56 protein-coding genes and 2 riboswitches (2 of these 58 only partly in view) are annotated in these 56486 nt (G+C 46.7%); of the genes, 40 read left to right on the top strand and 16 right to left on the bottom strand.

The features are described from left to right. From iadA to fumC, 18 genes are all read left to right on the top strand, one after another. Positions 1 to 989, top strand: the 3' portion of a protein-coding gene (gene iadA, locus ABU165_RS12080) for a beta-aspartyl-peptidase (RefSeq protein WP_224949907.1). The gene continues 184 nt to the left of window position 1, outside the view; the window shows 989 of its 1173 coding nt (coding positions 185-1173); its start codon lies beyond the left edge, outside the window; the stop codon is at positions 987 to 989. Between the two features lie 199 nt (positions 990 to 1188). After that, entirely contained in the window at positions 1189 to 3129 is a 1941-nt protein-coding gene (locus ABU165_RS12075) for a PTS mannitol transporter subunit IICBA (protein WP_129613569.1), read from the top strand. Between the two features lie 95 nt (positions 3130 to 3224). After that, positions 3225 to 5303 (top strand): BglG family transcription antiterminator, encoded by a 2079-nt coding sequence (locus ABU165_RS12070; RefSeq protein WP_318060195.1) that lies wholly within the window; start codon positions 3225 to 3227, stop codon positions 5301 to 5303. A 5-nt stretch (positions 5304 to 5308) separates the two neighbouring features. Then, on the top strand, positions 5309 to 6451 hold the full coding sequence (locus tag ABU165_RS12065) for a mannitol-1-phosphate 5-dehydrogenase (RefSeq protein WP_318060196.1): 1143 nt from the start codon (positions 5309 to 5311) through the stop codon (positions 6449 to 6451). A gap of 163 nt (positions 6452 to 6614) precedes the next feature. Next, positions 6615 to 7892 carry an MFS transporter gene (locus ABU165_RS12060; protein WP_306009396.1) on the top strand — a complete coding sequence of 426 codons (1278 nt, stop codon included), beginning with the start codon at positions 6615 to 6617 and terminating at the stop codon, positions 7890 to 7892. 586 nt (positions 7893 to 8478) lie between these two features. Beyond that, complete coding sequence (locus tag ABU165_RS12055) at positions 8479 to 8805, top strand: cupin domain-containing protein (protein ID WP_318060197.1); 327 nt, start codon at positions 8479 to 8481, stop codon at positions 8803 to 8805. Positions 8806 to 8935: 130 nt separating this feature from the next. Next, positions 8936 to 9823 (top strand): S16 family serine protease, encoded by an 888-nt coding sequence (locus ABU165_RS12050; protein WP_094768323.1) that lies wholly within the window; start codon positions 8936 to 8938, stop codon positions 9821 to 9823. Positions 9824 to 9861: 38 nt separating this feature from the next. After that, on the top strand, positions 9862 to 10482 hold the full coding sequence (locus ABU165_RS12045) for an HAD family hydrolase (protein ID WP_094768322.1): 621 nt from the start codon (positions 9862 to 9864) through the stop codon (positions 10480 to 10482). Positions 10483 to 10510: 28 nt separating this feature from the next. Further along, the gene (locus tag ABU165_RS12040; protein WP_240684278.1) at positions 10511 to 11062 is read left to right on the top strand and encodes a GNAT family N-acetyltransferase; all 552 of its coding nucleotides are present in this window, start codon (positions 10511 to 10513) and stop codon (positions 11060 to 11062) included. Positions 11063 to 11223: 161 nt separating this feature from the next. Then, on the top strand, positions 11224 to 12417 hold the full coding sequence (locus ABU165_RS12035) for an MFS transporter (protein ID WP_318060198.1): 1194 nt from the start codon (positions 11224 to 11226) through the stop codon (positions 12415 to 12417). Positions 12418 to 12631: 214 nt separating this feature from the next. After that, a complete protein-coding gene (sigY, locus tag ABU165_RS12030; protein ID WP_165352676.1) occupies positions 12632 to 13186 on the top strand; it encodes an RNA polymerase sigma factor SigY in 555 nt (184 codons plus the stop codon). Next, entirely contained in the window at positions 13149 to 13505 is a 357-nt protein-coding gene (locus tag ABU165_RS12025) for a YxlC family protein (protein WP_009795138.1), read from the top strand. The genes sigY and ABU165_RS12025 overlap by 38 nt, the downstream gene beginning before the upstream one ends. Then, entirely contained in the window at positions 13502 to 13720 is a 219-nt protein-coding gene (locus ABU165_RS12020; protein WP_009795139.1) for a hypothetical protein, read from the top strand. Before ABU165_RS12025 ends, ABU165_RS12020 begins: the two co-directional genes overlap by 4 nt. Then, a complete protein-coding gene (locus tag ABU165_RS12015) occupies positions 13708 to 13911 on the top strand; it encodes a hypothetical protein (RefSeq protein WP_009795140.1) in 204 nt (67 codons plus the stop codon). The genes ABU165_RS12020 and ABU165_RS12015 overlap by 13 nt, the downstream gene beginning before the upstream one ends. Continuing rightward, complete coding sequence (locus tag ABU165_RS12010) at positions 13892 to 14206, top strand: YbjQ family protein (RefSeq protein ID WP_009795141.1); 315 nt, start codon at positions 13892 to 13894, stop codon at positions 14204 to 14206. Before ABU165_RS12015 ends, ABU165_RS12010 begins: the two co-directional genes overlap by 20 nt. 442 nt (positions 14207 to 14648) lie before the next feature. Beyond that, positions 14649 to 16406: an ABC transporter ATP-binding protein gene (locus ABU165_RS12005; RefSeq protein WP_022543556.1), complete on the top strand. Its 1758-nt coding sequence runs from the start codon at positions 14649 to 14651 to the stop codon at positions 16404 to 16406. Next, positions 16403 to 18412, top strand: coding sequence for an ABC transporter ATP-binding protein (locus ABU165_RS12000; RefSeq protein WP_306009389.1), 2010 nt, complete (start codon positions 16403 to 16405; stop codon positions 18410 to 18412). The genes ABU165_RS12005 and ABU165_RS12000 overlap by 4 nt, the downstream gene beginning before the upstream one ends. A 423-nt stretch (positions 18413 to 18835) precedes the next feature. Further along, positions 18836 to 20215 (top strand): class II fumarate hydratase, encoded by a 1380-nt coding sequence (gene fumC / locus ABU165_RS11995; protein ID WP_318060199.1) that lies wholly within the window; start codon positions 18836 to 18838, stop codon positions 20213 to 20215. Positions 20216 to 20290: 75 nt separating this feature from the next. Here fumC and ABU165_RS11990 read toward each other — a convergent pair whose 3' ends face one another. Beyond that, a complete protein-coding gene (locus ABU165_RS11990) occupies positions 20291 to 20494 on the bottom strand; it encodes an alpha/beta-type small acid-soluble spore protein (protein WP_009795148.1) in 204 nt (67 codons plus the stop codon). 288 nt (positions 20495 to 20782) lie between these two features. On the opposite strand from ABU165_RS11990, the gene ABU165_RS11985 reads away from it, so the two are divergent. Next, positions 20783 to 21040 carry a hypothetical protein gene (locus ABU165_RS11985; RefSeq protein ID WP_009795149.1) on the top strand — a complete coding sequence of 86 codons (258 nt, stop codon included), beginning with the start codon at positions 20783 to 20785 and terminating at the stop codon, positions 21038 to 21040. Positions 21041 to 21060: 20 nt separating this feature from the next. Here the strand turns inward: ABU165_RS11985 and ABU165_RS11980 are convergent, their stop codons facing one another. After that, positions 21061 to 22170 carry an ABC transporter ATP-binding protein gene (locus tag ABU165_RS11980; RefSeq protein WP_009795150.1) on the bottom strand — a complete coding sequence of 370 codons (1110 nt, stop codon included), beginning with the start codon at positions 22168 to 22170 and terminating at the stop codon, positions 21061 to 21063. A 121-nt stretch (positions 22171 to 22291) separates the two neighbouring features. Continuing rightward, positions 22292 to 23188 (bottom strand): PucR family transcriptional regulator, encoded by an 897-nt coding sequence (locus ABU165_RS11975; RefSeq protein WP_129613576.1) that lies wholly within the window; start codon positions 23186 to 23188, stop codon positions 22292 to 22294. A 205-nt stretch (positions 23189 to 23393) separates the two neighbouring features. Between ABU165_RS11975 and ABU165_RS11970 the strand changes: the two genes are divergently transcribed. Beyond that, the gene (locus ABU165_RS11970; protein ID WP_009795152.1) at positions 23394 to 23654 is read left to right on the top strand and encodes a metal-sensitive transcriptional regulator; all 261 of its coding nucleotides are present in this window, start codon (positions 23394 to 23396) and stop codon (positions 23652 to 23654) included. A gap of 40 nt (positions 23655 to 23694) precedes the next feature. Here the strand turns inward: ABU165_RS11970 and ABU165_RS11965 are convergent, their stop codons facing one another. From ABU165_RS11965 to ABU165_RS11940, 6 genes are all read right to left on the bottom strand, one after another. Then, positions 23695 to 23898, bottom strand: a complete 204-nt coding sequence (locus ABU165_RS11965) for a hypothetical protein (RefSeq protein ID WP_094768314.1) — start codon at positions 23896 to 23898, stop codon at positions 23695 to 23697. Between the two features lie 70 nt (positions 23899 to 23968). Further along, positions 23969 to 24184, bottom strand: coding sequence for a YheE family protein (locus tag ABU165_RS11960; protein WP_009795154.1), 216 nt, complete (start codon positions 24182 to 24184; stop codon positions 23969 to 23971). Positions 24185 to 24268: 84 nt separating this feature from the next. Then, positions 24269 to 25387, bottom strand: coding sequence for a YheC/YheD family protein (locus ABU165_RS11955; protein ID WP_306009388.1), 1119 nt, complete (start codon positions 25385 to 25387; stop codon positions 24269 to 24271). Further along, positions 25384 to 26751 carry a YheC/YheD family endospore coat-associated protein gene (locus tag ABU165_RS11950; protein WP_009795156.1) on the bottom strand — a complete coding sequence of 456 codons (1368 nt, stop codon included), beginning with the start codon at positions 26749 to 26751 and terminating at the stop codon, positions 25384 to 25386. The genes ABU165_RS11955 and ABU165_RS11950 overlap by 4 nt, the downstream gene beginning before the upstream one ends. Then, on the bottom strand, positions 26729 to 27832 hold the full coding sequence (locus ABU165_RS11945) for a YheC/YheD family endospore coat-associated protein (RefSeq protein ID WP_318060200.1): 1104 nt from the start codon (positions 27830 to 27832) through the stop codon (positions 26729 to 26731). The genes ABU165_RS11950 and ABU165_RS11945 overlap by 23 nt, the downstream gene beginning before the upstream one ends. Positions 27833 to 27844: 12 nt before the next feature. Further along, complete coding sequence (locus ABU165_RS11940) at positions 27845 to 29212, bottom strand: YheC/YheD family endospore coat-associated protein (protein ID WP_318060201.1); 1368 nt, start codon at positions 29210 to 29212, stop codon at positions 27845 to 27847. 284 nt (positions 29213 to 29496) lie between these two features. On the opposite strand from ABU165_RS11940, the gene ABU165_RS11935 reads away from it, so the two are divergent. The 3 genes from ABU165_RS11935 (at position 29497) to ABU165_RS11925 (ending at position 32391) form a co-directional block, all read left to right on the top strand. After that, complete coding sequence (locus tag ABU165_RS11935) at positions 29497 to 30633, top strand: DUF445 domain-containing protein (RefSeq protein ID WP_035403132.1); 1137 nt, start codon at positions 29497 to 29499, stop codon at positions 30631 to 30633. A gap of 88 nt (positions 30634 to 30721) precedes the next feature. Beyond that, positions 30722 to 31078: a YlbF/YmcA family competence regulator gene (locus ABU165_RS11930; RefSeq protein WP_009795160.1), complete on the top strand. Its 357-nt coding sequence runs from the start codon at positions 30722 to 30724 to the stop codon at positions 31076 to 31078. Positions 31079 to 31869: 791 nt separating this feature from the next. Beyond that, positions 31870 to 32391, top strand: a complete 522-nt coding sequence (locus ABU165_RS11925) for a D-glycero-alpha-D-manno-heptose-1,7-bisphosphate 7-phosphatase (protein WP_318060202.1) — start codon at positions 31870 to 31872, stop codon at positions 32389 to 32391. 34 nt (positions 32392 to 32425) lie between these two features. On the opposite strand, the gene ABU165_RS11920 is transcribed toward ABU165_RS11925, so the two are convergent. Then, positions 32426 to 32629, bottom strand: coding sequence for an alpha/beta-type small acid-soluble spore protein (locus ABU165_RS11920; RefSeq protein WP_009795163.1), 204 nt, complete (start codon positions 32627 to 32629; stop codon positions 32426 to 32428). A 170-nt stretch (positions 32630 to 32799) separates the two neighbouring features. Between ABU165_RS11920 and ABU165_RS11915 the strand changes: the two genes are divergently transcribed. The 6 genes from ABU165_RS11915 to ABU165_RS11890 all read left to right on the top strand — a co-directional run bounded on the left by ABU165_RS11915 (position 32800) and on the right by ABU165_RS11890 (position 40747). Beyond that, positions 32800 to 33714 carry a TIGR01777 family oxidoreductase gene (locus ABU165_RS11915; protein WP_318060203.1) on the top strand — a complete coding sequence of 305 codons (915 nt, stop codon included), beginning with the start codon at positions 32800 to 32802 and terminating at the stop codon, positions 33712 to 33714. 118 nt (positions 33715 to 33832) lie between these two features. Continuing rightward, positions 33833 to 34699 carry a Cof-type HAD-IIB family hydrolase gene (locus tag ABU165_RS11910; protein WP_094769679.1) on the top strand — a complete coding sequence of 289 codons (867 nt, stop codon included), beginning with the start codon at positions 33833 to 33835 and terminating at the stop codon, positions 34697 to 34699. 157 nt (positions 34700 to 34856) lie between these two features. Continuing rightward, positions 34857 to 36362, top strand: a complete 1506-nt coding sequence (locus ABU165_RS11905; RefSeq protein WP_022543559.1) for a coproporphyrinogen III oxidase — start codon at positions 34857 to 34859, stop codon at positions 36360 to 36362. Positions 36363 to 36645: 283 nt separating this feature from the next. Continuing rightward, positions 36646 to 38031, top strand: coding sequence for a protoporphyrinogen oxidase (locus tag ABU165_RS11900; protein ID WP_318060204.1), 1386 nt, complete (start codon positions 36646 to 36648; stop codon positions 38029 to 38031). Positions 38032 to 38203: 172 nt separating this feature from the next. Beyond that, a complete protein-coding gene (locus tag ABU165_RS11895) occupies positions 38204 to 39835 on the top strand; it encodes a long-chain fatty acid--CoA ligase (RefSeq protein WP_318060262.1) in 1632 nt (543 codons plus the stop codon). 120 nt (positions 39836 to 39955) lie between these two features. After that, the gene (locus tag ABU165_RS11890; protein WP_022543562.1) at positions 39956 to 40747 is read left to right on the top strand and encodes an enoyl-CoA hydratase; all 792 of its coding nucleotides are present in this window, start codon (positions 39956 to 39958) and stop codon (positions 40745 to 40747) included. 157 nt (positions 40748 to 40904) lie between these two features. Here the strand turns inward: ABU165_RS11890 and ABU165_RS11885 are convergent, their stop codons facing one another. Next, positions 40905 to 41090 (bottom strand): YhzD family protein, encoded by a 186-nt coding sequence (locus ABU165_RS11885; RefSeq protein ID WP_009793931.1) that lies wholly within the window; start codon positions 41088 to 41090, stop codon positions 40905 to 40907. 140 nt (positions 41091 to 41230) lie between these two features. Here ABU165_RS11885 and ABU165_RS11880 point away from each other — a divergent pair, with 140 nt between their 5' ends. Together ABU165_RS11880 and ABU165_RS11875 are read left to right on the top strand one after the other, a co-directional pair. Then, positions 41231 to 42130, top strand: coding sequence for an ABC transporter ATP-binding protein (locus tag ABU165_RS11880; protein ID WP_009793930.1), 900 nt, complete (start codon positions 41231 to 41233; stop codon positions 42128 to 42130). Next, positions 42123 to 43376 carry an ABC transporter permease gene (locus tag ABU165_RS11875; RefSeq protein ID WP_101550988.1) on the top strand — a complete coding sequence of 418 codons (1254 nt, stop codon included), beginning with the start codon at positions 42123 to 42125 and terminating at the stop codon, positions 43374 to 43376. The genes ABU165_RS11880 and ABU165_RS11875 overlap by 8 nt, the downstream gene beginning before the upstream one ends. A 272-nt stretch (positions 43377 to 43648) precedes the next feature. On the opposite strand, the gene ABU165_RS11870 is transcribed toward ABU165_RS11875, so the two are convergent. Continuing rightward, entirely contained in the window at positions 43649 to 44281 is a 633-nt protein-coding gene (locus ABU165_RS11870; protein ID WP_009793928.1) for a LysE family transporter, read from the bottom strand. A gap of 179 nt (positions 44282 to 44460) precedes the next feature. After that, a riboswitch (TPP riboswitch) is annotated at positions 44461 to 44576 on the top strand. Between the two features lie 218 nt (positions 44577 to 44794). Further along, a riboswitch (TPP riboswitch) is annotated at positions 44795 to 44895 on the top strand. A gap of 52 nt (positions 44896 to 44947) precedes the next feature. Between ABU165_RS11870 and thiC the strand changes: the two genes are divergently transcribed. Further along, on the top strand, positions 44948 to 46708 hold the full coding sequence (gene thiC / locus ABU165_RS11865; RefSeq protein ID WP_318060205.1) for a phosphomethylpyrimidine synthase ThiC: 1761 nt from the start codon (positions 44948 to 44950) through the stop codon (positions 46706 to 46708). 225 nt (positions 46709 to 46933) lie between these two features. Here thiC and ABU165_RS11860 read toward each other — a convergent pair whose 3' ends face one another. Continuing rightward, positions 46934 to 47128, bottom strand: coding sequence for a hypothetical protein (locus ABU165_RS11860; RefSeq protein WP_009793923.1), 195 nt, complete (start codon positions 47126 to 47128; stop codon positions 46934 to 46936). A 141-nt stretch (positions 47129 to 47269) separates the two neighbouring features. On the opposite strand from ABU165_RS11860, the gene ABU165_RS11855 reads away from it, so the two are divergent. The 5 genes from ABU165_RS11855 (at position 47270) to ABU165_RS11835 (ending at position 53537) form a co-directional block, all read left to right on the top strand. Next, positions 47270 to 48490 (top strand): metallophosphoesterase family protein, encoded by a 1221-nt coding sequence (locus tag ABU165_RS11855; protein ID WP_009793922.1) that lies wholly within the window; start codon positions 47270 to 47272, stop codon positions 48488 to 48490. A gap of 29 nt (positions 48491 to 48519) precedes the next feature. Beyond that, entirely contained in the window at positions 48520 to 51525 is a 3006-nt protein-coding gene (locus ABU165_RS11850; RefSeq protein ID WP_318060206.1) for an AAA family ATPase, read from the top strand. 215 nt (positions 51526 to 51740) lie between these two features. After that, entirely contained in the window at positions 51741 to 52685 is a 945-nt protein-coding gene (yhaM, locus tag ABU165_RS11845; RefSeq protein ID WP_009793918.1) for a 3'-5' exoribonuclease YhaM, read from the top strand. Between the two features lie 211 nt (positions 52686 to 52896). Beyond that, a complete protein-coding gene (locus ABU165_RS11840) occupies positions 52897 to 53109 on the top strand; it encodes a hypothetical protein (RefSeq protein WP_009793917.1) in 213 nt (70 codons plus the stop codon). Positions 53110 to 53351: 242 nt separating this feature from the next. Continuing rightward, on the top strand, positions 53352 to 53537 hold the full coding sequence (locus ABU165_RS11835) for a sporulation YhaL family protein (RefSeq protein WP_009793916.1): 186 nt from the start codon (positions 53352 to 53354) through the stop codon (positions 53535 to 53537). A 44-nt stretch (positions 53538 to 53581) separates the two neighbouring features. Here the strand turns inward: ABU165_RS11835 and ABU165_RS11830 are convergent, their stop codons facing one another. Continuing rightward, complete coding sequence (locus ABU165_RS11830; protein WP_009793915.1) at positions 53582 to 54451, bottom strand: peptidylprolyl isomerase; 870 nt, start codon at positions 54449 to 54451, stop codon at positions 53582 to 53584. A gap of 303 nt (positions 54452 to 54754) precedes the next feature. Here ABU165_RS11830 and ABU165_RS11825 point away from each other — a divergent pair, with 303 nt between their 5' ends. Next, on the top strand, positions 54755 to 54838 hold the full coding sequence (locus tag ABU165_RS11825; RefSeq protein WP_022543564.1) for a YjcZ family sporulation protein: 84 nt from the start codon (positions 54755 to 54757) through the stop codon (positions 54836 to 54838). Positions 54839 to 54907: 69 nt separating this feature from the next. Then, the gene (locus tag ABU165_RS11820) at positions 54908 to 54997 is read left to right on the top strand and encodes a YjcZ family sporulation protein (protein WP_022543565.1); all 90 of its coding nucleotides are present in this window, start codon (positions 54908 to 54910) and stop codon (positions 54995 to 54997) included. 153 nt (positions 54998 to 55150) lie between these two features. Here ABU165_RS11820 and ABU165_RS11815 read toward each other — a convergent pair whose 3' ends face one another. Both ABU165_RS11815 and ABU165_RS11810 read right to left on the bottom strand, forming a co-directional pair. Then, positions 55151 to 55330: a hypothetical protein gene (locus tag ABU165_RS11815; protein ID WP_009793914.1), complete on the bottom strand. Its 180-nt coding sequence runs from the start codon at positions 55328 to 55330 to the stop codon at positions 55151 to 55153. Positions 55331 to 55590: 260 nt separating this feature from the next. Beyond that, positions 55591 to 56133 carry a DUF3267 domain-containing protein gene (locus ABU165_RS11810; protein ID WP_022543567.1) on the bottom strand — a complete coding sequence of 181 codons (543 nt, stop codon included), beginning with the start codon at positions 56131 to 56133 and terminating at the stop codon, positions 55591 to 55593. 183 nt (positions 56134 to 56316) lie between these two features. On the opposite strand from ABU165_RS11810, the gene ABU165_RS11805 reads away from it, so the two are divergent. After that, a protein-coding gene (locus ABU165_RS11805) for a YhaI family protein (protein ID WP_022543568.1) crosses the window boundary here: on the top strand, positions 56317 to 56486 show its 5' portion. Its footprint extends 166 nt past the window's final position; the window shows 170 of its 336 coding nt (coding positions 1-170); its start codon is at positions 56317 to 56319; the stop codon falls past the right edge of the window.

Raw genomic sequence — 56486 nt, 5'->3', positions numbered from 1 at the left:
ACGTCCATATCATAGGTGGTGGCGGCGAGGGCGGCTACCGGACAAGGACTCCTGAGCTGCAGCTGACCGATGCTACTATGGCAGGCATTACCACCATTGTGGGCGTAATCGGAACAGATGGTACCACCAGGACGATGCCCAGCCTGATTGCCAAAGCAAGGGCGCTGGAGGAAGAAGGAATCACCTGCTATGCCCAGACAGGATCCTATCAGGTGCCGGTAAAGACACTCACTGGGAAAATTGAAGATGATATCATCCTGATTGATAAAATAATCGGGGCAGGAGAAATTGCCATCAGCGATCACCGTTCTTCCCAGCCTACCGTAGAGGAGCTCGCCAAAATAGCATCTGCAGCCCGGATCGGGGGAATGCTTTCAGGCAAAGCCGGGATCGTCAACATCCATGTTGGCGACAGCTATGATCATTTGAAGCTGATTGAAGATGTGGTGGAACAGACTGATATTCCGCTCCGCCAATTTTACCCGACACATATCAACCGCAATCCCCACCTCTTTGAAGAGGGCATCCGATATGCCAAAAGGGGGGGCTATGTTGATTTTACAACCAGCTCCATTCCTAAGTTCCAGGAGGAAGGGGAGGTTAAATGCAGCAGGGGATTGAAAAGGATGCTTGCCGCAGGGGTCGGAATATCACAGATTACTTTTACCTCTGACGCCCAGGGCAGCCTGCCGGATTTTAACCAGGCAGGAGAACTGATCGGCATGAAGGTCGGAAAGATATCCTCTTTATATAGTGAAGTCCGTGACAGCATCCTTCTTGAAGATATCCCGCTTGACCAGGCAATCAGGGTCATAACCAAAAATCCGGCAGACATTTTGAAGCTGCCTCATAAAGGGGCGATTGAAGCAGGCAGGGATGCAGACCTGGTCATGCTGGATCCGGACGATTATCAGATTGATACCGTCATAGCCCTTGGCAGGACCATAGTAGAAGGCGGACAGGCTATTGTCAAAGGAACTTTTGAATAAACCTGTAAAGAGCAGACTGAAGATTTTCATTCAGTCTGCTTTTTCTGCTGCAAGCTGTAAGAATAACTGGCCTTTTTTGAGAAACAATAGGTTTGTCACAATGGTGTGCGACAAAGTTAGTTTTCTTCTTCGTTGAACCCTGCCTCCCTGTCATTTACCATAGATAAGTAAATACTATAAATAGAAGGGAAGAGTGCAAATGGCTCAGCCTAATATAAAAATAGCTGTACAAAAATTCGGTAACTTCCTGAGCTCCATGGTCATGCCGAATATCGGTGCGTTTATCGCCTGGGGCCTGATAACTGCACTATTCATACCATCCGGGTTCTGGCCAAATGAAAGCCTTGCCAAAATGGTTGACCCAATGATTACTTATCTTCTTCCGCTGCTGATTGGTTATACAGGCGGAAAATTGATCCATGACCAGCGCGGAGCTGTAGTCGGTGCCATAGCTACTATGGGTGTCATCGTCGGCTCTGATATTCCGATGTTCCTCGGAGCCATGATTGTCGGCCCGATCGCCGGTTATGCAATCAAGCTTTTTGACCGCGCCATTGAAGGTAAGGTCAAGGCAGGCTTTGAAATGCTTGTCAATAACTTCTCTGCCGGAATCATTGGCGGTGTACTCGCGATATTGGCATTTGCGGGTATCGGACCTGCAGTCGATGTATTCACAGGCTGGCTGGTCAGCGGGGTGGAATGGCTTGTAGAAACAAACCTGCTGCCATTAACAAGCATCCTGATTGAACCTGCAAAAATTCTATTCCTTAACAATGCAATCAACCACGGGGTCCTGACTCCGATTGGGACGGAACAGATCAAACAGACAGGCCAGTCCATCCTGCTGCTGCTGGAAGCAAACCCTGGACCTGGTATCGGTGTGCTTCTTGCGTACATCTTCTTCGGAAAAGGAAACGCAAAGCAATCTGCACCCGGAGCTGCACTTATCCATTTCTTTGGGGGAATCCATGAAATTTACTTCCCTTACATCCTGATGCGTCCGCTATTATTCATCGCGGTCATCCTTGGCGGAATGAGCGGTGTGTTCACACTTGTCCTGCTTGGCGGCGGTCTATTCGCACCGGCATCACCGGGAAGCATTCTCGCCATCACGGCAGTAACGCCTCACCATGCGAGTGCCTATATTGCCAACTTTGCTGCTGTCCTTGTAGCCGGTGCTGTTTCGTTCATTGCTTCTGCCTTTATTTTAAAAACAGGCAAGCAGTCAGATGAAAATATTGAAGCCGCAGCACAAAAGATGCAGGAAATGAAAGGGAAGAAAAGCTCAGTTGCTTCTGCATTCACAGCAACAGAAGGCAAGCTTCCTGAAAATGTGAGCAAAATTGTCTTTGCCTGTGATGCCGGAATGGGCTCAAGCGCCATGGGGGCTTCACTTCTCCGCAAAAAAGTGAGGGCTGCCGGCCTTAATGATGTGAATGTAACCAATACGGCAATCAGCAATATTCCTGCTGACGCACAGGTAGTCATTACACAGGAAGAACTGACGCCAAGGGCAAAAAATAAAATCCCTGAAGCCTATCATGTGTCAGTGGATAATTTCCTTTCAAGCCCTGAATACGATAATCTGATCAGCAAGCTGAAAGGAACTGCAGAAGAAGAACTGATTGACATCGCTGAAGATGCGGAAGCTGAAGCGATGGGGGAATCGCCTGCAGAAGAACGCAAGGAATCGCCTGCAGCGGAAGTACAGGAAAACAATGATCTGCTGCTGGAAAAATACGTATTCCTGAACCAGAAATTCAATCATAAAGATGAAGCCATCCGTTTTGCCGGAAGAGCGCTTGTCGATGGCGGATATGTCCGTGAAAATTATATTGAAGCCATGATTGAACGTGATGAAATGACTTCAACTTATATGGGCAATGATGTTGCCATCCCTCACGGCACTGAAGCAGCTAAGCAGGAAGTCATCAAATCCGGCTTTACGGTCATCCAGGTTCCGGAAGGGGTAGACTTTAACGGCGAGAAGGTCCGTTTGATCTTCGGCATTGCCGGAAAAGATGGCACCCATCTTGAAATCCTGTCATCCATTGCTGTCACTTGCTCAGAGATGGAAAACATCGAAAAAATGGTCCAGGCGAAAACAGCCAAAGAGTTAATGGGTATCCTTAACGGGTAAGGACCGGTAAGACATGCAGAAAGGCACAGCTTGTGCCTTTTTGCGCTTTTGTTTTTTGGCGGAAAAGAATCTGTCTGCAGATAGGGCTGATAAAGATGTTTATTACCTCAAGGGAGAAAAGCATCATAGAACTGATCATAAAGACGGCCGGCAAGCATACGGCCCTGACCCTTGCTTCTTACTTAAACGTGAGTGCCAGGACTGTCCACCGCGACCTTGCATCTGTTGTAAAGGTTCTTCGGCAATTCGGGCTTGAGCTTGGGCGGACGCCCGATGAAGGCCTCGTGATTTCCGGGCGGAATGAGGATGTTTTCCGGCTTGTTCAGACAATGGCGGAAACCATTCCGACAGACCAGACTCCACAGGAAAGGAAGCTGCTGATTCTGTTGGAGCTCCTTAAGGGGGAACCCTTTAAACTTCAGCCGGCAGCAAAGGAAGTCGGCATCAGTGTGACGACCTATACTGCATACCTCGATGAATTGGCTGGCTGGCTTGAAAGCTACCGGCTCTCTGTCAGAAGGAAAAGAGGGGTAGGGGTAGAGCTGTCCGGCAAAGAATCTGATATAAGGAAGGCGCTGGCCGACTATTATTTAATCTATTTTAATGAAGAGCTCATAGAAAGCCTGTTCCTCCTTGATGCAGGAAGCTGGAACAAGCCCAGGGTGCTCTACTATTTCCGGTCAAAGTTCCTTTACGCAGCCGACCGCCTTGCCGGCAGAAGAATCAATAAGGGGCAGTCAAGATTGGCTGACAGCGACTATATCGGCATCCTGGTCCATTTATGCATCTCGCTACAAAGAACAGAAGGCGGCTTTTGCATTGAGGACGACCTCATCGAACCTCCGGACATCAAGGAAGAGGCAAATCTGATTGCCAGCCTGGGCAATGAGCTCGCGGATGAATTTTCCGTCTGCCTTGCTGAACAGGATATCCGTTTTCTTGCTATCGTACTGAAAGGATCCAAATTGCAGGCACCTGATTCCGTCCACTATGACAGTGTGATGATCGGGCAGTCTGTCAAAAATATCATCCAGCATGTATCTGCCCAGCTGAATGCAGATTTAACAGGAGACTTCTCCCTATTTCAGGGCCTGCTCGCCCATATGGAAACATCAATATTCAGGATCAGGCAGAATATGGGGATGCATAATCCACTGACAGAAGACATCAAGAAGAAATATCCAGCCCTTTTTCTCGCCGTTAAAAACAGCCTTGAACAGGAGTTCCGTGATATATCTTTTCCCGATGATGAGGCAGCATTCATTGCCCTCCACTTCGGATCTGTCCTGCTGCTCAGGGAAGAACAGCTTTCAGTCCATGCACTCATCATCTGCCCGACAGGGATTGGAACCTCCAAAATGCTGGCCAGCAGGATCAAAAAAGAATTGCCGGAAATCCGGTCCGTCGAAATTTCCTCTATCAAGGAAATACAGCAAACAGATCTGAACAGCTACGATATCATTTTTTCAACGGTCAGATTGCCTTACACAGATTTGGAGTACATCCTCGTCAATCCGCTTCTGGAAGAGGAGGATATACTGGCAGCAAAGGGCTTTCTGCAAAAACACATAGGTGAGCTGGCAGCCAGCCGCACCTTTTCGCCCGAAAGCAGTTATCCCAAGCAAAAAGAACGGAGCATCGGTCTAGGGCAAATGCTGTCTGACCTTGGTGATGTTCAAAACAGTATCAAAGAAATCCTCCGCAATTTCAGGTTTTACTTTTTTCCTGAAGCAGCTGACCATGAGGAAGTGGTTTCCCAAATGGTACATAGTGCAAAAGAACAGGGAAGCCTTTCCGAAAGCAGTAAGGTCATCACCCGTTTAAGGGAACGGGAGAAATTGGGCGGACTGGGCATACCGAAAACAGGGCTGGCTCTTTTCCATTGCCGCCATGAAGCAGTAAAAGAGCTGATTTTCCAAGTGTCACGGCTCGGCCGCGCAGTCCAGCTGAAAGGGATGGATGGCAGGATGATGGAGGCGGATAATCTGCTCCTTATGCTTGCGCCTGAAAGCTTAAGCCCAAGACAGCAGGAAATCGTCAGCCTGATCAGCACCAGCCTGATTGAAAATGATGAAGCGATGCTGATATTTTCTTCAGGCAGTGAGGAAGCTATAAAGAAGAGACTGGAAGAAATTTTTCTCGACTATATCCAAAACCAATTGATAAAGGGATGATAACTATGAAAAAAGCAGTACATTTTGGTGCAGGGAATATCGGCCGCGGCTTTATTGGCGCGCTGTTCTCTAAATCAGGGTATCATGTAACTTTTGTTGATATTGCAGAAGAAATCATCAATCTATTGAATGAACAAGGCGAATATAAAGTCAATCTGGCTGCCGAGAACGGTTCATCAGAGAAGATCAGCTCTGTTTCAGGACTTAATAATATGACACAGGAAAGCCAGGTCATTGAAGCCATCGGTGAGGCTGAGTATCTTACAACAGCGATCGGTCCGAATATCCTGCCGCGCATTGCCCCGCTCATTGCCAAGGGCATTGCTGAAAGAGTTAAAAAAACTGATGACAAGCTGTATATCATTGCCTGTGAAAACCAGATTTCAGCTACCGACCTCTTGAAAGGCTATATTCTTGAAAACCTTGATGAGGAAACGGCAGGAAAGCTGGAAGGCCGGGTATTCTTCTTTAATTCAGCTGTAGACCGGATTGTTCCGATCCAGAATAACCAAGGGTCCCTTGATGTGCTGGTTGAGCCTTACTATGAGTGGGTTGTCGAAGCACCAACAGATATACCTGCTGTAGAAGGAATGAAAATCGTTCCTGATCTTGCTCCTTTTATTGAAAGAAAATTATTTACCGTCAATACGGGCCATGCTGTCATCGCCTATCTAGGGTACCTTGCAGGCAAGGAAACCATTGATGAAGCCCTGAAGGATGAAGCTGTCTACAAACAGGCTGAAGCGACGCTGAAGGAAACTGGCGCCTATCTTGTAAAGGAATATGGGCTTGATGCTGAAGAGCATGCACAGTATATCAAGAAAATTATCGGCCGTTTCCAGAACGGTTTCCTGAACGACGGTGTAACAAGGGTAGGACGTTCACCGATAAGGAAGCTCGGGCCGAATGACAGGCTTGTCCGTCCTGCAGAACAGGCAATGAAGGCAGGTTTGCCGTTCGAAAATCTTGCCAAGGCCATTGCTGCGGCACTGCATTTCGACTTCCAGGGAGATGAGGAAGCCGTTAAAATCCAGGAGATGCTGAAAGAGCACGGGCCATTATATGTGCTCAAGGAAGTCAGCGGCCTGGAGGGAGACAATCTTATTGCAAAAGAAGCTGCCCGCCAGTATGAGCAGATGAAAAAATAATAGTGCTAGAACACTCATGCGCCGTTCCTTGAAGGAACGGCGTTTTTATTTGGCTTAGGGCTCCTCCGCCTCGAGGAGGAGCAAGAAACCATCAGAAGGCGCTTATCCCTTTCCTGAAAACGCATTATGATTAAAGCAATTAACCGGAATCGAGGGAGCTTAAATGAAAAAATTCAAAGAAATCTTCCAGAATAAGAATTATGCCAGATTATTTTTTGCCAACTTTACCTCACAAATGGGAAGCACAATAGGCTTGACTGCTTTCATGTTCTACTTGCTGGATCGTTTTTCAGACCAGCCGGTATATGCCTCGATTACAGAGCTAATGTACAGCCTCCCGACGCTCGCGGTATTTTTCCTTGTCGGGGTTTTTGCAGACAGGATGGACCGGCAGAAGATTGCCTATTATTGTGACTGGATCACTGCTGCACTGTCAGTGGCATTGATCGGGACAATCCTGATAGGCTGGATGCCTTTGATTTTCTTTGTACTGTTCCTCAGGAGCGCTGTGCAGAAGTTCTTTTTCCCTGCCGAGCATGCGATGGTCCAGGGGATATTGAAAGAAGATGACTATACGGCTGCAGCCGGCTTGAACCAGCTGATTATGAGTCTTTTCATGCTGTTCGGGAACGGCCTTGGCATTTTGGCCTACTGGACAGTGGGCGTTTACGGCGCCATCCTGGTAGATGCTGTCACATTCGGGCTCAGTGCCCTTTTGATCAGATCATGCCGCATTGCAGAAGAGGTCCGCCTTCCTAATGGAAAGCACACATTGAAGGACCTCAACCTTAAGCTTGTATTCAGGGATTTCAAAGTGGGGATGCAGTATATTTTGAACAATAAGCTGCTGTCGGCCCTGCTAGCCGGTTTCATCGTTTTCGGTGTTGTGAACGGCGGCTTCAGCGTTATGCCGGTTTTTATGCTGAAATACAGGCTTGCGCCAGAAACATATGAGGAATTATCGGTTGTCATCGGGATGGTTTTCGGAGCAGGCATTCTGCTCGGCAGCTTCATCGCCACCTTGCTTTCCCAGAAAATAAAGCTTTATCAGATGATCATTGCCGGAATCACCATCACAGGGGCCTTTGTGATTGCCGCTTCCTTTGCAGAATCTATTATCCTGTTTATGGTATTGATTTTCCTGACATCCCTCGGCCTGCCTCTTGTAAATATCGCAATCGGCGGATGGATGCCCAGCATCATCGACCCAAAAATGATGGGAAGGGTCCAGGGATGGATCAGCCCGCTGATGATGCTTTCACAGTCAGTCACCCTCGGTTTCATCGCCTACAGCTTCCCGGCGATCCTGAAAGTAGAAATGCTTTATTGGCTTGTAGGAGGATGCCTGATACTGGTCGGCCTGTTTTACACAGCTGTCCTGCCTAAATACAGCCGGACCGAAGAAGAATTGGAAAAGGCGGCAGCTGAAACGGCTATATAATTAATTAGGCTCTTTTCGTAAAGATTGCTGCTTTTAATTATAACAAGAATAATTTCCATTTTATGGTGTTGGATAAAGAGGAGCTTAATCCTTATTCGGGTGACCAGCAAGCCTTAAAATAAGCGGAGATTCTGCGGTTAGGCTCCTGAAAATAGCAGGGGTGGGTACAAATAAGCGGAGAATTTCCGGTTAAGAGTAGCGAAGTTGCCCATTTTCCTGTTTTTTGAGTTGATAGACGGAATTTCTCCGTCTATTTGAGCTGATTTTAGTGTTTTTTCGAAATTAGGGGGAATTCCTGCGCTTATTTTTCAGCCTGTCACTGCTTCCGTCATTCAGATCCGGGAAGTTCCGCTTTTTATGGCTGGGCGGGAAATTGCTCTTAAATAACGATAGCAAAGTAGCAACAGTCAACGGGAAAAGAGCCTTTAATTAAGAAGCGGACAATGTCCGCTTCTTTTATGATTCTGCCGCCAATTAACAAGGAGTTTTGAAGGATTATCAGCTCTTCATCTAGAAGCATAAGAAATGGGATTCTTTTGCATATGATCGATGCTGCAAAACGCAATTAAAAATAAGGGAGAGTACAATGAAATATTCACCAATCAATTTTCAAGAGAAGTTTTCAAAATTTGCGGATCATTGGTCCCCTAAAGTCATTGCTGAAATGAATGATTATCAATTTAAGCTTGTTAAAGTCCAAGGGGACTTTGTATGGCATAAGCATAATGACACGGACGAAGTTTTTATCGTTCTGGAAGGCAGGCTGACCATTGAGTTCCGTGATGGAAAAGTGGAGCTGGGAGAAGGGGAGCTGTTTGTCATCCCTAAAAATACTGAACATAAGCCTTTTGCCGGGAACGAATGCAAAATCATGCTTGTAGAGCCGAAGGGCGTTATAAATACCGGGCAGTAAAGAACAGAGCAGACAGCGGAGAATGATGTTTGGATATAAGTTAACAAAAACCCGCCGCCTGCTAATATAGAAGTTTCCCGGCTATGAAGATAGATAATAAAAACCAGACCAATGGGGGCTTGGATGGATAATGTATAAAACTGGTGTCATTGCCGGTATCATGACATTCCTTTTCTATATAGTATTTTTGCTTCTATACCTTTTAGAAATCATCAATGAATATGCCTTTGTCTTTATGCTGTTTCTCCTGCTGGTGATTCTGCTGAATTTATGGTTTGTTTTCCGCCAAAAACGTAAAAACAGAATACAAATCACAGTTTCAGCCTTTCTCCTCTTCCTCCTGTTCTGCTATGAACTGCCGCTGCTGCTGGTAGCGCTGAGCTCTCCCCCTTCGCATGTCGCTTATGCCTACCAGGAACCGAATGAGGCCTTAAAGGGATCGGGTATTTTTTCGGTAGGCGTAGCTGAATTTACGCTGAAAAACCAGAACAGTGAACAAGATGCCAAAAAGATTTTGGCAGCGCAGGGAGTTGACGTACTGTCCGTTGCTGAAGTGGATCATAAAGTTAGATATGACAGCAAAAACCGGCAGCTGTTAAAATGGCTTCATCTGCAGAAAGAACCTTTGCTGCAAATGGAAGAGAACGCAGCAGAATACCTGGGAAAAGAAGATGATTGGCTCAGGAGATTTATACAGCAGCCAGACATTGCCGGCAATAGTGCCGGACTCAGCCTGGCGCTTTCAGGGCTCGTTAAAGAAGGACTCCTTGAAAACAGGCTGCCTGTTGCAGTTACAGGGGCGATTAATGAGCATGGAGAAGTATCTTATGTAGGATTGATAAAGGAAAAAATCCGGATTGCTGAAAGATCTGGATTCTTATACCTGATCATTCCGAGTGAAAATGCGGAAGAAGCTGCAGCTATACAAAAAGAAAGCAGCAGAAAAATAGAAATTATTGATGTTTCACATGTGGATGAAGCTGTTGAAGCTATTGGGAGATTGAATGATGGAGGATAGCATCAGGAATTTTCATAAAGAAAGAGAGGACGAGATACATGGACAGCATTATTTTTGATTTAGATGGGACCATCTGGGATTCAATTGATACAGTTCTGGTTGCCTGGAACAGTGTCATTAAAGAAGATGACCGCAAGGAAGGTAAATTGACACGGAAAGATTTTGAAGGAACAATGGGTCTGCAGATGGATGAAATAAGCCGCAGGCTTTTTCCTGATCTAACAGAAGAACAGCGGCAGCAGCTGGTGGAGGAATGCAGGAAGGCTGAAGCACACTTCCTGGGAATCCATGGTGGAGAACTTTATGAAAATGCTGAAAAAGTCCTGGAGGAACTTTCGCAAAAATATAAGCTCTTCATTGTCAGCAACTGCCAGGAAGGCTACATAGAGGTTTTCTATAAATATCATAAGCTTGAAAAATATTTTCTTGATTTCGAAAATCCCGGCCGGACCGGCCTTTCAAAGGGTGAGAATATCAAATTGATCATAGAAAGAAATCATCTTTCCAGCCCGGTATATGTAGGTGACACAGAAGGCGACAGAAAAGCCGCCAGATTCGCAGGAATCCCTTTCGTTTATGCTCAATACGGCTTCGGGGAAGTGAGTGAATATGATAAGGAGATTAAAAAATTTGAAGATCTCTTAAAGGTTTTCGGCTGAAATGATCACCTATTTGGGAACACCGCTAATGGAGACCGAAAGACTGAATCTCAGGAGGCTGAAACGTTCGGACAGCCAAGCCATCTTCGACCGATGGCTTTCAGATGAGCGCGTAGCAGAAAACAGGGTGAGTGCGGCACACAGGACGGTTTCTGAAACCAATGCGAGAGTGGCGGATATAGCAGCCAGATATGAAAGGAAAGACTTTTGCTGGTGGGGAATCGAATTGAAAGCCACGGGGGAATTAGTCGGAGAAATTGACTTGTATGATTGGGATCTGACCACCGGAAACAGCAGCGTCAGCTATTCCCTGGGCTATGCCTGGTGGAATAAAGGATATGCTACAGAAGCATTAAAGGCGGTCATGGAGTTTGGGTTCTCTGAAATGAATCTTCATAAAATTTCTGCCGCTCATAATACGGATAATCCTGCTTCCGGGAAAGTGATGAAGAAAGCGGGAATGAAGCAAGAAGGAATTGTCAGGCATATGATACGTAATGCCAAAGGACAGTATAAGGATTGCGTTCTTTACGGCATCCTGCAGGAAGATTTTCTAAAAATGAATTTTCAGAAGGATTGATTGCTTTTCAAGCCTCTCCCTCAGATTGATTGCTGAGACAGAACCTGTTTTTTGCCGAAAAAATTTTTATAACCTAAGTTATAAACGATCATAAGGAGGCATCGTCCATTGTAAATTTTCCTTTTTATCATTAAATTCTAAGATAAAGAGGGGCAGGTTATATGAAAAGCAAATCTTTCCGGTCTCTTTGGATTGGGCAGTCACTCGCCAATTTAGGAGATGTGTTTTATATAGTGGGTTTGATATCCATTTTATATTCTGTTACCGGGTCTCCGGTGTACCTGGCACTGCTGCCGTTTTTGAATATGGCAGGCCGGGCTGTTAGCGGAGCAATTTCGCCATTAATGCTCAATAAATACAAACTTAAATCCATGCTTGTCAGCTCCCAGGTGAGCAAGACGCTGGCGCTTTTTATTCTTTCTGGCAGGCTTTGGCTGCAAAGCTCTCCGGAGATAATGTTCGTATTAGTATTGATATTTGTTATTGCTTTTTTCGACGGCTGGGCACTCCCGGCTTCAGACGCCATGCTGCCAAGGCTGGTGGAGAAAGAAGAACTGATGAAAGCCAACAGCTTTTTAGCTTTATTAAATGAATCTATCCAATTAGGCGGCTGGGCACTTGGCGGCATTTTGACTGCAGCGGCAGGAGGGCAGAATGTCATCTGGCTTACGCTGGCTTTCTATGCCGTGTCTTCCCTGATGATGCAGTTAATCAATGATAAGACTCCATTCCAGTCCAATACTGAAAAGCAAAGTACGGTGAACGTTCTGCTGGAAGGCTGGATCTCTATTTGGACGCAGCCTGTTTTGCGCAGCTTTCATGTGGTGATTCTAATAGAAGCCATTGCTAACGTAGTCTGGATAGCTGCCATTCTTTATGTATTTGTTGCGGAAGTTTTAAAGGCAGGGGAAGCCTGGTGGGGTTATATCAACACTTCTTTTTTCATGGGCTTAATATTGGGCGGGGTCATATGCAAGAAGTTCTCTTCTATTTTTGAAAAAAATATGAAACTCACCTTGATATCCGCCTCTTTCGGAGTGGCCATAGTGACATTGCTGTTTGGCGCCAATTCACTGGCCTGGGCTGCATTACTATTAGTATTTCTCAGCGGGCTTATCCATCAGATCAAAGGCATCATTCTGTACACCTATATACAAAAAGAGGTCGCGGCAGAAGAGCTGCCAAAGGTGTTCAGTGCCCAGCATACGCTGGTCTCCATGGCGTTTGCCCTTTCAACAGTATTGTTTGGGGCGATGGCGGAGAACAACAGTGCGGAGATTACTTTCGTAATTGCGGGAATACTGCTGCTGTTTAACGGAATCTACCTGCTGGCGGTCAGAAAGAGATTCTCCTGAGATTATTTAAAAGATGAATAACTGAAGGCTGCATTTTTGCAAATGCAGCCTTCAGTTTGTGCAGCCGGCACTATCCAATATTTTTTTCGGAAAAAAATGAACGATTTTCGTGGCCCCGCCGTCATATGAATGAAAAGAAAATGAACAGCAGCGGAATAGAGCAGGATAAGAGGTAACCTATCATATAAGGGCATTGGAAGGAAAGATGTCAAAAATGGAAGACAAAGAGCTCGTCAAGGCAGCCAAAAAAGGTGACAAAAGGGCACTGGCCATGCTTTTTAAGCAAAATTACCCTTTTCTGGTCAAGTATTTGGTCAAGGCAGCCATGGATAAGGATCTGGCAGAGGAGCTTGCCCAGGAAACCATGGCAAAATCCCTCGAAAAAATCCATTTGTATAATGGCCAATCGAAGTTCTCTTCCTGGCTCATTTCCATTGCGACCAATTTATATATAGACCATCTGCGCAGGAAGAAAAGGGAGAAACACTGGCAAGGGCAGGAGCAGTCATGGAGGAAGCTGAAATGGCAGATGGAGAGCCGGAATGAAGAGTGGAATGATGCTCTTGCCGCTCTTGGCAAATTGAAAGATGATATACGCGTAGCAATCGTTTTAAAGCATTATTACGGCTATTCCTACGACGAAATAGGAAACATGATGAATATATCCCCCGGAACAGCCAAATCAAGGATCCATAATGGACTTGCAGCTGTCAGAAAGGAGCTGGGCCTGCATGAAAAAGGAACAGAAAATCATACCGCTGGAAAGTAAATACGAAAATAAACAGGATAGATTGGCAGCTGATGAAATCGAAAAAGGGCTTGAGATCCTTGACCAGTCATTTTCTATTCATACTCCGGAGCTTGAATGGTTCGAGGAGATGGTTGCAGAAAAGCAGGAGCAGCTGCGGAAAAGCTGGATAAGGGATATTGGCCTGTTCTTTGTGATGGCAGCGGTGATATTAACGGTCCTGCTTACTACCCTGCACCAGCTTCCAGCTGTCTTCATAGCCATCCAGGCAGCAGCCGGGATATTCATTACAGGGGCAGGCACCTACTATTTTGTCAGGCAAAGGGTGAATGAAGCATGAATGAGGAAATTTCCCTGCCGCTCCTGCTGCTTGTTGCCGTTATACTAATCAGCCAAAGTGTTTTTCTCTTTCTTCATGCGAGAAAAAGGGGGCATCATTATTGGCTGTGGGGTCTGATCGGCCTTATCCAGGCGCCGATGCCCCTCTTGGTTTATTTTATTTTTGTCGAGAAGAGCTGGAGGAAAAACAAGGGAGATAAAGAATGGAGAAATTAAAGCAGCTTCTCTTATTTACGGCTCTCGGCGGGCAGCTCCTTGGGCTCGCGATGATTTTCATCAATTTAAAGGCGGCTGTCATATTTTATGCCTCCTATGCCATATTAATCATTGCTTTGCTTATCATGGTGGGCTGGGAAAGGAATAAAGAAAAAAAGGAGGAAAATGAGCATGATTATCGTCACTACTGAATTTGTTCCAGGTATGGAAGTGAAAGAATTGAAAGGATTCGTCAGGGGAAGCACAGTCCAGTCCAAGCATATCGGAAAGGATATTCTGGCAGGGTTCAAAACCATTGTCGGAGGAGAAATCAAAGAGTATACAGAAATGATGGATGAAGCAAGGCAGCTGGCAATCGGGAGGATGGTGGAAGATGCCAGGAAAAAAGGGGCGAATGCTGTGATCTGCATGCGCCTGGAGTCTTCTGCTGTTATGCAGAATGCTTCAGAAATCATTGCCTATGGAACAGCTGTTGTGGCAGAGTAATAAAGTTCAGAAAAATAACAAAAATGCCAATTGACTTTTAATAAGACAGATGATAATCTTACAAAGTGGAAAAATTTGAAAAGGGGGCGCATGATCATGATTGTACGAAATGATGCTATTTTAATAACTGAATATATGCCGGCCTGTCCTTTCCCTGACTTTTCCCAGTAATCATTCATTTTATTATTGATTCAGCACAGGCAGCTTTTTGCGCAGCCTGTGCTTTTGTCTTTTTTCGGGACATATCGCCATGACGCGGTATGTCTTTTTTTGTTTTTGTCTTTATATGATGGGAATACCAGGCATCAGCCTGTTTTCTATATAACTTTTAAAAAGGAGGAAGTTGGTTATGCTGTTTTATCAACAAGAAAGGATTGCTATTTCGCCTGGAGATCTCGAGGGAGGCTAGCAGAGCGGCTGTTAATAGAAAGGGGAGGAATGAATGTTTTCGATTTTGAAGAAATTGAGCTGGTTTTTTAAGGAACAATGGAAAAGATATACGGTTGCCATTATCCTGCTTGCGATTGTGGGGGTTCTGGATGTGATGCCACCAAGGCTCGTCGGGCAGGCAATCGATGACATCCATCTGGGATCGCTCGACAGCGGCAAGATCCTTCAGTATTTGCTGCTGCTCGGGGTGATTACAGTAGTGTCTTATGGGATCACGTATGTGTGGATGTATCAGCTTTTCGGAGGGGCTTTTCTTGTTGAGAGAAAGCTGAGGAGCAGATTTATGAACCATCTGCTGAAGATGACCCCGTCATTTTTTGAGAAGAACAGGACCGGGGACCTGATGGCGCGGGCGACAAATGATTTAAAGGCTATATCTGTAACGGCCGGATTCGGGATTCTCACGCTTGTTGACAGCAGCATCTTCATGCTGACGATCCTCTTGACTATGGGATTCCTGGTCAGCTGGAAGCTGACAATCGCAGCAGTCCTGCCGCTGCCGCTTATGGCTTTATTAATGAAAATATACGGAAAAAGAATCCATGTCCGTTTCATGGAGGCCCAGGATGCTTTCGGGAACCTGAATGACAAAGTCCTTGAATCAGTATCCGGTGTCCGGGTCATCCGCGCATATGTGCAGGAGCGTGCAGATGAAGACCGGTTCCACGATATGACAGAGGATGTCTATGAAAAAAATATCAAGGTCGCCAGGATTGATTCCCTTTTTGATCCAACGATTAAAATCATCGTCGGCCTCAGTTATCTGATCGGGCTTGGCTATGGAGCCAACCTGGTCTTCAATCAGGCGATCACACTAGGAGATCTTGTCGCTTTCAATGTGTATCTTGGAATGCTGATCTGGCCAATGTTTGCAATCGGCGAGCTGATCAATATCATGCAAAGGGGCAATGCCTCCCTTGACCGGGTCCAGGAAACGCTCTCCTACGAGGAGGATGTAAAGGATCCCGGCAAGCCTGCTGATGCCGAGAGACCGGAGAATATTGTTTTCGATGATGTTACTTTCAGGTATCCGTCGAGCAGCACTGATAATCTGAAGAGCATCAAGGTTAGGCTGGATAGGGGCCAGACTTTAGGGATAGTCGGCAAAACGGGCAGCGGAAAGACGACCTTCATCAAGCAGCTGCTCAGGGAATATCCCGCCGGAACAGGAACCCTGGCCGTTGCTGGAATCCCGATCAGGGAACAGTCACTGCAAAATACAAGGAGCTGGATTGGCTATGTGCCTCAGGATCATGTTCTTTTTTCCCGTTCGGTTAGGGAGAATATCCTGTTCGGAAACGAAAAGGCAGATGAAAGTGATCTGCAGAAGGCCATTGACCTGTCAGCCTTCCGCAAGGATCTTGAAATGCTTCCTGAAGGTCTGGAGACCCTTGTTGGTGAAAAGGGGGTTGCCCTATCAGGAGGACAGAAGCAGAGGATCTCGATTGCCAGGGCGCTGATCAAGGATCCTGAAATACTGATACTGGATGACTCACTTTCGGCTGTTGACGCGAAAACAGAGAAAAAGATTATCGGCAATATCCGCTCAGAAAGGGAAGGAAAAACCACCATCATTACCACACACCGCATGACGGCGGTCCAGCATGCGGACCATATTATAGTCCTGGACAATGGCGTGATAGCCGAGGAAGGGACACATCGAGAGCTGATGAAAGGGTCAGGCTGGTATAAAGAGCAGTATATCAGACAGCAGGCCCAGGCAGCTGCAGAAGAGGAGGTGCTGTCATGAAAACAGGAAAACGCCTTTTTTCATATGCGCTTATTTATAAAAAGATCATTCTGGCCGCGCTTGCCATGCTTACTGTCGCCGTTGCCGCAGACCTTGCGGGTCCGTTCATTGCCAAGAGGCTGATTGACCAGCATATACTCGGGATTGAATCCGTCTGGTATCAGACAGGAGAAAACGATGATTCTGTTTCATATAAAGGCCATTATTATACAAGAGAGCAGTATATGGATGAAGGCTCTCCCATGATCGGTCAGGCCCGCATCCTCCAGGCTGGAAAAGATTTTATCTTTGTGGAGGGCGACATACAATTTGATGGAGAACGAAGCTTTCAGGATGGTCTGCTGACCATCTCAAAAGGAGAAGAAAAAGAGGTGTATGAAGGTTCGAGGCTCCAGGGGGAAGAGCTGATGGGTTTTTATAAACCTGAAATCCCGCGCATCATAAGGCTTCTCTCCTTTTACTTCGGATTGATTGTCATTGCGGCCATTTTCCAGTATGGACAAAGATACTATCTGCAAAAGTCTGCTAACCGGATCATCCAGAAAATGCGGAAGGATGTTTTCGGGCAGATCCAGAAACTGCCTGTCCAGTATTTTGACAATCTCCCGGCAGGAAAGGTAGTTGCCAGGATTACGAATGATACGGAAGCGATCCGCGAGCTTTACGTGACCGTGCTTTCAACCTTCTTTACAAGCTTCATCTATATTGCCGGCATCTACACCGCGCTCTTTATATTAAATGCCAAGCTGGCAGCAATCTGCCTGATTCTTCTGCCGATCCTGTACATTTGGATGATTGTCTATAGAAAGTACGCATCCAAATATAATAAGGTCATCAGGACCAGAGTGAGCGATATCAATGGAATGGTTAACGAGTCAATACAGGGGATGAACATCATCCAGGCCTTCGGGCGCGAGGGAGACACAAGGAAAGATTTCGAAAAGCTGAACACAGAGCATTTTACCTATCAGAACAAACTGCTCAACTTAAACTCATTAACCTCCCATAATCTAGTCGGTGTACTCCGGAATATCGTCTTCGTTGCGTTTATCTGGTATTTCGGGGGTGAGTCCCTAAATGCATCTGCAGTCATTTCACTTGGAATGCTCTATGCCTTTGTTGACTATATCAACCGTCTGTTCCAGCCTGTGCAGGGAATTGTCAACCAGCTTGCCAATCTGGAGCAGGCACTGGTGGCAGGTGAGCGGGTATTTGAACTCCTCGATGAGGAAGGAATCGAAGTGGATGACAGCAAGGTTCCGCGCTATAAAGGAAATGTAGAATTTAATGGGGTCCATTTTGGCTATAAGGAAAACGAATATGTCCTCAAGGACATTACCTTCAAAGCTTCCCACGGTGAAACCGTTGCTCTTGTCGGGCATACCGGCTCAGGCAAAAGCTCCATCATGAATCTGCTGTTCCGTTTCTACGATTGCCAGAAAGGGAGCATCACTATTGATGGAAAGGACATCACCGGCATGTCGCGGCAGAATCTCAGGAAGCATATGGGGATTGTCCTCCAGGATCCTTTCCTGTTCACCGGGACGATAGCAGAGAATGTGAGCCTCAATGACCCGGCTGTCACAAGGGAGAATGTCGAAAAAGCCTTAAGGGATGTAGGTGCTGACAAAGTACTGGAAAATCTCGAAAAAGGATTTGATGAACCGGTCATTGAAAAAGGAAGCACTCTCTCAAGCGGGCAGAGGCAGCTCATTTCATTCGCAAGGGCGCTGGCTTTTGATCCGGCCATCCTGATTCTTGACGAAGCAACATCAAGCATCGATACCGAAACAGAGACAGTGATCCAGAATGCGATGGAGGTGCTGAAAGAGGGCAGGACGACCTTTATTATTGCCCACCGCCTTTCCACCATCCGCAATGCTGACCAAATTCTTGTCCTCGACCGGGGACGAATCGCCGAAAAAGGCAACCATGAGGAGCTTATGAAGCTGAAGGGGAAATATTATCAGATGTACCAGCTTCAGCAGGGATCCATGGCCGGCTGACAGAAAAGCACCCTTAATTGGGTGCTTTTCTGGTTGGCCAGGCCTGGGCAGAGGTACCCTGAAGCCATTCCAGCCCGCGTTCACCGATTATTCACCTTTATGCCACAAAATCGTGCAGGCAGCTTTTAAGCAGCATGGCAGAAATATGATAATTTTTAAGTAGGGGATATATCTGGCCATCCGGCAGGAATGGAGGGGAAATCATGGAGGTTTTCGCGGTTACTCTCAGCATAGCAAGCATCATGGTCATCGGCTATTTTATCGGCTGTGCGCTTGTCCACAATTGAGATACGGATAAAGCCGGCCCACAGTGGGCCGGCTTTATCCTTTCCGGAATTCAAATTACTGGAACTGCCAAAATTTTAACATTAAAATGAAGAAATAAGGGAAAAGGCTATAAGGATGAATACAGGAGGGATAAGTATGTCAGATTTCAGGATTGAAAAAGATACCCTTGGCGAGGTAAGAGTGCCGAGTGATAAGTATTGGGGCGCACAGACGCAGAGGAGCAAGGACAATTTCAAAATCGGCACCGAAAAAATGCCTCTTGAGATGATCTATGCCTTTGCCCATTTAAAGCAGGCGGCAGCCAAAGCGAATCATAAGCTTGGAAAACTTTCAGATGATAAGAAGGAAGCAATTGCGGCTGCGTGCACGGAAATATTGGATGGGAAGCTGGATGGGCACTTCCCTCTGGCTGTCTGGCAGACGGGGAGCGGCACCCAGTCCAATATGAATGTGAATGAAGTCGTTGCAAGAAGAGCGAATGAGATGCTCTCGGAAAAAGGCTCAGAGGAAAAGGTGCATCCAAATGATGATGTAAATATGTCCCAAAGCTCAAATGATACATTTCCGACGGCCATGCATATCGCAGCTGTCATCGAGCTGACAGAAAGGCTGCTTCCTTCACTGAACGAGCTGAAGAAGACAATTAAAATCAAGGAAGAATCCTTCAAGGGGATCGTCAAAATCGGCAGAACACATCTCCAGGACGCCACGCCATTGACACTGGCCCAGGAAATCAGCGGCTGGAGGGCCATGCTTGAGAAAAATGAAAAAATGCTGATAGATGCTATCAAATATCTGGATGATCTGGCGATCGGCGGAACAGCGGTTGGCACAGGCATCAATGCCCATCCGGACTTTGGGCCGATTACGGCAGAGTGGATATCCGAACAGACTGGCCATCCTTTCCGTTCGGCGGATAATAAATTCCACGCCCTGACAAGCCATGACGAGATCGTCCATGTGCATGGCAGTCTCAAAGCGCTCGCTGCCGATCTGATGAAGATCGCCAATGATGTACGCTGGCTTTCCAGCGGGCCGCGGAGCGGGATCGGCGAGCTTTCCATTCCTGCTAATGAACCGGGAAGCTCCATCATGCCAGGCAAAGTGAACCCGACGCAAAGTGAAGCCTTGACCATGGTCGTGACACAGGTATTCGGCAATGATGCAGCAATCGGGTTTGCTGCAAGCCAGGGGAATTTCGAGTTGAATGTCTTCAAGCCGGTCATTATTTACAACTTCCTGCAAAGCATCAGGCTTCTTGCAGACAGCATGCAGTCTTTCAATGAAAAATGCCTTGTTGGCCTTGAAGCGAATGAGGAAGTCATCAAAGGGCATGTAGATAGATCACTTATGCTTGTCACTGCCTTGAATCCTCATATCGGCTATGAAAAGGCCGCAGAGATTGCGAAGCTTGCCTTTAATGAAAATTCCACGCTGAAAGAGGCGGCGCTGAAAACCGGCCATGTAACAGAGGAAGAATATGATCAGTGGGTTGACCCGGATAAAATGATTTAATAGCAGCACAAGAGAAAGGACACCATAAGTTTGGTGTCCTTTCAGCCATTATCTATTCAATTGTTTTAGCTTAAATTAAAATTGAGATCCGCCAAGCTGCTGTTCAGCCATTTGAACAAGACGCTTAGTGATTTCTCCACCAACAGATCCGTTAGCGCGGGCAGTTGTTTCTGCACCAAGGTTTACTCCGAATTCGTTAGCGATTTCGTATTTCATTTGGTCTAGAGCTTGTGATACGCCTGGTACTAAAAGCTGGTTTGAAGAATTGTTGTTTGCCATGATGAGCACTCTCCTTCGAATAATTTTTTGGTTGGACTATTTTGGACTTGAACCAAACGGAGCACCATGCATAGTCCGCAGTGGGAAGGGAAGCTGTGCCTGCCGGCTGTTTGCTGTTTGTACTCTCTATTATGGTTGATTCCTGCCTGTTTATTCGGCAGTGAATGATGCAATTATTTCCTTTTTTGAATGGTTTCTTATGACTCTGAAAAGGCTATTCTACATACATAGCGGAAAAGGATGCAGACTAATGATATTAGACTGATGGAATAGGAAGGAGGAGCAGCCATGTCAGTATGCCCGGCATGCAACGGGCTTGAAAATATCAGCAAAAGCTGCCCGAAATGCGGTAACGGAATGGAAGACAGCGGGAAAATCATGGATTTTTATGATGATTACAGCGCCTATATGCCAGCTGACCAGTTGAAACTCGAGGATGGGTATCCTGATGATTATAAAAATAAAGAATGCCCCCATCTGCTTTCATGTCCGCACTGCGGAGACGATGAGGTGGCATTTGTGAAAGAAAAAGAAAACTCCGTCTGATTAGACGGAGTTTTTTTCTATTATTCATTCTTTGAGCGGATGCGGTCTTCTGTTTCAGCATCGAAGAAGTGGGCTTTATTCATGTCGAACGCCAGGTCCACCTGCTGTCCAGGCATGATGTCTGTCCGTGAATCAACACGGGCGACAAAGTCCTGGCCATTGATGCTGGAGTAAATCATGGTTTCTGCACCAGTAAGCTCGGATACATCGATTTTGGCAGAGATTTTGGATCCCTGGGAAGCATCGATGAATACAGGCTCATCGTGGATATCCTCAGGACGGATTCCGAAAATGATGTCTTTGCCGACATATCCCTGGTCGCGGAGAACTTTCATTTTTCCTTCCGGAACGGCTACAGATGTATCACCGAGGACCAGCTTTCCATCCTGGAGCTTGCCGTTGAAGAAGTTCATGGCAGGAGATCCGATGAATCCGCCGACAAATACATTTTCAGGTTTTTCGTAAACTTCTTTTGGAGCTCCAACCTGCTGGATGACTCCGTCTTTCATGACCACAAGGCGTGTAGCCATTGTCATGGCTTCTGTCTGGTCATGTGTTACATAAATCGTTGTCGTCTGCAGGCGCTGGTGAAGCTTGGCAATTTCCGCACGCATCTGTACGCGGAGCTTGGCATCCAGGTTGGAAAGCGGCTCATCCATCAGGAAGACTTTGGCATCGCGGACGATGGCGCGGCCAAGTGCAACACGCTGGCGCTGACCGCCGGACAAAGCTTTTGGCTTACGGTCCAGATAAGGCTCAAGTCCAAGGATCTTGGCAGCTTCGTTTACACGGCGGGCAATTTCATCTTTTGGAAATTTGCGGAGCTTCAGTCCAAAAGCCATATTATCATAAACCGTCATATGCGGGTAAAGGGCATAGTTCTGGAAAACCATCGCGATATCGCGGTCTTTTGGAGGCACATCATTGACGCGTTTGCCGTCAATTGAGAAATCCCCCTGTGAAATTTCTTCAAGTCCTGCAATCATTCGCAGTGTTGTCGATTTACCGCAGCCTGAAGGGCCGACAAAAACGATGAATTCCTTGTCCTGGATATGAAGATTGAAGTTATCCACTGCTGTCACTTTGTTATCATAAATTTTATATATATTATCCAGTTTTAATTCTGCCATCCTAATTCCTCCCCGGTTGTTTTCCTTCTGCTTCTAATAATAAAGGAAATTTCAGAAATCAGCATTAGGAGGTGTGCACAAAAGATGGGCAGGCTTTTTAGTCACATTGTACAGTCCGGTCTTAAGGCTGCTGATCCTTGAGCAGACAGGCAAGGTAAACGGTTACAGCATTATTGAAATCCTTCAGGTTTACTCCTGTCTTTTCCGAGAATTTATCCAATCTGTATTGCAGGGTATTTCTGTGGATGTACAGTTTTTTTGCCGACAGGGTTGCGTTGGATCCGTTCTCAAGAAAAGCTTTGATTGTGGCCAGCAGTTCCGAATCCTCTGCAGCCGGTCCAAGAAGCTGGGTGTCAAGGCTCTCGCGGAGGCTTGGCTTCATTTCAGCAACCAGGCAGGACGGGAATGCCTTTTCAAAGGTTAGGACTCTTTCATGGGGCATCAGCCTGAGGGCTCTGCCGAAGAAATCCTTCTCCTCTTCAAAGCCGCCCCGCAGTTGATCGCCTGCGGGAAAAAACTTGCCCAGGTATACATACATTTTTACGTAAAAATCGGTCTCGAACGCCTGGATGATGGATCGGAATTCGTCTTCGCCAACATCGTTGCCTTCCGGAATAACAAGATAGCAGCGGGTTTTCTTTTCCCACAGGAGAATAATATCCTCTGACAAAAAGGCCCGCAGCGCCGTTTCGGCATCTTCCTGCTCAAACTCGCTGCCGCTCAATTCGATTTGGGCGATTCTGCAGCGCGCCGGTTCAGCCTCGGGCAGGGGGCCGCTGCGGAACAGCCAGTCATGCCATCCTTTTGAGTGCTGATCCAGCCTGCCGGGAAGGCGTGCAGAATGAAAAAGAGTGCGGAGGAGCCTTAATTCTTCTTCGGAGATATCTTTTGCAGGCACTCCGAACCATTGAGTTTCATCATTGTCTGTGAACCAATAAAAATCATGAAAAAAGAAAAAGTCTGGTTCTTCCTGCTGAAGCCTGGAATTCCGGTATAAAGCATGCAATTTAGTAAACATAGATCATTCTCCATACTTTCTTTTATTCGTCAAAAGAGATAATATTTTATTCAAACCTTTATTTTGGTGGCTGTGTTAAAGATTTCTGCTGATATCCAGCTCTCTTAATTATAGCAGGAATAAGGCATCAGCAGCCATCAGTCTGCCGCTGCATATGGTAATATAGCATTAATCAGTTTGTCCGCAATTAAGGGGTGAAAAATAGATGGAATATTCACAGGAAATGAAGAATCGCCTGAAGCGCCTGGAGGGTCAGGTCCGCGGAGTCATCCGGATGATGGAGGAAGAGAAGCACTGCAAAGATGTGGTGACCCAGCTTTCTGCCGTAAGATCCGCCGTTGACCGGGCGATGGGGTATATTGTCGCCAAAAATCTAGAAAGCTGCATAAGAGAAGCCAATGAAGAGGGCAGAAATGCAGAAGAAGCCATCCAGGAAGCAGTCAATATGATTGTAAAAAGCAGATAATCAAAAAAACCGCAGACAAAAGGTCTGCGGTTTTTTTGCCTTATTTGGATGTGGTCCTTGCCGGCGGCTCCTCGCGTACCAGGGGACGTGCCTCTTCAATATTGGCGGAGCTTCTGCCTTCATGTACAGATCCCCCTGAGAGCCCTTCGCCTATCATGCGCTCAACATCCTGGTATGTATCCTCCCTGCCTTCAAAAAGAGCATCAGGCGCAGATTTCTTTGATTCTGGATCATTTTTTTTCATGGTACAGACCTCCATGGCTAAGTATTATTACTTTTCCATCAAGAGAGCTGATTATGCACAGGATTCTTCCTCAGCGGCTGTCATACACATGAAAGAGCATCAATTCATGGATGCCCGATTTAAGGCGGTCCTCCTCGTCTGAAGGGGGAGCGGCGCCCGTCCATTCAATGCTGCCGTCGGGGTTGTAAATGCCGTTGTACTTTTTATTTTTAAAATAAAAGGAAATACGCCAGCCGGGCATCTGGTTGTTTTCATAAAGCGGCTGATATTGAAAATGTGTTAGCATATCATTCCTCCTCTTCCTCCATTGTAATCGTTTTCTGTCCATACCCCAACGAAAAAGTAAAGGGCACCTGCCAGGATGCCCGTTTCAATAGACCGCCTTATCAAATAGTATGTCAGCAAGCCTTCTGATCCTTTCAGCTTCAATATTCTCTTCATCAAACTTCATCGGCTTGGAATTGATCTCATAAATAACATAGCGTCCATTGCCGTCATAGCCTGCGTCCATGGAGAATTCCCCGAACCATCCCATTTCGCGGGACAGGGAGTTACCAGCCAATTGGACTGCCTTCTTAATGAATTCATCATGTGCTGGTGTGCGGTAATCATTATAAGGGATCAGCCTGCCACCATTGGGGATATGAGTCGTTATATCTTCCACTGCAGCCTGCCGGATGCCTATGCCTGTCACCTCATACTTGCCTGCCTGGCCATGTGCGAGTATCCGGAAATCATTCCGCTGCCCGTCCGCTGTGGCAGCATAAACGGCCTCTTGTGCAATAAATGCCTGTTCCTCAAAGACAGATCTCCAATCTTCCCAAAAATGTCCGAAGTCAGAATGCCGGGTCTGTCCGTTCAAGTCCTTCGCCAGGACCATTCCGTCATGATCCATTCCGGCTCTTATAATCCCCTTTCCCTTAAAGCTGCTGTTTGGCTTAATATAAATATCATTATGCTTCATAAGGAATGACTCCAGCTCCCGGCCGCTGCCAATAAGGATGGTATCCGGCAAAAAGCCTGTTAATCCAGGTTCTTGTTTTAATTTTGAATAGCATTGGAATTTTTCTAGAAAACATGGATTAAAGAAAGGGATCTTCTTAGCCTGGAAAAAGGCAGCAGCTTTGCGGAAGCTCTTGGTCTGTTCACTTTTTCTGAAAGGGATGCGGTTGTAGATGATATCAGGAAGGGGGGCAGACACAAGGGACCATGCATCCTGGCCAGGCAGGTAGACGATTCCTTCGGCTCCATCACCTGATATATCTTCCGGTGCAAATACAACTGAGATGCCGCCGCGTGACAGCATCTCTCTTTGTATGTCCTTGAATAGCCGGCTGTTGCCTGCCAGTGTGCTTTCCGATTTTCTGCTGGCAAGGATCCCGGCAATGGGCCCGCCCGATTCCGGCCTCTTCAGCTGGAAGGCGGTTCTTTCTCCTCCTTCAGGGGAGCTTAGCCACCGTTTAAGTTCCTGGCTTAACGGGGCTGTCATTTAAAGATTTCCTCAGGGCGGGATATCGCCTGTTCTGTTAAAAACACGGCAAAATCAAGGGACATTTTTCTTGTTAAATAATCAAATTCCTTCAGCTCCGGATGCTTGAAGATACTCCTGCCCGGCTTGGAGTTGGCTTCAAACAGCCACACATTCCCTTTTCGGTCAATTCCGAGATCAAAGCCGATTTCGGCAATAATTCCTTCAAGCTGCGTCTCAAGCACCCTGCTGAGTCCCAGAGCAGCCTTTGACAGCTTTTCTGTAAACTCCTGCTCCATCATGCGGCTTGTGCAGACCTCAGAAAGGGTTTTAATTTCCCCGCCGTTTTTGACATGTGTCGTTACACTGCCAAGACCCGCCACTTTTGCGGCAATGGCTGTTACCTTCCACTCTCCGCTTTCATCTTTATTTGTATGGACACGGAAATCGATCGAGCGCTGCTCATGCCGAAGCAGATGGATGCCCTGCTGGACAATCATGCTGTTCAGATTGCTGCGCCGGAAAACATGGTGCATGAGCGATTCCAGGGTATGGAATTTTCTCAGCCTGTTTTCGTCTTCATTGTCCCGGTAACGGCAATAATAAAAGCCTTCCTCCCGGTCATAGATCACCTGGCGGATCCCGAGGCCAAGGCTTCCGTTTGCCGGTTTGATATAGACATGGCCATAGTCGCCCAGCATCCGTTCAATCACAGAAAAGGAAGAGAAGGCATGGGTTTCCGGCAGATAGGGAACTGCCGCTTCCTCCTGCTGAAGCCGCTCGAATACGTCAAGCTTATTGAAAAAGCCGGGGTTATACCAGGGGATCAGGTAGTCCTTTTGCAGCCGGTCTTTGATTCGCTTCAGTTCTGCCAGCCTTTCGGATTTCCTGTTGGGCAGCCGGTCATACACGACATTTGGGAAAGGAAGCTCAACAGTTGCCCATCCTTCTTTATGATAGATATGGCCTTTGATTGTGCCTGCATCCCAGTCGATATGCTGCTCGCCAAATAAGAACGGCAATGCGCCGACTGCTTTATTGACGGAAAGGAGCTTGGAAAAAAATATTGTCCTTTCTCCGATCGGCCTGAGCGGAAAGGGGGTGAACCCTGATGTGAATATGCCGACCAGCGGTCCGATGAAAAGTGTCTCTCCTTCTGAAAATAAATGCAGCGGGATGCCGAGATCGGGCAGCTTCAATTTGGCTGCGAGATCGCTGCTGATGCTTACAATATATTTATCGCCGGGAGTCGGGAGAAATTCCGCCTCCTCTGTGCAGGCGCCGAAGGCAATTTTTTCAAGGGACTGTTGTTCAATCACCTCACGCGGGCACCAGACTGTATTCTCTCTTCCTTCCTTGATTTCAATGGGATACTGTTTTCTCACTGTTTTTCCTCCTCTCAGCCTGCCCGGCAGATGTTAAAAGCTTTCCATATAAAAGCGGGGCTCTGTACAGGGCTTCTTTTTTATCTGGATCTGTTTCGAGGATGACCTTCCGGCCCGGCTTGGAATTGACATCGAGGATCCAGATGGCCCCATCCCTGGCGATTCCAATATCCAAACCAATCTCAAAAAGGGGAGGTAGAGCATCCTCAAGGATTTCAGGCAGCGCATTGGATATCTCGCTCAATTCTGCGCGCAGAAAGCGGCTTGAACTGACGCTGCTGTTTTCCAGCCATGTCTCAAAAGAGGAGACTGCTGATCCTGCACTTAAATTGGAGATGATTCCATTTTCCCTCCCGACCCTTACACCCCTGCCCATTTCACGCCACTTTCCAGCTTCATTTTTCTGCAGAAGGATCCTGATATCAAACGGCTGATTGTCCTCGTTTGAGAGCGGCAGATAGGGCTGAAGCAGATAGCTGTTTCCGGACAGAAGCTGTCCAAGCCACACGGCAGCCTTCTTCTGATCAGCGAATAGGCGGGAAATCTGCTTTTCTGGTGTATCGGTTTTGACGAGAAGGCCATCCTTCTGCATCTCAAGATAATAAATGCCCGCTCCCTGCGAACCATTGGCAGGCTTTAAGATCATTGGGCTGACCAGGGATGATGGCTGAAGGACCTGGCCGGCGGACTGGGCATGTATGCTTTTGGGGATATATGGGGCCAGCGTCGACTGGGCAAGGATTTTGTACAGTTCCAATTTATTGGGCAGCCCGTGGCCAAGAAACAGGATATCACTGCGGTTTTTTAAGTAATGGACGATTGAACGGCATTGCCGGGAATGCGGATCATTTCCGTAAAAGCACCGGTCATACAGCACATCCGGCAGGGGAAAAGATGCTGTTTCCCAGTCTTCTTTATCAGGGTCGTATTTTTCGCCAGAAATGAGCTCTGTTCTCGGATCGATCGCTGAGGGGATAAAGCGGAAGCATTCGATCCCGCAGCTCCGGGCCCTTTTGGCAATTTCGGTTGCATAAGCTTTTTCGCTTGTTGAGCGAAGGGACATGAATCCCAATGAGCGCATCTTTTTTCCTCCTCAGCTTTTGGCTGCCTGAAAGGACAGCCAAATAAAATATTCTATAAGTGCCTTGGCTGAAGGCCTGATTCTTTGGTCGGCTTCCTCGAAATTCTTGGAGGGCTTGGAATTGGCTTCAATGATCCAAAGCTTTCCTTGCCGGTCAATGCCAAGATCCATGCCAAGCTCCCCTACAATCCCTTCTGAAGCATTACTGATGATCCCTGCCGCTTCAACAGCTAATTCCTTCATTAATGCTGCCTGCTGAACGGCAGTGGCCTTGTCTGCTATAAGGGTAAGGGCTTTGACCGGTTTCATTGTTTCTCCGCCCCGGGCAATATTGCTGACGAATTGCTGCTCAGCGGAAATCCTTGCAACCGCAGAAGTGGCACGCCAGCTGTTCTGCGGGCCTTTATGGCATAAAACACGAAAATCCAGCTGCCTCCCATTCAGGCTCGCCAGCTGGATCGGTTCCTGGACCAGATACATCCTCGTCCTGAGCTGGGGTTCAAACCATTTGAAGAAAGCAGCACAGTCTGGAAAAGATTTTTCTGCATCTTTCGCGCCGGCAGAAGAGAACGATGCAGATAGCTTATTCTCAGCCAGGGAGAGCCGGACAATGTTCCTGCCCTGGCTCCCGTTCACCGGCTTGATAAAAACTTCATGATAGCGGCTGAGCATATTTTCCAGTGTCCGGGCGCCAAGCAGGCGGGTCTCGGGGAGGTATGGCTTCATATGCTCCTCCCCGGCGAGGATATCATAGACCAGATCTTTTGAAAGAAAGCAGTCATTGAACATCGGGATGCCCAGCTCCTGCAATTTATATTTAAAATTCCCGAAATACTTGCCGGACTCAAGCTTCCGGGAATGGATTCGATTATAAATCACTGTGGGGAAGGGGACCTGCTCCTTCACCCAGCGGCCATCCCGCCAGCAATAGCCGGAAAGGCCGCTTTCTCGAAAGTCTTTTATATGAAACACATAAAATATGCCGCCAAATTCCTCTATTCCAGCCTGCAGTTCTCCGCAAAAGGAATGGACAGACCGGAAGCTGACTTCTTCATGGTCTTCACTGGCCTCTGTCATCAGGCCGATGATGGGGCCGGCGGCAAGCCGTCTGTCCCCTCCGGCATACTGGACAATCAGGCGGATGTCTTCTTCCGCAAGCTGAAAATAACTGAACAGCCCTGAATCCATATGAATCTCATCTTTTGGAATGGAAGCAGGCTCTATCGCAACCAGGCGTTCCTTTTTGCCTATTTTTAAAGTTAAATCCCGGTCCGCATCAAGGCTCCAGTAATGATAAAGGGAATGGCTGACTTTAATCACGTCTTTATCCTGAAACATTTTCCCAGGAACAAACGTAATAGTAAGAAAAGACAAAGACATGGAAATTCCCCATTTATAAAATTTTAAAAGCGCCGGCATCCAACATTCCCGCAGGCATCCCGCCCGCTTCGGATTTGTAAAAAACCGGGGAATTAGCCTATTATAAGGAGTAGGCCTGTTTTTGGATTTCTGATTCGGGAATGGCGGGCTGGTTTATGGTATGATGAATGTTGTTTTAGGCGGCTGCTGATAGGCTATCATATGTAAAATGGGCAGAGATGTGATTATTGCGGCCATTTTCAATACATCTTAAAACGTGAAGGAAGGCAGTTGAATACAAACTTATGCAAACTGGATTAACGATATTATTGATGGTCGTCATAGGGGCTGTGATAGGAGGACTTACCAATTCACTTGCCATCATGATGCTTTTTAGGCCCTACAAGCCGCTGTATCTTGGTAAACGCCAAATCCCCTTTACCCCTGGATTGATTCCCAAACGCAGAAGCGAACTCGCAGAGCAGATGGGCAAAATAGTTGTAAACCACTTGCTGACGCCAGAGAGCATCAAGAGGAAATTCGTTAATGGCGATTTCCAGAAAGAAGCTGAAAATCTGGCGAAGAAGGAAATTGCCCGTCTTTTGAATACAGAGAAAACGCCTGCTGAGCTCCTTGGCAAGCTCGGTTTTGAAGATGGCAAAGCGAAGGCAGAAGAGCAGCTTGATGCTTTCATTGAAAAGAAATACGAAACGCTGATGGATAAATACCGCCATAAGCCCATAAAAGAGGTATTGGCCCCTGAGCTCCTAGCCAAGGCGGAATCCCGCATCCCTGTTATCAGTGACTATATAGCACAGAAGGGTGAAGATTATTTTTCAAGCATTGAAGGAAAAATGAGAATCCAGCGTCTTGTTGATGATTTTGTCAAGGGACGGAGCGGGGTGCTTGGAAATATGCTTCAAATGGTTATGGGCAATGTCAATCTTGCTGACAAAATCCAGCCTGAAATCATTAAGTTCCTAAGAAGTGAAGGCACAAAGGATATGATTGCAGCCCTTCTTCAAAAAGAATGGATGAAGGTGCTTGACTGGGAAGCGGCAAGAATCGAAGAACAGTTCGAACGGAAAAATATCATAAAATCGATCAAGCTGTATGTGCGCAAAATCATCAAAGCAGATGATCTGATGGATACCCCGCTCAGCAAGCTGGCAGAGCCTTTCACAGAGACGCTTGTCGAGAAAGCTGTGCCGGGATTGGTAGGCATGGCCGGAGAGTGGCTTTCAAACAGGATGGACATCATTATGGAAAGGCTGCACCTTGCAGACATCATCAAGCAGCAGGTCGAAAGCTTCTCTGTGGAAAGGCTGGAGGAGATGGTGCTGTCCATCAGCCGGAGAGAGCTGAAGATGATCACTTACCTTGGGGCGCTCCTTGGCGGAATAATCGGTCTCCTGCAGGGCTTCCTGGTTTTATTCATCTGAGGACTATAAAGTGGCTTCCTCGCATTCTGATTTATAGTTTGTTATAGTGGAGTGGATTGTTCAAACCGAAAAGGAGTTGTTAGGCAAAATGGCAGTAAACTTACACGATTCAGCGTATGAACTTGAGAAAGCAATTCGTCAGAGCGATGAATATACGAATTTGAAAAAAATCTATGATGAAGTCAATTCTGATGAATCTGCAAGAACCATGTTCGAAAACTTCCGCAACATCCAAATGGAGCTTCAGCAGAAACAGATGTCCGGCCAGGAAATCTCTCAGGAAGAAGTGGAGCAGGCCCAAAAAACGGTAGCACTCGTGCAGCAGCATGAAACCATTTCTAAACTGATGGAAGCAGAACAGCGCATGAGCATGGCCATCACTGAACTTAACCAAATCATCATGAAGCCTTTGGAAGAGCTTTACGGCTCAATGGAAAACAACTAGGCTGATATTCAAAGGGGCGCCCATGGCGCTCCTTTTTCAATAGATAAGAAAGTCTATCTTTTCAATTTCTGATAACTGTCTAGCAGCTGCGCCTACCCCCTCGAGGTCACAAGCCAATCCCGCCAAGAAGGCAAAAAACGCCTTTTCGGCAGGATCGTCTTGAGGCCCCCAGGTTGGGGGTCATGCAGACGTGGCGACAGGACGTGGCGTTTGGCTGAGTCGCAAATATGTTGAGAAAGTCGCAAATAAAATCGAAAAGTCGCAAATAAACCGGAAAAGCCGCAAATAAGAGCAGCGGACCGGTTTTTAAAGAGTTGCTAATAAAAGCTGAAAGTTGCTAATATACTGGAAAAGTTGCTAATAAAATGAAAAAGTTGCTAATAAAAGCTGGAAGTTGCTAATAAAATGAAAAACTTGCTAATAACCCCAAAATGAAGCTGCGAATGAACACGTAAGGGCGCACATCAACAAAAAAACCCGCAAATAAACGCCCGAATTCCTTCTGCAAACACAAAAACAGGACCTCCAGCCGGGGGTCCTGTTCAATATCACATAGAAATGTTCACTTCTGATGGCATTTCTTCTTTGTCTGCTGATTTTTTCCATGAAGGATATAATAAATACCAGTCCGATCAGCGCAAAGGGATTCATTTTGCTCATGCTCATCATATTAATATCAGCACTTTGGAATCTGTTTTTCAACAATTAAATTTTACCGGCGAGCGGCGTTTATATCTCCCTCAGCATCGGATACATTATAAATAGAGGAAAACGATAGGAGGGATGACAAGATGAAGAAGGCTATTTTCCTGGACAGGGATGGTGTATTGAATGAGGTTCTTTCCCACCGGGTTAAGTTTGTCAACAAACCGGAGCAGCTGTATTTGCTCGAGGGGGCTGCCGAGGCGGTGGCTTTATTCAATGAAGCAGGCTATGAAGTATTCGGTGTGACCAACCAGGGCGGCGTCGGGCTGGGATTCATGAAGGAAAAAGATCTCCTTAGAGTCCATGAACGGCTCCAGAAGCTTGTCAGGGAAAAGGGCGGCCATATCACAGAAGTCGCTTATTGCCCGCATAAACCAAAGGCAGGCTGTGAGTGCCGGAAGCCGAATGCGGGGATGATACTGGAGCTGGCGGAAAGATATGATATCAATCTGTCAGAAAGCTATATGGTGGGAGACCATGAGCGTGATATCGAAGCAGGGATCAAGGCCGGGTGCAAAACGGCTTTCATCGGTCCTGGCCCGACCAAAGCAGATATCCAGGCAGATACTTTATGGGAGGCAGCAAAGCCGATTCTTGAAATGCAGTAGAAAAGCCGCTTAGGGGCAAGCGGCTTTTTACATTTTATCTTCTTGTGCCGCCAAGCTGCTGTTCAGCCATCTGCACAAGACGCTTGGTGATTTCTCCGCCGACAGAGCCGTTTGCTCTTGAAGTTGTTTCTGCTCCAAGGTTTACTCCGAACTCAGACGCGATTTCCTGTTTCATTTGCTGAACAGCTGCTTCAAAACCTGGTACAAGTAATTGATTGGAATTATTGCTTCTTGCCATGTTGAGTCATCTCCTTGGTGTAATTTTATTGTTTGAAACATTTATAGTTTAAGTTCTTGCAAAGCAATTATTCATAGAGGTAACTGGTAATTAATGGCTTTAAAGGGCGGGGTGTTTCCTGCTATACTTTTCTTAACTGATATTTGTGGATTTAGGGAGGAGCTGCCATTATGTCTAAAAGAGTAATCCTGGCCGGGGGAAGCGGTTTTCTTGGGGAAAGTCTGACTAATTTTCTGCTTGGGCGCGGCTATGAAGTCACCGTTCTTTCCAGGGGAAAAGAAGGCTTTAAGGACGGGGCGGAATTTATCCGCTGGGATGGGAAAAATATGGATGCACGCTGGGTGGACCGGATTGACGGAAGCTGTGCAGTTGTTAATTTTACCGGAAAGAGCGTCAACTGCATTTATACTGAAAAAAATAAACGGGAGATCATTGAGTCCAGGCTTGATTCTGTGAGAGTGCTGAAGGAAGCCGTATTGAATGCAGAACAGCCTCCGCCGGTGTTCGTGCAGGCGGGTTCACTGGCCATTTTTGGGGATACCGAGGAAGTATGTGATGAAGAGTCGCCTCTTGCTGATGGTTTTTCGCCGGAAGTGTGCAAGCTTTGGGAAGGTGAGTTTTTCTCGGGGGACAGGCTTCCCCATACAAGGCAGGTTCTCTTGAGGATCGGGTTTGCGCTTGGCAGGGATGGAGGCGCACTGGAACCATTGGTAAAGCTTGCCCGGATGGGACTTGGAGGCACGATCGGCTCCGGGAGGCAGTATATCAGCTGGCTTCATATAGACGATTTGAACTCTATGTTTCTAAATGCGATCGAAGACCCGGAGTACAGCGGGGTGTATAATGCCACAGGGCCGCATCCAGTGAGAAATAAAGAGTTCATGGTAACTCTCCGCAAGGTTCTGAAAAAAGGCTGGTCGCCCCCTGCTCCGTCTCCTTTCGTAAAGGCCGGCGCCTATCTCTTTATGCGGGCAGAGCCTGAACTCGCCCTGACCGGAAGGAATTGTGTGCCGAAACGGCTGCTGGACAATGGATTTGCCTTTCAATATACCGATCTGGAAAAAGCACTCCGAGACCTGGTTTAACCAAGGAATCCCGCTTTGAGGGGCTGGACATTTCTTTCCCTGGCCCTGTTCTATTCCTGCTCTCCTTTTCATAAAAGTGAATAAGGACAGAATTACATCGAGAATAGGGGGCAATGGGATGATATATAAGCTTCTTGCTTTAAACATAGAGGGCACGCTGCTTCAGTCCAATGGGAAACTGCATAGATCAACAAGGGAAGCGATTGATTATGTACAGCAGAAAGGAATTTATGTCACGCTCGTTACGTCAAGAAGTTTTCCTTCTGCAAAAAAAGTGGCAAAAGCACTGAAGATCAATTCTTATCTGGTAACGCACAGGGGTGCATTCATCGGCAATAATGTCAAAATGCCGATCTTTTCAAAAAAACTGCCGGAAACGATTACGTATGAGATTGTCAGGCTGCTTGAAGGATTCCCTTGCCAGATCAGGCTGCTGCATGAGCAGTTCTCACTCGCGAATAAAACAAAGCTCAACCATAATATACTTGCGAAAACCGTATTCACGGCCGGGGATCCCATCTTTTATTCACAGCAGTTTGTTGAATCGGTCAGTGATATCCTTCTTGATGATCCGGCTTCGGTTCCGAAAATCGAGGTGTTCTTTGAATCCAAGAAGGATCTTGAAGACGCTCAAAAGGCAATCTCAAATATGTATTCTGAGGCTGACACCGTCAGGCTGAGCGACCAGAGGCTCGATATCGTCCCTGCAGGGATTTCCAAGCTGAGCGGCCTGCTCCATATCGGCAACCAGCTTGGGGTGGACTTAAGCGAAATGGTCGTCATCGGCGACGGAATCGACGATGTGGACATGGTAAAGGCAGCAGGCCTCGGCGTTGCCATGGGCAATGCCCCGGCAGAATTGAAGCTTGCGGCCGACTGGCTGACCAGATCCAATAATGAAAACGGGGTCGCCTATATGGTAAAAGAACACTTCCGCAAACAGCACCCTATCGAATTCCTCAAAAAAATGAATCTGCTGAAATGAAAGAGGGTGACAGGCACCTATACCAGTGAAGGCTGCTGGTATAGGTGCCTGTCACTATTTGAACCTGTTGACCTCCCCTCCCCCTTTTTGTACACTTATGGGAGGTTTTTGTTTTTATGTTAAGATTCTTTTAGACCACAAAAAAAAGGTGATGAATGTGCGTATTTATATAGAAGGGCTGGATCATGAGAGATTTGACCGCCCGATGGGCAATATAGCAAACCTCTTTTTCGAAGAATGTGAAGTGAGCAGGAAGCCGGTTGGGGATGAGGACCTCCATATTGCGTTTAAAGTGGAAGTTGATGAAATGGTGAAAGTACGGGCCGTCCTGAGTGACCGAAGCGGAAATAGCGAAGAAGCTTCCTATGAGAAAGAGCTTGAGGGATGGAGTACGGAAAAAGAGTATTTCAGACAGCTGATCAAGGCTGTTTCCCGCGTGTATTTGATGGTGCTCCAGGATTATACCGGCATCACACAGAAGTGGGGAATTCTCACAGGTGTACGGCCCACCAAGCTCCTGCACCGCCATGTCCAGAAGGGGACACCTCTGGCGGAAGCCCATCGCCAGCTGAAAGAGGAGTATCTGATCACCGATGAAAAGATCGAGCTGATGCAGAAGATCGTGGACCGCCAGCTGGCCGTCATCCCTGACTTATATGAGCTGAAGAAGGAAGTAAGCATCTATATCGGCATTCCTTTCTGCCCAACGAAATGTGCATATTGCACGTTCCCGGCATATGCGATCAATGGCCGCCAGGGCTCTGTCGATTCTTTCCTGGGCGGGCTCCATTATGAAATGCGCGAGGTCGGCAAATGGCTGAAGGAAAACGGGATCAAGATTACGACCGTATACTACGGCGGAGGAACACCAACAAGCATTACTGCCGAGGAAATGGATATGCTTTATGAGGAAATGTACGAATCCTTCCCGGATGTAAAAGATATCAGGGAAATCACGGTGGAAGCAGGCCGACCGGATACGATTACCCCTGAAAAACTTGAGGTTCTGAAAAAGTGGAACATCGACCGTATCAGCATCAATCCTCAGTCTTACATCCAGGAAACGCTTAAAGCGATCGGCCGCCATCATACCGTAGAAGAGACGATTGATAAGTTCCACCTGGCCCGCGGCATGGGCATGAACAATATCAATATGGACCTGATCATCGGCCTTCCAGGCGAAGAAGTCCCTGAGTTCCAGCACACACTGGATGAAACAGAAAAGCTGATGCCGGAGTCCTTGACGGTCCATACGCTTTCATTTAAAAGGGCGTCTGAAATGACCCGGAATAAACAGCGGTATAAAGTAGCAGACAGAGATGAAATCGTGCGGATGATGGATCTTGCAGAAGAATGGACAGAAAAGCATGACTATGCGCCGTATTATCTGTACCGTCAGAAAAACATCCTTGGCAATCTTGAAAATGTCGGCTATGCCCTGAAAAATCAGGAAAGCCTTTATAATATCATGATCATGGAAGAGCAGCAGACGATCATCGGTCTTGGCTGCGGGGCATCAAGCAAATTTGTGCACCCTGTGACAGGCACGATCTCCCAGCTCGCTAATCCAAAGGATCCAAAATCCTATAATGACAGCTTTAAGCATTATACCGAAGAGAAAATCAAGATTCTTGAAGATTTGTTCAGCAGGGAGCAAGCCTGAGCTGGACACTGAATGGCAGGTGCCCCGGCTCCTGTCATTTGTTTGTTCTCCTGGATTATATGCCTTTGAACTTGCGGCATATTTGTGAAAAAGAGAGGGAAAGCATATAATGGAAAAAGGCGATTCTCTTCTGAGAGTCGTTTTTTATTGGCTGCGCCAAGCGCCGTTCCAATTGACACAATCTATACACAAAGCAAGCCTGGGCAAGGCTTATTCTTGATTTGAATTATAGTAAAATAAGCATATGGCGCCAGATCATCGATCCGTTTGAGGAGTGAATATAATGAAGACAGCAGTGGTAATCGGCGGAGGCATCACCGGGCTTTCTGCCATGTATTATCTGCAAAAGCTGAAGCGGGAAAAGAACCTGCCGCTTAACCTGATACTCGCAGAAAAAGGCGGGGAACTGGGAGGCAAGATTGCGACTGTAAAAAGAGGCGAATATATCATGGAAACAGGGGCGGATTCGGTTGTTGCCCGAAATGAAAGCATCCTCCAGTTGCTGGACGAGCTGAAGCTGCATGAAGAAGTGGTCTACAATGCAACCGGCACATCCTATCTATATTCGAAAAACCGGCTGGTGAAAATCCCCGAAGACACTGTTTTCGGCATCCCGACAAGTGTGCAGTCATTATTCAGCAGCCCGCTGATTTCCTTTAAAGGAAAAGTGCGTGCCCTGAAGGACCTTGTCAGCAAAAATAAGGAATTCACAAAGGACAGCTCAATCGGCCTTTTCCTTGAAAGCTTTCTGGGCAGGGAGCTGGTCGAATACCAGGTTTCTCCTGTTCTGTCAGGCGTCTATTCAGGGAAGCTGAACGAGCTGACGATGGCCACGACGCTTCCTTACCTGCTTGAATATAAAAATAAATACGGCAGCATTATCCGCGGGCTGTCCGAAAATAAAAAGAAGTTTCAATCCTCCGGCAGCAAGAAGTTCATTTCCTTTAAAGGCGGACTATCTGTCCTCATCGACAGGCTGGAGGAAGCATTGACAGAAGCTGAAATTCTTAAAGGGGCGGCGGTCGAAAAAATAGAGAAACATGGCGGGCAATACACGATTGCTTTTTCCAACAGGGAAAGCATTACCGCAGACTATGTGATCCTGAGCACTCCCCATGATGCAGCCGAAAAGCTGCTTCGGGATGACCGCTTGGATTCTGCATTTGCCGAGCTGAAGAACTCTTCTCTCACAAGCATCTATCTTGGTTTCGATATCCCTGACAGCGAGCTGCCCGCAGATGGCACAGGCTTCATTGTTTCTGAAGGAAGCGATCTTAAGTGCAATGCCTGCACATGGACGAGCCGAAAGTGGAGTCACACTTCAGAGAGGCACCAGCTTCTGCTCCGGCTTTTCTACAAAAGCTCCAATCCAAATTATGCATACCTGAACGGGCTGGACAGGGACGGGTTTGTAGAAGAAGCATTGAATGATGTGAAAAAGAGCCTCGGTATTTCTGCACAGCCGGCCATGGTGGAAGTGACACGCTGGAATAATCTAATGCCGAACTATTCGCTCAAGCATGGGGAAGCTGTGGAATCGCTCACTGACAGCCTGACAGAACATTATCCTAATGTCCTAATCGCCGGCTGTTCTTATTATGGTGTAGGCATTGCTGCCTGCATCGCCAACGGCCAGAAAACCGCTGAAATGATTGCGGAAAAAATATAGTAAGAGAGAGGCGGCTTTCCATAAGGAGGCCGCCTGAATTTTAGTGTTAGATGACAGAAATTTCTGTTAAAATAAAGGAGATTCAGGAAGTATAGAGAATGTTATAGGCAGAAGGAATCATAAGCTTTAAATAATTATGTAAGCGTTTACTATGGGGAGGTAGATTATATTGATGATGCAGACGCCTTTAACGATGACGCAAATGATTAAAAGAGCAGAAAAGTATTTTCCGAAGAAAGAAGTAGTATCTAGAACAGGCTCAGGCTTTCACCGTTTCACTTACAGGCAAATCGCCGAAAGGACGAAGAAGCTGGCAGCAGCCCTTGAATCAATCGGGGTGGAAAGGGGCGATAAGGTCGGTACCCTGGCCTGGAACCACCACCGGCATCTAGAGGCCTATTTTGCTATTCCCTGCAGCGGAGCTGTGCTGCATACCATCAATATCAGACTCTCCCCACAGCATATTTCCTATATTATCAATCATGCAGAAGACAAAGTATTACTGATAGATCCTGATATTGTCCCGCTCATCGAGAAATGCCAGCAGGAGCTGTCTACGGTGAAGGCCTATATCATCATGGGGGATGAAGGCCAGCTGCCGGAAACCACGCTTTCCCCGGTTTATCATTACGAAGAGTTTCTTGAAACAGGCAGAAGCGATTATGAGTATCCTGATGACCTTGATGAGAACAGCCCGGCCGGAATGTGCTATACCTCTGCGACGACCGGTAATCCGAAAGGGGTCATCTATTCCCACAGGGGCATTGTCCTGCATAGCATGGCATTAGGGATGGCAGACAGTGCAGCAGTAAGCGAGAAGGATATTGCCATGCCTGTTGTGCCGATGTTCCATGTCAATGCATGGGGACTTCCGTTCGCGGCCGTGTGGTTCGGAACCTCGCTTGTTATGCCTGGACCATATTTTACGCCAAAGCTTTTGGCAGAACTGGTACAAAGTGAAAAAGTAACCATCACAGCCGGTGTGCCGACCATCTGGCTTGGACTGCTGAAGGAGCTTGATGAGAATGAATATGACATGTCAAGCCTCAGATCTATCCTTTGCGGAGGGTCTGCAGCGCCGAAAGGGATGATTAAAGCATTTGAGCAAAAGCATAAGATTCCGTTCATGCATGCATATGGGATGACAGAAACAAGCCCGCTAGTAGTCATTTCGACCTTAAAAAGCTATCAGGAGGAATTGTCTGTTGAAGAAAAGCTCGATATCAAAGCGAAGCAGGGAATCCTTGTGCCAGGCCTGGAAATGAAGGCAGTCGGAAAAGACGGTGAGGTCAAATGGGACGGCAAGGAAATGGGGGAGCTTGCGATCCGCGGACCGTGGATTGCCTCGGAATATTATAAAGATGACCGGACTGACGAAGCCTTCAAGGATGGCTGGCTTTATACAGGGGACGTGGTCACCCTTGATGAAGAAGGCTTTATGAAGATCGTCGACAGGACAAAGGACCTGATCAAAAGCGGCGGTGAATGGATCAGCTCGGTTGATCTTGAAAATGCTTTGATGGCACACGAAGCCGTTTTTGAAGCGGCTGTTGTAGCAGTCCCGCATGAACAATGGCAGGAACGGCCTGTGGCCTGTGTGGTGCTGAAAGACAGCCATAAAGGTTTGGATAAACAGGAGCTCTATGATTTCCTTCAGCCTCAGTTTGCAAAATGGTGGCTGCCTGATGAAATCTTATTCATGGAGGAAATCCCGAAAACGTCTGTAGGAAAATTCCTTAAAATGGCCCTGCGGGATCAAGTCCAGCAGCACTGGCCGCAAATTAGAGGAAGCAAGGCAGAGTGAACCACCTCTGCCTTTTCTTACGGCTAAATATGACAATATTTCAAATTATTCGATAAAAACTTTATAATGGTTCCGCCTATCTTTATAATAGAGATAACTATGACCAAGGAGGCTGCGGATATGGCAATAGAATGCAATACAGAAACTGTGAAGGTATCCATCAAAAACAGGGTGGCAGTGGTTGAGATGAACAGGCCGGAATCCCTGAACGCACTGGATGAGGAAATGATCAGAGGACTGGCTGCAAACCTGAAGCAGATCAGTACAGATGAAAATGTCGACATCGTCGTGCTTAAAGGAAGCGGAAGAGCCTTTTCCTCCGGCGGCGATATTAAAACGATGCTTTCGTCCACAAATGAAAGCGATTTCTACACAGTGATGGACTGCATCAGCGATCTTGTCATCACACTCTATACCATGCCGAAGCTGACAATCAGCTCTGTGACTGGGGCAGCCGCCGGGCTTGGATTCAGCCTGGCGCTGGCTACAGACTATATATTGGCCGACAAATCAAGCAAGCTTGCCATGAACTTTATCGGCATCGGGCTGATTCCTGATGGAGGCTCGCATTTCTTCCTTGAGCGCAAGCTTGGTGAGGATAAAGCAAAGCATCTGATCTGGGAAGGAAAAGCAATGCCGGCCGAAGAGGCCTTTCAGAATGGCCTCATCCATGAAATTGCTGTTGGCAATATTGAAGAAGCCCTTAACGCAAAAATTGAAAATTGGCTTTCAAAGCCCGTGTCTGCCATGATCAAGACCAAAAAGATCCTCGCAGAAAAAAATCGGCCGCAGCTTCTTAAAATGCTTGAGCTTGAAAAACATGGACAATACAAAATGCGCAGCACAGAAGATCATCAGGAAGGCATTAAAGCTTTCATAGAAAAAAGAAAGCCGGTATTTAAAGGAAAATAAGCTGCAGTCTGATTCTGGAATTAATAAATCTGTTCAGGTTCCTAAAAATAAGAGCCGGACAAAAGGGGATGCTCCTTTCGTCCGGCTCTTATTATTTTGATGTGCCGCAGGCGCCTTTAGCCTGGGTTCCTTAACCTGGTCAAGTACCTTCCGCTACCTATGGATGAAATAATAACAGTTTCCCAAGCGGGGAGGTGCAGCGGTGGGTTTTGCCGCTGAGTCCTTTTTCGTTTAGGAGGTTTCCGCCGATTTCTTTCGCTTCGTCGTCGCTGCCGGCCTGGAAGCTTTCATCAAGGATTTTTTCTCCATCATTTTCGAAGGCTGTGAGTTTATAGGTTTTCATATGTCTTCTCCTTTTATTAAAAATTCTGATAGTTACTATTATTCTTGCATAATTTCTGTTTTTCTGCAAAGAGATTTTTCCTGTATTTTGAACCTTTTTTAAGGCTGAATCGTATAAGGTATAGAGAAGGAGGAGTTACGATGGTACTCGAGCTTGAACATGTGACAAAAAGATTTGGAAAGTTCACGGCGGTGGATGATCTGTCCCTGACCATCCCGGAAAAGGAAATGTTCGGATTTCTGGGGGCAAATGGTGCAGGTAAAACAACAACATTCCGGATGGTGCTCGGCCTGCTGGAGCCGACAAGCGGGCGCATCTCCTGGGACGGGAACACAATTGATTACTCGACAAGCCCAATCATAGGCTATCTCCCGGAAGAGCGCGGCCTTTATCCGAAGCTGAAGGTCAGGGATCAGGTTGTATACCTGGCAAGGCTGAGAGGGATGAAGAAGCCGGATATTCTGAAAGAGCTGGACTATTGGCTTAATAGGTTCAAGGTGCCGGAATACGCAAACAAAAAGGTGGAGGAACTTTCCAAGGGGAATCAGCAGAAGATCCAGTTTATTGCCAGCGTTATACATAAACCCAAGCTATTAATCCTTGATGAGCCTTTCAGCGGATTGGATCCGGTAAATGTCGAGCTATTGAAAAGCGCTGTGCTTGAACTAAAGGAGAAAGGCACGACCATTGTGTTTTCCAGCCACCGGATGGAGCATGTGGAGGAAATGTGCGAGCATTTATGCATCATGCATAAGGGACGCCCTGTTGTCCACGGAGCACTTAAGGAAATTAAAAGGGCGTTCGGGCGGAAGAACCTTGTGATCCATGCGGACTTCAAACTGGATTTCTTAAGCGGATTCCCTGGAGTGGAAAAGGTAAAGCAGACTGCGGAGGGCGTGCATCTGCAGATTGAAGGGGAAAAGGCTGCGGAGGCAATTTTAAAAGAAATTGCCGGCAGGGGATTTGTCAGGAAGTTTGTTCTTGAGGAGCCTTCGCTGAACGATATTTTCATAGAAAAGGTGGGTGCTTCTTATGAATAATTTCTGGATTATCCTATTCCACACATACTGGAGCAAACTGAAGACGAAATCATTCATTATTACAACGATTGTCACGCTGCTGCTGATCATCGGCCTTACAAATATGCAGCAGATCATTGAAACGTTCGACAGTGGAGATGATGAGGTAAAGGTGGCTGTAATCGATGAAACAGGCAATCTCCTGAATCCTCTCCAGCAGCAGCTGAATACAGCAGGCAGCACCCTGAAGCTTGAAGAGTTCAGCGGTTCGGCAGACGATGGCGAGGCAAAAGTGAAGGATGGCGATTATGCAGGGCTGCTTACTCTCTCAGCCGATTCCGAAGAGCTTCCTGCTGCCGAATACAAATCCCTCAGCCTGGCGGATACATCGGTATCAGGTGAGTTGGAGGGAGCCCTTCAGCAGGTAAAGACCGGGATCGCAGCCTCAAAAATCAATCTTTCTGAGGCAGAGCTTGCCAGTCTCTATGAGCCTGTCCAGTTCCAAAGGGATGCGCTGGAGGAGAATGCCAAAACAGAGGAAGAGCTGACACAGGCAAGGGGCCTTGTTTATGTGCTGCTGTTCATCATCTATTTTGCTGTCATCATGTATTCAAGCATGATTGCGATGGAAGTAGCTACGGAAAAATCTTCGCGTGTGATGGAAATCCTGATTTCAAGCGTTTCACCCATCAAGCAGATGTTCGCCAAAATTCTCGGGATCGCCTTGCTTAGCCTGACGCAGCTGTCGGTGCTGCTGCTGGTAGGCTACTTTTTCGTCAAGCGGAATCTTGAGTCGATGCAGGGAGGCTTCTTTGAATTCTTCGGATTCGGCGATATTCCGGCAGCCACTATCATGTATGCTGTAGTGTTCTTTATTCTCGGCTATCTCCTGTATGCCACACTTGCAGCTTTCCTGGGCTCGCTTGTCAGCAGGATCGAGGATGTCCAGCAGATGATCATGCCGATGACCATGCTCGTTGTAGCCGGCTTTATGATCGCGATCATCGGGCTGTCACAGCCGGAAAAAGCATTTGTGACCATCAGCTCCTATATCCCGTTCTTTACCCCGATGCTGATGTTCATGAGAGTAGGAATGCTCACCCTGCCGGTCTGGGAGCCGATAGCGGGGATTGGGATCCTGGTTGTGTCCATCCTGCTGCTCTCAATATTTGGAGCTAGGGTATACAAGGGCGGAGTGCTCATGTACGGAAAGTCCAATTCCTTCAAGGATATAAAAAAAGCTTTGCAGCTGTCTAAAAATAAATAGGCGGTCAATCAGCCCTGGCAAGCTTAATGAATAATTTCCGCCTATAAATGGGGCTGTTGATTTGCGTTCCAGGCACTCCGCTTTCCGCGGGGCGACGCTGAGCCTCCTCAGAGCAAGCTCTTGCGGGGTCTCAGCCTTGCCGCTATCTCCCGCAGGAGTCTGCGTGCCTTGCACTCCAATCAACAGGCTTAAATACTTAATGCCGCTGTTCCAATGTTCTAAAAAATAATGACTGCAGACAAACCCGATTTATATCAGGTTTGTCTGTTTTTTTATCCAAACAAAGAAGCAATCCCCTGATATCCAAAATAGATTCCGAAAAGAATAAGCGACAGTCCGGAAAGCATGCTGATGATGATGATCGCTTTTGAGGTCAGGAACCGCCTGAATCCGCTCGTCAGGCCTGCCACAAAAATGTCCCAAAGGCCCAGTCCGATAAAAATCATGAGGCTGTAGACAAGAAGCTGGCCTGTCCCAAAGGAGGACGCCGTTTTGGCCAAAACCGATCCGTAAATCCCCAGCCAAAACAAAATCGACAGCGGGCTTGAAACCGACATGATGAATCCGGTGAAAAAGCATTTGAACAGCGATTCTTTGCTCCGTATGTAAGTGACAGATATTTTATTGGCATTCATCATGCCTTCGATTCCGGAATAAAGAAGAATAAAACCGCCGAACAGCCACAGGAAGGTTTGAATCATAGGGGAGTCAAGGAATTGCACGAGTCCGAGATAGACGATCAGCATATAAACCCCGTCAGCGATCATCGATCCCGCGCCGACAATCCATGCGTGCCAAAATCCGTTTTTCAGCCCCTTTTCCAGCCTGACAGCATTGACAGGGCCGATCGGCGCCGCCAGTGAAAGTCCTAAAACGATATAGCTGATGTATATTCCAATGCTCAATGATATCACTCGCCTATTCAAGGATTAGCCCGGAAGGACTTGTACAATTTTATGCAGCAAACACAGAGGGTAGGACCGCAAATCTTAAAATCTCCAGCTTTGTGTTTTTGGAATAATATGAAATTAGTCTGTTCTCTTCCTGGTCGGCATATGGTATAGTAGCTTATGAAAATAGCATATTTTGGCACTGGGGGTGCCGGTAGAGGCCGGCTGAGAGTAAGACCCGTTTTTAGTCTTTGACCCTTTTATACCTGATCTGGTTCGTACCAGCGGAGGGAAGTGTAGATGGCTTTTATTTGTCATACATACGCGGACTCCTTTTGCAGGAGTCCGCTTTTTAGCTTCTGCAGAAGAAAGATGCGGCAGCTGTATGCCATTTTTTGGCCTGGCATGCCCCCGGTGCAATATGCAAGGGGGGTTTTTGCTGTGAAAAAATAAACGCATGAAAAAATAGTGTGCAGATAACTTGATGTTTTTATTTTGAAAAATGCAAGAAAGTTTCTATTAGATTTTATTCACTGCTGGGGGAGCTTTACAGGCTGAGAAAGGAAAATCCTAAACCCTTGGAACCTGATCTGATTAATGTCAGCGTAGGGAAGCAGCCGGCATGGCCTGCTTCCTCCGTAAAAAACTGCCCTGAGGCACAAAGATGGAGGAGGAAGAAGTATGAAAGATTTATATCAAATGAATAGACTGTTTTTTTCAGGAAGCCGGAAAGTATATGTAAACGGCATCAGGGACGATATAAAGGTCCCGGTCAGGGAAATAATCCAGGAAAGCTCGAGGACTGCTATTGGAACAGAGGACAATCCGCCTGTTTGTGTATATGACACGAGCGGCCCTTATTCTGATCCTGATTTTGAGATAGATATAACGAAAGGTTTGCCCCGGGTAAGGGAAGGCTGGATTGAGGAGCGGAAGGATGCGGAAGCTTATCAAGGCAGAGTGCAGAAGCCGGAGGATAACGGGCTTCGGGCCGGGACCGAAGTTTCTTATGCAGACATTTTCCCGAATAAAGCCCCCTTCCCTCTCAAGGCAAAAGAGGGCAGGAATGTGACTCAGCTGCATTATGCCCGGAAAGGGGTCATTACACCTGAAATGGAGTTCATCGCCATCAGGGAAAATCTGGATCCTGAATTCGTCAGGAGCGAGGTGGCAAGCGGAAGGGCGATCATTCCTGCCAATATCAATCACCCGGAGGCGGAACCGATGATCATCGGTCGCCATTTTCATGTGAAGGTCAATGCGAATATCGGCAATTCGGCTGTTTCTTCCTCCATCGCGGAAGAAGTGGAAAAAATGACCTGGGCAGTGCACTGGGGGGCAGATACGATTATGGATCTTTCGACCGGGAAGAACATCCATGAAACCCGTGAATGGGTCATCCGCAATTCTCCAGTTCCTGTTGGGACTGTACCGATTTATCAGGCACTTGAAAAGGTGAAGGGGATTGCCGGGGATCTGACCTGGGACATATACAGGGATACCTTGATAGAGCAGGCTGAACAGGGAGTGGATTATTTTACAATCCATGCAGGGGTGCTGCTCCGCTATATTCAGCTGACTGCCGAAAGGACGACAGGTATTGTATCCAGGGGAGGGTCGATCATGGCCCAATGGTGCCTCCAGCATCATAAAGAGAATTTCCTGTATACGCATTTTGAGGAAATCTGTGAAATTTTAAAAGCTTACGATATTTCCATCTCTCTCGGAGATGGGCTGCGTCCGGGTTCTATAGCAGATGCGAATGATGAGGCTCAATTTGCGGAGCTAGAAACGCTCGGAGAGTTAACTGAAATAGCCTGGAAGCATGATGTCCAGGTGATGATCGAGGGGCCGGGGCATGTTCCGATGCATAAGATCAAAGAAAATGTAGATAAGCAGATGGAAATTTGCAAGGAGGCGCCATTTTATACGCTTGGCCCACTGACGACAGATATAGCCCCGGGATATGATCATATTACATCCGCAATAGGAGCAGCGATGATCGGATGGTTTGGCACTAGTATGCTTTGCTATGTAACGCCAAAGGAGCATCTTGGGCTTCCGGATAAAAACGATGTCAGGGAAGGGGTCATTGCTTATAAAATTGCAGCTCATGCCGCAGATCTAGCCAAAGGCCATCCCGGTGCCCAGGTTCGGGACGATGCATTGTCAAAGGCCAGGTTCGATTTCAGGTGGAACGACCAGTTCAATTTATCCCTGGATCCTGAACGGGCGCGGGCATACCATGATGAAACCCTGCCGGCCGAGGGGGCAAAAACCGCCCATTTCTGTTCTATGTGCGGCCCTAAATTTTGTTCTATGCGCATTTCCAAGGATATCCGCCAGATGGCCAAAGGTCAGGGGAAAACCGTTTCAGAGGCAATTGAGGATACAATGGAGCAAAAAGCCGGGGAGTTTGCCAGCCGTGGCTCATCCATCTAGTGAACATAGAAGAAATACTGAAGTTTGGAAAATGGAAGAGCAGATCCTCAATATGCAGCAAAAGATCCGGGGGCTGGAAAAGCAAATTTCAGAGATACAGAGAAGCTGCTCCCATATCTATTATGAGGCAGATGGATACAGGACCTGCACAAAATGCCGCAAGAGCGAATCGGTCCACTATTGAATAAGACAAAGGCTTGCCAGGATATCCCGGCAGGCCTTTGTCTATTCGCTGGACTGTTTTTCCATTTGCCTTTGTATGCTGCCGTAAGTAGGCAGATAAACAATGCCGATGCTCCATGCAGCAGCAGCCGTGAACTTCCAGCTTCCTGTCAGAGCCGAAATGATGATGAACAAAAGAAACAGGCCGGCAGAAATATATTTGAGTCTAATAAGTGCCGATTGAGGATTTTTATACAAGGGTAATCACTCCTAATGTTATTTGCTTCTTATACTCTCCGAAGATGCAAAAGGTTCAAAGCCTGATAACTTTTTGTAGAGGAACGTGCATTCGCTTTTTCCAGGTGATAAAATAGGAGAAAAGCGCTGAAAGGGAACATTATGAAGGAAATTACATTTATTCATGCAGCAGACCTGCATCTGGACAGCCCTATGCTCGGGCTTTCCAGCCTGCAGGATGATTTATTCGATAAAATTAAAGAAAGCACATTTGCCGCTCTGAAAAATATAGTGGATGCTGCCCTTGCAAGGAAGGTGGACTTTGTCATTCTGGCAGGAGATCTGTTTGACGGTGAAGACAGGAGCATAAAGGCACAGGCAAGGCTGCGAAAGGAAATGAACCGCCTTGCGGAAAAGAATATACCTGTTTACGCAGTCCATGGAAATCATGACCATTTTGAGGGCACCTGGTCCCACATCAGTCTGCCGGACAATGTACATATTTTCCCTCACCAGCCAAGTGAGGAAAGCTATACAGCACCAAATGGGACAACGGTCAGCCTGCATGGCTTCAGCTACCCGAGGAGGCATGTTTCCGAGAGGATGATCAGCCAGTATCCGGTTCGGGGAATGTCGGACTTCCATATCGGCATCCTGCATGGCAGCCTTGAAGGGGAGACCGGCCATGGCCGCTATGCCCCGTTTATTTTAAAAGAGCTGCTGGATAAGGAATACGACTACTGGGCTCTGGGCCATATCCATAAAAGAATGGTTCTGAATGCTGAGCCGCCGGTCATCTATCCGGGAAATACTCAGGGGCGCAGCCGGAAGGAAAGCGGGGCGAAAGGCTGCTACCATGTCACACTGAATGAAGCAGGGGCAGATTTTGAATTTCTTCAATGCCACAGCTTCCGCTGGGAGCAGAGAACAGTCGATATCAGCGGACTATCAGCATTTGATGAGGTCTACAGCAGGTGCCTTCAAGCTGTTGAAGAAGAGCGGAAGAATGGCGGTGTCATTCTTGAACTTTTCCTGGAGGGGGCATCACTCAGTCCGCAGGATATGAATGCTGTGGCCGGGGGTGAACTGCTCTCACTCCTTCAAGAGGAAGAGGTAGGGAATATGCCATTTGTATGGGTGAGCGCAGTTATAGCCGAAGAGCAGCAGAGCTGGGACAGAAATCAGCTGAGGGAAAAAGCAGATTTTTTCAGCGGGCTGTTTGCTGCTGCGGACGGGTTTGAAGATTTTGAAGAAAGCTTGGGAAGCCTTTACAGCCACCCGCTGGCAAGAAGGTATGCAGAAAGTATGGAGGAGGGGGAAAAGGCAGTGCTTTTAAAAGAAGCGGAAGAGATGCTGCTGGGGCTCCTTTACAAAAATGACTGAAAGGCAGCGCAGGGAAGGGGAACAGCTCTATGAAAATACTTGAAATCCATATATACGGCTACGGCAAACTTGAAGATGCTGTCTATTCCGGCATTGGAGATTTCCAGGTCTTCTTTGGCGAAAATGAAGCAGGCAAATCTACCATCATGTCTTTTATACACAGCATCCTGTTTGGCTTTCCCTCCAGGCAGCAGGCTGAGCTCAGATATGAACCGAAATTTGGGGCGAAATACGGAGGCAGGATCACAGCTTCCTTCCCTGGAAGGGGAAAAGCAGTCATCGAGCGGGTAAAAGGAAAATCAGCAGGAGATGTAAGTGTGGTGATGGAGACTGGGGAACGAGGAGGGGAAGAGCTCCTTGGCGAACTCCTTTCACATGTAGATAAAACGCTTTTCCAGGCCATTTTTTCATTCAATCTCCATGGGCTGCAGAATGTCCACTCCATGAAAAATGAAGAGCTGAGCAAATTCCTTTTTTCCGCCGGTGCTATAGGGTCTGATCGTCTGGCAGCTGCAGAAAACAAAATACAGAAAGAAATGGAAGGGCTTTTTAGGCCGGGCGGGAAAATCCCTGTTTTGAATGACCAGCTGAAAAAACTGAAGCAGCTGCATGCTGATCTTAAAAAAGCAGAACAGAAAAACGGACAATATTGGGCCATGGCGGCTGAGCGGAAGGCTGCTGCCGCGAGGATTGAAAGCCTGCGCAATGAAGCAGATGCATTAGGGGTCCGGCTCTATCAGCTGGAAGAGTGGATGCGTATGGGCCCGGTCCATAAAAAGGTGCAGCTTTTAAGGCAGGAAGCAGAAGCCGGTACAGGGGGGCGTTTTCCTCCGGGAGGGCTGGAGAAACTGGAGCAGCTGAACCAAAATGAAATCCCGCTGAAGGGAAGGGATGCGAGCCTTTCAGCCAGGCTTGCTGCCCTTAGGGAAGAGGCAGGGAAGATCAGCCCGGATCAGCTGGTCCTTGATCATGAAAAAGAGATCCTGTCACTTCACGAAAAGATGCCTGCATACGGACAGCTTGTCCAGCAGGCTAAGCAGGCTTCCTATAAAATCAGGAAGCTGGAGGAAGAGTCGGATCAATTGAAGGACAGGCTTCATCTGCGCTTGTCAGATGAAGAGCTGGAACAGGCAGATACAAGCATCTTCATGCAGGAAAAAACTGCTGAGGCACAGCGCAAAAAGCAGAGGCTTGCAGAAAAGCGTGCGGAGCTTGATGAACGCTTCTCGGAAGAAAAGGACAGGCTGGTCAGCTTGGAAGAGGAATTAAATCAGGTGAATGCCGCTCTCCTGCCCGATGAAGAGCTGGGAGAAATCCGCCGCCGGCTCGCGGGGGAATCTGATCCCGAGAGTCTTCTGAGAAAAAGGGAAGACCTTGAGGGAAGGTCAGCCTTCCTGAAGAATGCAATCCGGCATGACAAAGCATCGCAGCAAAAACAGCGTGCAGCAGTAAAGATTCAGGCGCTGATGGTTGCGCTCATCTGTGCCGGGCTGATTGCCTGGGGCCTGGCAGATAGCCAATGGGAGTTTATGCTTGCAGCTATACCAGGATTTGCTTTTATTGCCTGGCTTTTATTGAAAAAAGAAGACAACAGCCCATCGAGATTTCTAAAGGAAGAGCTTATTTCCATTGAGAAAAGCATGGAAGAACTGGATGAACGCATAAAAAGTCCGCAGGCGGAAGGGGCGTTTTACCTGAAAGAGCGGATTGAAAAGGACAGGCAGCTTAGGGAACGGCAGCTGCAGCTGAATGTCAGGCTGCAGCAGCAGAATGAGCAATATGATAAAGTCATTGCTGCTTTTGAAATATGGGAGGAAGAATCCGCCCTTGCAGACAGCCTTCTTGCAGAACTCGGCAGGCAGCTGTTCATTCCTGCTTCCTTGGCACAGTCCCATGTCCATGATGCTTTCATGCTGCTGGAAAAGCTAAAATCGGTCAGGCGTGAGCTCCGCCATGAAAAAGCGGAGGCAGCTGCTGCTGAGAAAGCTGCTGCTGAAATTGCTGGACTCGCCAATAGGCTTGCAGAGCTCATCCTAGAAGAAGCAGGAGACAGTGTGCAGGAGACAGCCTTTACTTTGAAAAAACGGCTGCTGGAGGCTCAGGGCAAATGGAATGAGCTTAAAGCAAAGGAAGCAGCCATACAGGAGCTGAAAGAAGAGAAAGAGCAATGTGTTCGAGAGCTGGCTTACATCAGTGAAGAAAAAGAAAAGCTGTTCTTGACTGCTGAGGCAGACACAGAGGGGGATTTCATTGAAAAAGGGATTCATGCAGTAAAGCAGGAAGAGCTGCAGGAAGAAATCAGGCATCTGGACAGGCAGCTGAAGCTTTCTTCCTTAACGGAAAAGGAAAGGGTTGAGTTCTCTGCCATTCCTGCTCCTGAAGCGGAAATTGCACGCTGCAGAGAAACCCTGGACGATATCAAAAAAGAACTCCCTCAGCTTCAGGATAAAGTGGCATCGCTGAACCATGAAATTGCCAGGATCGAGGAAGGCGGCTTATACAGCGACCTGCTGCATAGATTTTTCCTTGCAAAGAGCGAGTTCAATGAAGGGGCGAGAAAGTGGGCCAAATATGCATTGGCCAGAAAGCTCCTTGAGAATACCGCTGAAGCGTACAAGCAAGAATATATGCCGGAGATGCTGGGAAAGGCGGAAGAATTTCTTTCCGTACTGACAGGCGGGCACTATGTCCGCATCACTCCAAAAGAAGAGGGGGCAGGACTTCTCGTGGAGAAAGGCGATGGCACCCTTTTCGAAGCCAATGAACTCAGCCAGGCAACGGCTGAGCAGGTGTATGTTTCCATCAGGCTGGCCTTGGCGGCAGCCATCTATAAAAGATACTCATTCCCTATCATCATCGATGACAGCTTCGTCAATTTCGATCATGTAAGAACCAGGAGGATGATTGAGCTCCTGAGGGGTCTGAGGGGCCATCAGATATTGTTTTTTACCTGCCAAAGGCATCTGCTTGAACACTTTCATCCAGATGAGGCGGCAGACCTTCAGGGCAGGAAAGTACAGCTCGCTGATAATTGAAATCAGGCTCTCTTCTTATCAGTCACATCGGCATCAGTCCCTTGCACGCAAGGGGCTTTTTGCTGTGTTCCAATTCTGGACAGCGGATGCTGCATAAAATCCGGAGAGGGATTGCCCCTGCTCATAAATTGCCAGGGGAGACGAATCGTTCAGCCTGCTATACTGAATGCCTGGTATGTTATAATATTTTCATAGAAGGGAGCGTCGGTAGACCTATGAATAAGGGGATTATGAATTACGAGGTTGGAGAGCAGGCAGAGCTGTTCATGCTGATTAAAAGCTCGACGAAAGGAATTGCCAGCAATGGCAAACCATTCTTATCGCTCGTCTTCCAGGATCAGAGCGGCGATATAGAAGCAAAGCTCTGGGATGCTTCTGAAGAAGATGTTAAAAGCTACTCTCCTGAAACGATTGTTAAAGTTGCAGGCGATATCCAGAATTACCGGGGCCGGAGCCAATTGCGGATCCGCCAGATCCGGACGGCCTCACCATCTGATTCTGTCAAACTGGCAGACTTCCTGGAGACAGCACCGATCGGCACAGATGAAATGACCAGCAAAATTACACAGTATATATTCGAGATGAAGAATCCGAATATCCAGCGTATCACAAGGCATCTGATCAAAAAGCATAATGAGGCATTCCTTCATTATCCGGCAGCAACAAAGAACCATCATGAATTTGTTTCCGGACTGGCTTACCATGTCGTGAGCATGCTGGATCTGGCCAAGGCGATTTCAGGCCTTTATCCAAGCCTTGATAAGGATCTTTTGTATGCCGGGGTTATTCTCCATGATCTTGGAAAGGTAATTGAGCTTTCCGGGCCGATTTCGACTTCTTATACGGTGGAAGGAAATCTGCTAGGCCATATTACGATCATGGTGACTGAAATCGGCAAGGCTGCAGATGAACTGGGTATCTCAGGTGAAGAGGTGCTTGTGCTCCAGCATCTGGTCCTTTCCCATCATGGCAAAGCAGAATGGGGCAGCCCGAAGCCGCCGCTGATCAAAGAGGCGGAAATCCTCCATTATATAGATAATCTGGATGCAAAGATGAATATGATGGACAGGGCCTTGGAGAGAGTGAAGCCGGGAGAATATACAGAACGTGTATTTGCACTTGATAACCGTGCCTTCTATAAGCCGGTATTCCATAAATGATATCTGCAGTAAAATACCCCGTGCCAAAATGGCCGGGGTATTTTGATTGTGGTGCAATTTACCAAAAAAATAGGCGTAGTCCGGAAATCCTGTCATGCCGGCAATTGGAAAGTCCGGAAAAAATAAATCATTTTTTTAGAAATTATTACCATGTCATTATTGAACCAAATAATCCATAATATAACCATTATAGATAAAGGGGGAAATGTGAATGTTTAAAGCTGAAAGAGGATCAATGGAAGAGGCTTTGTATATTTTGCAGAATATTGGACTGCAGCTTAATGAATATGAAAAAACGAACTCAAACATTCCAGTGAAAAATTACAAGGAATTATTGGAATTCAGCATTTCCATTGCGAGGAAAACAACAGAAGTTTCTGAAACCATTGATGAAATGATCGGGGACATTGAATCCCAACTATAAAACTGCAGGCGGATTGAATTATGGACACTTTATTAGTATACAGTTAAGCAGCTGAACCTCAAATATGACGGTCAGCTGTTTTTTTTGTATAAAAAAGCAGCTTCGTACTTATATACCCTTAAGGGGAAAGGTTAAACCTACAAATAGAATTTTATTTAAGCATATTTTAATTCTGACAGCCATATACATAAGCTACAAAGAAAAGATGGGACAGCCCTTCATGGAAAGGAGACAATAAAGCAATGATTCCAATTTGGGTATACCTGGTTGCAGCAGGGATTATCATAAGCGCCATAATGGCTGTAAAGACCGGGAAAGAAGAGCGCAGGGAAGAAAGGGAAGGAATAGAAAGTGAAGGTGAAATATACATGAAAAGGCTCGAGAGGGAGAAGGAAGAGCGGAAATCAGCTTCACGTTCTCTTTCGTGAAAAAAAAAGGCAGATCCATGGGATCTGCCTTTTCATCTGGATTATTATTGTGCAGCTGCCTCATTATCCAGGCTGCCTTCAAGGTCTTCATCCTTGAATTTCACGTTTGCATCTTTCAGTTCACGGTCCATTGCGGCTTGGATTTTTTCACCATCAAGCTTGGACACTTTTACTTCGTATTCCATTTTTTCCTTCATTTCCTCGAAGGATTTCTTTTCTTTTTTCTCGGTAGTCTGGATGATATGGTAGCCATGCTCAGTTTTAACCGGCTCGCTTATTTCATTTACATCCAGTGCGTAGGCTGCTTCTTCGAACTCAGGCACCATCTTGCCGGCACCGAACCAGCCAAGATCTCCTCCGTTTGCTGCAGAGCCTGGATCTTGTGAATATTCAGTAGCCAGGTCTTCAAATTTTGCACCTTCATCAAGCTTTTTCTTTACTTCCTTGGCCGTTTTTTCATCTTCCACAAGAATGTGGCGGGCCTTGATTTCAGGCTTATAGTTATCATAGTATTCTTTCACTTCTTTTTCAGTTGCCTCTACATCCTTGATGGCTGCCTTTTCCTGAAGAAGGCCGGTCTTGAATGTTTCCTTCAGATCTTCTTCATCTTCATAGCCATACTGGGCCAATGCCATTTCAAAGTTTGCGCCAAGCTGCTGTTTAAGCTCATCGATTTTTTCATTAAGCTCTTCATCTGTAACTTTATACTTTTCAGACAATACCTTTTTATAAACAAGCTCCTGGATGGCCTGTTCGCCCACCTTGTCCTTCATTGCATTATATAGCTCGTCCTTTGTAATATCGCCTGCTTTTGTTTCAACTACAACTTCTGAGCTGTCTTCTGCATTGGAGCTGCATGCACTCAGACCGATAACCCCTGCAGCTATGGAAAGGGATAGCATCCATTTTTTCATGTTGAACACTCCTAAAGTTTTTTGAATTTGCTGTAATACACAACCATTACTATAACACATATTCCAATTAGAGCAAAAACAATATCTGAATCCTTTTAGAAATTCTTTCAAAAAATGGGTGTTTTGCCTATGCCGGATATTTCTCTCCGGACATAAGATATGGAGTAGAAAGGGAAAGTAAAAATCAAAATACATCAGCCCTTTCTTTCTATTAACAAGATCTTGGGGACTCCCGGTATAAGCCTGATGGGCCCCAATGTTCGTTGAATAGCATGAAGTAACAGCCTTAAAGGAGGTGTTACCGTGGGATACGCATATGGCGGTGGTTTCGCGTTGATTGTTGTTCTGTTCATCTTGTTAATTATTGTAGGTGCAGCCTGGCTGTAAGACTGCCTTAGTCCTTAAGGCATTTACGGTGAGCAATGCACTGTCCAATTATTGAAAGGGGGATTAATTATGTCCGGTGGAGCAGGTTACGGCGGAGGTTTCGCGTTGATTGTAGTCCTATTTATTCTCCTGATTATTATCGGGGCTTCCTGGCTGTAATAGCAGGCCTTCGTTTAAGCAAGAATATAAAATTAAAAGCGGTGGGGGAATCCCTCACCGCTTTTAACCATTGTTTATTTTGCTGAAATCCTTGATCTGCAGGGCATGCCCCCGCCTGGCAATCTTCGCAGCATATGAAAGCTATATGTAGAATTATGCAAACAGCAGCTCCACGAAAGAGGATACCAAAAGGATCGTGATCAGGATATTGATGGTCCTGAACACCTTTGGCTGTTTCTCTTCAGGGATTTCCTTCTGCAGACAAAGGGAATTCGTCATCTTGTTGATATAGAACAATATGAAAATAGCAAACAGGATAAAAACGGAGATCATCTGACTATTCCCTCCTTGATGACAGACTTTTATATGATACATACAATAACAAAAAAAAGGCAAAAAAGATAGTAATAAGGACGGCCTGATCTGCTCATTATATTCAGCCGGGCCAGCTTATATGAAGGCTGTGTTAGTGTACCTTGCTGATTTTGGGCTCATGCGTGTGAAGCTTTATTTCGCGACGCATGAGCCCAAAATCAACAGCAATGAGGGGATGCTTCCGTGAAATTAAAGAGGCAGCCTCTGCAGCTGCCTGTCTAATGCGCCCTGTAGACCAGGATCTCGATTCCCTCTTCATTTTCTTCTATATAGGCCTGCTGCGGAGCAGTGCATATATTTTTCATGCAGAGCATATCTGAGAAGCAAAGTCCTGCATGATATGCGAGCAGCATGGTAATATAATGTACATAATGAGGAAAGTGCCAGCAGGCCGCAAGCAGAATTCCGTTGATGATGACAAAAGGGGCCAATAAAGCGACGATGAATACCGTCTTTGAAATTGGTTCAGTCACCCTGACATGAATCAGCGGAATGCCGAGCCTGAATGAAACCTTCTTTTGCACCCTTTTTCCAAGATGGGCAACAGGGAGGAAGTGCAGCAGCTTATGAATGGGATATATCAGCCAAAAGCAGGCAATAAAAACAAAGAAATAATTATCGTAAAAAGAAGATTGCTCAAAATAATAAGATGCAGGCACGTATAGGAATATAAACGTTATGATCATGGTAATGGAAGACAGGATAAATATTCTCTGGGATCCATAGTCTTTTGTGTAATTGATCGTCTTCCAGCAGTTCATCGTATCAGCCTCCGAAGAGTATTCATGCGGTTTTTCTAAAAAACTCACAAGGGATACTTTACGATGATTAGAATAAAAAATCAATAATAAAAAAACGACATTTTTCACCAATTTGATTGTATAATTAGCTATGCGAAGAAAATGCATAAAATAGAACGGGCTATTCAAAGCGGGGACTCTTTCATGAATATCGGGGAACTATTAGAACGAATTGAAAAACTGGAATATCATCAGAAGCTTTTATTGATGATGGCTTCCGGGCAGACATTGCCATTCTACAGAATGGTTGTCGAAAAATCGCTGGATCAAAAAGAGGTAACACAATTCTTCTACCTTTGTGATAAACTGAGCAA

The sequence above is a fragment of the Cytobacillus sp. T106 genome (assembly GCF_040492155.1).
Classification (GTDB): Bacteria; Bacillota; Bacilli; order Bacillales; family Cytobacillaceae; genus Bacillus_AB; species Bacillus_AB infantis.
The sequence above is the reverse complement of the archived record's forward strand: the minus strand, read 5'-3'. Positions and strand labels throughout refer to the sequence as shown.

What these genes read in the sequence shown, in the direction of transcription:
- ABU165_RS12075 (WP_129613569.1), top strand. Translation starts at nt 1,189, where the DNA reads ATGGCTCAGCCTAATATAAAAATAGCTGTACAAAAATTCGGTAACTTC.
- ABU165_RS12070 (WP_318060195.1), top strand. Translation starts at nt 3,225, where the DNA reads ATGTTTATTACCTCAAGGGAGAAAAGCATCATAGAACTGATCATAAAG.
- ABU165_RS12065 (WP_318060196.1), top strand. Translation starts at nt 5,309, where the DNA reads ATGAAAAAAGCAGTACATTTTGGTGCAGGGAATATCGGCCGCGGCTTT.
- ABU165_RS12060 (WP_306009396.1), top strand. Translation starts at nt 6,615, where the DNA reads ATGAAAAAATTCAAAGAAATCTTCCAGAATAAGAATTATGCCAGATTA.
- ABU165_RS12055 (WP_318060197.1), top strand. Translation starts at nt 8,479, where the DNA reads ATGAAATATTCACCAATCAATTTTCAAGAGAAGTTTTCAAAATTTGCG.
- ABU165_RS12050 (WP_094768323.1), top strand. Translation starts at nt 8,936, where the DNA reads ATGTATAAAACTGGTGTCATTGCCGGTATCATGACATTCCTTTTCTAT.
- ABU165_RS12045 (WP_094768322.1), top strand. Translation starts at nt 9,862, where the DNA reads ATGGACAGCATTATTTTTGATTTAGATGGGACCATCTGGGATTCAATT.
- ABU165_RS12040 (WP_240684278.1), top strand. Translation starts at nt 10,511, where the DNA reads ATGGAGACCGAAAGACTGAATCTCAGGAGGCTGAAACGTTCGGACAGC.
- ABU165_RS12035 (WP_318060198.1), top strand. Translation starts at nt 11,224, where the DNA reads ATGAAAAGCAAATCTTTCCGGTCTCTTTGGATTGGGCAGTCACTCGCC.
- sigY (WP_165352676.1), top strand. Translation starts at nt 12,632, where the DNA reads ATGGAAGACAAAGAGCTCGTCAAGGCAGCCAAAAAAGGTGACAAAAGG.
- ABU165_RS12025 (WP_009795138.1), top strand. Translation starts at nt 13,149, where the DNA reads ATGAAAAAGGAACAGAAAATCATACCGCTGGAAAGTAAATACGAAAAT.
- ABU165_RS12020 (WP_009795139.1), top strand. Translation starts at nt 13,502, where the DNA reads ATGAATGAGGAAATTTCCCTGCCGCTCCTGCTGCTTGTTGCCGTTATA.
- ABU165_RS12015 (WP_009795140.1), top strand. Translation starts at nt 13,708, where the DNA reads ATGGAGAAATTAAAGCAGCTTCTCTTATTTACGGCTCTCGGCGGGCAG.
- ABU165_RS12010 (WP_009795141.1), top strand. Translation starts at nt 13,892, where the DNA reads ATGATTATCGTCACTACTGAATTTGTTCCAGGTATGGAAGTGAAAGAA.
- ABU165_RS12005 (WP_022543556.1), top strand. Translation starts at nt 14,649, where the DNA reads ATGTTTTCGATTTTGAAGAAATTGAGCTGGTTTTTTAAGGAACAATGG.
- ABU165_RS12000 (WP_306009389.1), top strand. Translation starts at nt 16,403, where the DNA reads ATGAAAACAGGAAAACGCCTTTTTTCATATGCGCTTATTTATAAAAAG.
- fumC (WP_318060199.1), top strand. Translation starts at nt 18,836, where the DNA reads ATGTCAGATTTCAGGATTGAAAAAGATACCCTTGGCGAGGTAAGAGTG.
- ABU165_RS11990 (WP_009795148.1), bottom strand. Translation starts at nt 20,494, where the DNA reads ATGGCAAACAACAATTCTTCAAACCAGCTTTTAGTACCAGGCGTATCA.
- ABU165_RS11985 (WP_009795149.1), top strand. Translation starts at nt 20,783, where the DNA reads ATGTCAGTATGCCCGGCATGCAACGGGCTTGAAAATATCAGCAAAAGC.
- ABU165_RS11980 (WP_009795150.1), bottom strand. Translation starts at nt 22,170, where the DNA reads ATGGCAGAATTAAAACTGGATAATATATATAAAATTTATGATAACAAA.
- ABU165_RS11975 (WP_129613576.1), bottom strand. Translation starts at nt 23,188, where the DNA reads ATGTTTACTAAATTGCATGCTTTATACCGGAATTCCAGGCTTCAGCAG.
- ABU165_RS11970 (WP_009795152.1), top strand. Translation starts at nt 23,394, where the DNA reads ATGGAATATTCACAGGAAATGAAGAATCGCCTGAAGCGCCTGGAGGGT.
- ABU165_RS11965 (WP_094768314.1), bottom strand. Translation starts at nt 23,898, where the DNA reads ATGAAAAAAAATGATCCAGAATCAAAGAAATCTGCGCCTGATGCTCTT.
- ABU165_RS11960 (WP_009795154.1), bottom strand. Translation starts at nt 24,184, where the DNA reads ATGCTAACACATTTTCAATATCAGCCGCTTTATGAAAACAACCAGATG.
- ABU165_RS11955 (WP_306009388.1), bottom strand. Translation starts at nt 25,387, where the DNA reads ATGACAGCCCCGTTAAGCCAGGAACTTAAACGGTGGCTAAGCTCCCCT.
- ABU165_RS11945 (WP_318060200.1), bottom strand. Translation starts at nt 27,832, where the DNA reads ATGCGCTCATTGGGATTCATGTCCCTTCGCTCAACAAGCGAAAAAGCT.
- ABU165_RS11940 (WP_318060201.1), bottom strand. Translation starts at nt 29,212, where the DNA reads ATGTCTTTGTCTTTTCTTACTATTACGTTTGTTCCTGGGAAAATGTTT.
- ABU165_RS11935 (WP_035403132.1), top strand. Translation starts at nt 29,497, where the DNA reads ATGCAAACTGGATTAACGATATTATTGATGGTCGTCATAGGGGCTGTG.
- ABU165_RS11930 (WP_009795160.1), top strand. Translation starts at nt 30,722, where the DNA reads ATGGCAGTAAACTTACACGATTCAGCGTATGAACTTGAGAAAGCAATT.
- ABU165_RS11925 (WP_318060202.1), top strand. Translation starts at nt 31,870, where the DNA reads ATGAAGAAGGCTATTTTCCTGGACAGGGATGGTGTATTGAATGAGGTT.
- ABU165_RS11920 (WP_009795163.1), bottom strand. Translation starts at nt 32,629, where the DNA reads ATGGCAAGAAGCAATAATTCCAATCAATTACTTGTACCAGGTTTTGAA.
- ABU165_RS11915 (WP_318060203.1), top strand. Translation starts at nt 32,800, where the DNA reads ATGTCTAAAAGAGTAATCCTGGCCGGGGGAAGCGGTTTTCTTGGGGAA.
- ABU165_RS11910 (WP_094769679.1), top strand. Translation starts at nt 33,833, where the DNA reads ATGATATATAAGCTTCTTGCTTTAAACATAGAGGGCACGCTGCTTCAG.
- ABU165_RS11900 (WP_318060204.1), top strand. Translation starts at nt 36,646, where the DNA reads ATGAAGACAGCAGTGGTAATCGGCGGAGGCATCACCGGGCTTTCTGCC.
- ABU165_RS11895 (WP_318060262.1), top strand. Translation starts at nt 38,204, where the DNA reads ATGATGCAGACGCCTTTAACGATGACGCAAATGATTAAAAGAGCAGAA.
- ABU165_RS11890 (WP_022543562.1), top strand. Translation starts at nt 39,956, where the DNA reads ATGGCAATAGAATGCAATACAGAAACTGTGAAGGTATCCATCAAAAAC.
- ABU165_RS11885 (WP_009793931.1), bottom strand. Translation starts at nt 41,090, where the DNA reads ATGAAAACCTATAAACTCACAGCCTTCGAAAATGATGGAGAAAAAATC.
- ABU165_RS11880 (WP_009793930.1), top strand. Translation starts at nt 41,231, where the DNA reads ATGGTACTCGAGCTTGAACATGTGACAAAAAGATTTGGAAAGTTCACG.
- ABU165_RS11875 (WP_101550988.1), top strand. Translation starts at nt 42,123, where the DNA reads ATGAATAATTTCTGGATTATCCTATTCCACACATACTGGAGCAAACTG.
- thiC (WP_318060205.1), top strand. Translation starts at nt 44,948, where the DNA reads ATGAAAGATTTATATCAAATGAATAGACTGTTTTTTTCAGGAAGCCGG.
- ABU165_RS11855 (WP_009793922.1), top strand. Translation starts at nt 47,270, where the DNA reads ATGAAGGAAATTACATTTATTCATGCAGCAGACCTGCATCTGGACAGC.
- ABU165_RS11850 (WP_318060206.1), top strand. Translation starts at nt 48,520, where the DNA reads ATGAAAATACTTGAAATCCATATATACGGCTACGGCAAACTTGAAGAT.
- yhaM (WP_009793918.1), top strand. Translation starts at nt 51,741, where the DNA reads ATGAATAAGGGGATTATGAATTACGAGGTTGGAGAGCAGGCAGAGCTG.
- ABU165_RS11840 (WP_009793917.1), top strand. Translation starts at nt 52,897, where the DNA reads ATGTTTAAAGCTGAAAGAGGATCAATGGAAGAGGCTTTGTATATTTTG.
- ABU165_RS11835 (WP_009793916.1), top strand. Translation starts at nt 53,352, where the DNA reads ATGATTCCAATTTGGGTATACCTGGTTGCAGCAGGGATTATCATAAGC.
- ABU165_RS11830 (WP_009793915.1), bottom strand. Translation starts at nt 54,451, where the DNA reads ATGAAAAAATGGATGCTATCCCTTTCCATAGCTGCAGGGGTTATCGGT.
- ABU165_RS11820 (WP_022543565.1), top strand. Translation starts at nt 54,908, where the DNA reads ATGTCCGGTGGAGCAGGTTACGGCGGAGGTTTCGCGTTGATTGTAGTC.
- ABU165_RS11815 (WP_009793914.1), bottom strand. Translation starts at nt 55,330, where the DNA reads ATGATCTCCGTTTTTATCCTGTTTGCTATTTTCATATTGTTCTATATC.
- ABU165_RS11810 (WP_022543567.1), bottom strand. Translation starts at nt 56,133, where the DNA reads ATGAACTGCTGGAAGACGATCAATTACACAAAAGACTATGGATCCCAG.